The 56,064-nt window shown below is 68.2% G+C and carries 59 protein-coding genes, 2 tRNA genes and 2 pseudogenes (2 of these 63 running past the window's edge); 31 read left to right on the forward strand and 32 right to left on the reverse strand.

Translation table 11 applies throughout. The features are described from left to right. Positions 1-550, reverse strand: the start of a protein-coding gene (locus tag EV643_RS03250; RefSeq protein ID WP_133798402.1) for an MMPL family transporter. 1,601 nt of this gene lie to the left of the window's left edge; 550 of the gene's 2,151 nt are visible here — the first part of the coding sequence; it begins with the start codon at positions 548-550; the stop codon falls past the left edge of the window. Between the two features lie 84 nt (positions 551-634). On the opposite strand from EV643_RS03250, the gene EV643_RS03255 reads away from it, so the two are divergent. After that, on the forward strand, positions 635-961 hold the full coding sequence (locus EV643_RS03255) for a PadR family transcriptional regulator (RefSeq protein WP_133798403.1): 327 nt from the start codon (positions 635-637) through the stop codon (positions 959-961). 19 nt (positions 962-980) lie between these two features. Here the strand turns inward: EV643_RS03255 and EV643_RS03260 are convergent, their stop codons facing one another. The 4 genes from EV643_RS03260 to EV643_RS45365 all read right to left on the reverse strand — a co-directional run bounded on the left by EV643_RS03260 (position 981) and on the right by EV643_RS45365 (position 3,139). Beyond that, positions 981-1,643 carry a permease prefix domain 1-containing protein gene (locus EV643_RS03260; RefSeq protein ID WP_238165321.1) on the reverse strand — a complete coding sequence of 221 codons (663 nt, stop codon included), beginning with the start codon at positions 1,641-1,643 and terminating at the stop codon, positions 981-983. 79 nt (positions 1,644-1,722) lie between these two features. Continuing rightward, positions 1,723-2,100, reverse strand: a complete 378-nt coding sequence (locus EV643_RS03265; RefSeq protein WP_133798405.1) for a DUF2784 domain-containing protein — start codon at positions 2,098-2,100, stop codon at positions 1,723-1,725. 60 nt (positions 2,101-2,160) lie between these two features. Further along, on the reverse strand, positions 2,161-2,817 hold the full coding sequence (locus EV643_RS03270) for a GNAT family N-acetyltransferase (RefSeq protein WP_133798406.1): 657 nt from the start codon (positions 2,815-2,817) through the stop codon (positions 2,161-2,163). Between the two features lie 25 nt (positions 2,818-2,842). Beyond that, entirely contained in the window at positions 2,843-3,139 is a 297-nt protein-coding gene (locus tag EV643_RS45365) for a hypothetical protein (protein ID WP_238165322.1), read from the reverse strand. A gap of 94 nt (positions 3,140-3,233) precedes the next feature. Between EV643_RS45365 and EV643_RS03280 the strand changes: the two genes are divergently transcribed. The 4 genes from EV643_RS03280 to EV643_RS03295 all read left to right on the forward strand — a co-directional run bounded on the left by EV643_RS03280 (position 3,234) and on the right by EV643_RS03295 (position 6,981). Continuing rightward, entirely contained in the window at positions 3,234-4,544 is a 1,311-nt protein-coding gene (locus tag EV643_RS03280; RefSeq protein WP_133798407.1) for an aminotransferase-like domain-containing protein, read from the forward strand. Between the two features lie 130 nt (positions 4,545-4,674). Beyond that, the gene (locus EV643_RS03285) at positions 4,675-5,622 is read left to right on the forward strand and encodes a D-alanine--D-alanine ligase family protein (protein ID WP_133798408.1); all 948 of its coding nucleotides are present in this window, start codon (positions 4,675-4,677) and stop codon (positions 5,620-5,622) included. A gap of 7 nt (positions 5,623-5,629) precedes the next feature. Then, the gene (locus EV643_RS03290) at positions 5,630-6,628 is read left to right on the forward strand and encodes an SURF1 family protein (protein WP_133798409.1); all 999 of its coding nucleotides are present in this window, start codon (positions 5,630-5,632) and stop codon (positions 6,626-6,628) included. After that, entirely contained in the window at positions 6,625-6,981 is a 357-nt protein-coding gene (locus EV643_RS03295; protein ID WP_133798410.1) for a DUF3817 domain-containing protein, read from the forward strand. The genes EV643_RS03290 and EV643_RS03295 overlap by 4 nt, the downstream gene beginning before the upstream one ends. Before the next feature lie 149 nt (positions 6,982-7,130). Here the strand turns inward: EV643_RS03295 and EV643_RS03300 are convergent, their stop codons facing one another. The 9 genes and pseudogenes from EV643_RS03300 to rpmH form a co-directional block, all read right to left on the reverse strand. Further along, a complete protein-coding gene (locus EV643_RS03300) occupies positions 7,131-7,667 on the reverse strand; it encodes a putative immunity protein (protein ID WP_133798411.1) in 537 nt (178 codons plus the stop codon). 58 nt (positions 7,668-7,725) lie between these two features. Next, on the reverse strand, positions 7,726-8,676 hold the full coding sequence (locus tag EV643_RS03305) for a ParB/RepB/Spo0J family partition protein (RefSeq protein WP_133798412.1): 951 nt from the start codon (positions 8,674-8,676) through the stop codon (positions 7,726-7,728). Between the two features lie 369 nt (positions 8,677-9,045). Continuing rightward, a complete protein-coding gene (locus EV643_RS03310) occupies positions 9,046-9,981 on the reverse strand; it encodes a ParA family protein (RefSeq protein WP_166665293.1) in 936 nt (311 codons plus the stop codon). 668 nt (positions 9,982-10,649) lie between these two features. Next, positions 10,650-11,261, reverse strand: coding sequence for a 16S rRNA (guanine(527)-N(7))-methyltransferase RsmG (rsmG, locus tag EV643_RS03315; protein WP_238165323.1), 612 nt, complete (start codon positions 11,259-11,261; stop codon positions 10,650-10,652). 76 nt (positions 11,262-11,337) lie between these two features. Continuing rightward, entirely contained in the window at positions 11,338-11,883 is a 546-nt protein-coding gene (locus EV643_RS03320) for a Jag family protein (protein ID WP_238165324.1), read from the reverse strand. 325 nt (positions 11,884-12,208) lie between these two features. Then, positions 12,209-13,126 (reverse strand): annotated as a pseudogene (yidC, locus tag EV643_RS03325) (membrane protein insertase YidC); the annotation flags it as partial. Positions 13,127-13,192: 66 nt separating this feature from the next. Continuing rightward, positions 13,193-13,504 (reverse strand): membrane protein insertion efficiency factor YidD, encoded by a 312-nt coding sequence (gene yidD, locus EV643_RS03330; RefSeq protein ID WP_133798414.1) that lies wholly within the window; start codon positions 13,502-13,504, stop codon positions 13,193-13,195. Continuing rightward, complete coding sequence (gene rnpA, locus EV643_RS03335; protein ID WP_133798415.1) at positions 13,501-13,851, reverse strand: ribonuclease P protein component; 351 nt, start codon at positions 13,849-13,851, stop codon at positions 13,501-13,503. The genes yidD and rnpA overlap by 4 nt, the downstream gene beginning before the upstream one ends. Positions 13,852-13,882: 31 nt before the next feature. Next, positions 13,883-14,020 (reverse strand): 50S ribosomal protein L34, encoded by a 138-nt coding sequence (rpmH, locus tag EV643_RS03340; RefSeq protein WP_133798416.1) that lies wholly within the window; start codon positions 14,018-14,020, stop codon positions 13,883-13,885. 659 nt (positions 14,021-14,679) lie between these two features. Between rpmH and dnaA the strand changes: the two genes are divergently transcribed. The 6 genes from dnaA (at position 14,680) to EV643_RS03370 (ending at position 22,532) form a co-directional block, all read left to right on the forward strand. Next, positions 14,680-16,788 carry a chromosomal replication initiator protein DnaA gene (gene dnaA, locus EV643_RS03345; RefSeq protein ID WP_370452201.1) on the forward strand — a complete coding sequence of 703 codons (2,109 nt, stop codon included), beginning with the start codon at positions 14,680-14,682 and terminating at the stop codon, positions 16,786-16,788. A gap of 520 nt (positions 16,789-17,308) precedes the next feature. Continuing rightward, entirely contained in the window at positions 17,309-18,454 is a 1,146-nt protein-coding gene (gene dnaN / locus EV643_RS03350; protein ID WP_133798417.1) for a DNA polymerase III subunit beta, read from the forward strand. A gap of 49 nt (positions 18,455-18,503) precedes the next feature. Then, complete coding sequence (gene gnd / locus EV643_RS03355; protein ID WP_133798418.1) at positions 18,504-19,421, forward strand: phosphogluconate dehydrogenase (NAD(+)-dependent, decarboxylating); 918 nt, start codon at positions 18,504-18,506, stop codon at positions 19,419-19,421. A gap of 9 nt (positions 19,422-19,430) precedes the next feature. Next, positions 19,431-20,570 (forward strand): DNA replication/repair protein RecF, encoded by a 1,140-nt coding sequence (gene recF, locus EV643_RS03360; protein WP_133798419.1) that lies wholly within the window; start codon positions 19,431-19,433, stop codon positions 20,568-20,570. Then, a complete protein-coding gene (locus EV643_RS03365) occupies positions 20,563-21,156 on the forward strand; it encodes a DciA family protein (RefSeq protein WP_133798420.1) in 594 nt (197 codons plus the stop codon). The genes recF and EV643_RS03365 overlap by 8 nt, the downstream gene beginning before the upstream one ends. 44 nt (positions 21,157-21,200) lie before the next feature. Then, positions 21,201-22,532, forward strand: a complete 1,332-nt coding sequence (locus EV643_RS03370; RefSeq protein WP_133798421.1) for a hypothetical protein — start codon at positions 21,201-21,203, stop codon at positions 22,530-22,532. 42 nt (positions 22,533-22,574) lie between these two features. Here EV643_RS03370 and EV643_RS03375 read toward each other — a convergent pair whose 3' ends face one another. Genes EV643_RS03375 through EV643_RS03385 form a run of 3 tightly spaced genes read right to left on the reverse strand, consistent with a single transcriptional unit; the run spans position 22,575 to position 24,348 of the window. Next, complete coding sequence (locus EV643_RS03375; protein WP_133798422.1) at positions 22,575-23,135, reverse strand: hypothetical protein; 561 nt, start codon at positions 23,133-23,135, stop codon at positions 22,575-22,577. Then, on the reverse strand, positions 23,132-23,725 hold the full coding sequence (locus tag EV643_RS03380; RefSeq protein WP_133798423.1) for a hypothetical protein: 594 nt from the start codon (positions 23,723-23,725) through the stop codon (positions 23,132-23,134). Before EV643_RS03380 ends, EV643_RS03375 begins: the two co-directional genes overlap by 4 nt. Then, the gene (locus EV643_RS03385) at positions 23,722-24,348 is read right to left on the reverse strand and encodes a hypothetical protein (RefSeq protein ID WP_133798424.1); all 627 of its coding nucleotides are present in this window, start codon (positions 24,346-24,348) and stop codon (positions 23,722-23,724) included. Before EV643_RS03385 ends, EV643_RS03380 begins: the two co-directional genes overlap by 4 nt. Positions 24,349-24,708: 360 nt before the next feature. Between EV643_RS03385 and gyrB the strand changes: the two are divergent. The 6 genes and pseudogenes from gyrB to EV643_RS03410 all read left to right on the forward strand — a co-directional run bounded on the left by gyrB (position 24,709) and on the right by EV643_RS03410 (position 31,126). Continuing rightward, positions 24,709-26,788, forward strand: a pseudogene (gene gyrB, locus EV643_RS03390) (DNA topoisomerase (ATP-hydrolyzing) subunit B). Positions 26,789-26,945: 157 nt separating this feature from the next. Continuing rightward, positions 26,946-29,534: a DNA gyrase subunit A gene (gyrA, locus tag EV643_RS03395; protein WP_440589963.1), complete on the forward strand. Its 2,589-nt coding sequence runs from the start codon at positions 26,946-26,948 to the stop codon at positions 29,532-29,534. Further along, positions 29,534-30,688, forward strand: coding sequence for a DUF3566 domain-containing protein (locus EV643_RS03400; RefSeq protein WP_133798427.1), 1,155 nt, complete (start codon positions 29,534-29,536; stop codon positions 30,686-30,688). Before gyrA ends, EV643_RS03400 begins: the two co-directional genes overlap by 1 nt. Before the next feature lie 106 nt (positions 30,689-30,794). Further along, positions 30,795-30,871, forward strand: a tRNA-Ile gene (locus tag EV643_RS03405). Between the two features lie 37 nt (positions 30,872-30,908). After that, positions 30,909-31,040 carry a DLW-39 family protein gene (locus EV643_RS45370; protein ID WP_238165325.1) on the forward strand — a complete coding sequence of 44 codons (132 nt, stop codon included), beginning with the start codon at positions 30,909-30,911 and terminating at the stop codon, positions 31,038-31,040. A gap of 10 nt (positions 31,041-31,050) precedes the next feature. Further along, positions 31,051-31,126, forward strand: a tRNA-Ala gene (locus EV643_RS03410). A 70-nt stretch (positions 31,127-31,196) separates the two neighbouring features. On the opposite strand, the gene EV643_RS03415 is transcribed toward EV643_RS03410, so the two are convergent. Continuing rightward, a complete protein-coding gene (locus EV643_RS03415; RefSeq protein WP_166665296.1) occupies positions 31,197-31,784 on the reverse strand; it encodes an META domain-containing protein in 588 nt (195 codons plus the stop codon). Beyond that, the gene (locus tag EV643_RS03420; protein ID WP_133798429.1) at positions 31,771-32,280 is read right to left on the reverse strand and encodes a SigE family RNA polymerase sigma factor; all 510 of its coding nucleotides are present in this window, start codon (positions 32,278-32,280) and stop codon (positions 31,771-31,773) included. Before EV643_RS03420 ends, EV643_RS03415 begins: the two co-directional genes overlap by 14 nt. Before the next feature lie 162 nt (positions 32,281-32,442). On the opposite strand from EV643_RS03420, the gene EV643_RS03425 reads away from it, so the two are divergent. Beyond that, the gene (locus EV643_RS03425) at positions 32,443-32,976 is read left to right on the forward strand and encodes a GNAT family N-acetyltransferase (protein WP_133798430.1); all 534 of its coding nucleotides are present in this window, start codon (positions 32,443-32,445) and stop codon (positions 32,974-32,976) included. Between the two features lie 18 nt (positions 32,977-32,994). Here EV643_RS03425 and EV643_RS03430 read toward each other — a convergent pair whose 3' ends face one another. Then, positions 32,995-33,372, reverse strand: a complete 378-nt coding sequence (locus EV643_RS03430) for a VOC family protein (protein ID WP_133798431.1) — start codon at positions 33,370-33,372, stop codon at positions 32,995-32,997. A 356-nt stretch (positions 33,373-33,728) separates the two neighbouring features. Here EV643_RS03430 and EV643_RS03435 point away from each other — a divergent pair, with 356 nt between their 5' ends. Then, positions 33,729-34,373, forward strand: coding sequence for a VanZ family protein (locus EV643_RS03435; protein WP_133798432.1), 645 nt, complete (start codon positions 33,729-33,731; stop codon positions 34,371-34,373). A gap of 180 nt (positions 34,374-34,553) precedes the next feature. Here the strand turns inward: EV643_RS03435 and EV643_RS03440 are convergent, their stop codons facing one another. Beyond that, a complete protein-coding gene (locus EV643_RS03440) occupies positions 34,554-35,165 on the reverse strand; it encodes a pentapeptide repeat-containing protein (RefSeq protein WP_133798433.1) in 612 nt (203 codons plus the stop codon). A 131-nt stretch (positions 35,166-35,296) separates the two neighbouring features. On the opposite strand from EV643_RS03440, the gene EV643_RS03445 reads away from it, so the two are divergent. Beyond that, the gene (locus tag EV643_RS03445; RefSeq protein WP_238165326.1) at positions 35,297-36,202 is read left to right on the forward strand and encodes an NAD-dependent epimerase/dehydratase family protein; all 906 of its coding nucleotides are present in this window, start codon (positions 35,297-35,299) and stop codon (positions 36,200-36,202) included. A 60-nt stretch (positions 36,203-36,262) separates the two neighbouring features. Further along, positions 36,263-36,994, forward strand: a complete 732-nt coding sequence (locus EV643_RS03450; RefSeq protein WP_238165327.1) for a protein phosphatase 2C domain-containing protein — start codon at positions 36,263-36,265, stop codon at positions 36,992-36,994. On the opposite strand, the gene EV643_RS03455 is transcribed toward EV643_RS03450, so the two are convergent. The 3 genes from EV643_RS03455 to EV643_RS03465 all read right to left on the reverse strand — a co-directional run bounded on the left by EV643_RS03455 (position 36,991) and on the right by EV643_RS03465 (position 40,697). After that, complete coding sequence (locus EV643_RS03455) at positions 36,991-38,340, reverse strand: DUF4328 domain-containing protein (RefSeq protein WP_133798435.1); 1,350 nt, start codon at positions 38,338-38,340, stop codon at positions 36,991-36,993. The genes EV643_RS03450 and EV643_RS03455 overlap by 4 nt on opposite strands. Positions 38,341-38,475: 135 nt before the next feature. Then, positions 38,476-40,017 carry a glycerol-3-phosphate dehydrogenase/oxidase gene (locus tag EV643_RS03460; RefSeq protein ID WP_133798436.1) on the reverse strand — a complete coding sequence of 514 codons (1,542 nt, stop codon included), beginning with the start codon at positions 40,015-40,017 and terminating at the stop codon, positions 38,476-38,478. Beyond that, entirely contained in the window at positions 40,014-40,697 is a 684-nt protein-coding gene (locus EV643_RS03465; protein ID WP_133798437.1) for a TetR/AcrR family transcriptional regulator, read from the reverse strand. The genes EV643_RS03460 and EV643_RS03465 overlap by 4 nt, the downstream gene beginning before the upstream one ends. A gap of 117 nt (positions 40,698-40,814) precedes the next feature. Between EV643_RS03465 and EV643_RS03470 the strand changes: the two genes are divergently transcribed. From EV643_RS03470 to EV643_RS03480, 3 genes are read left to right on the forward strand one after another with little or no spacing between them, the layout of a single operon-like run. Further along, positions 40,815-42,377: an FAD-binding oxidoreductase gene (locus tag EV643_RS03470; RefSeq protein ID WP_133798438.1), complete on the forward strand. Its 1,563-nt coding sequence runs from the start codon at positions 40,815-40,817 to the stop codon at positions 42,375-42,377. 52 nt (positions 42,378-42,429) lie between these two features. Then, positions 42,430-43,146, forward strand: coding sequence for an SDR family NAD(P)-dependent oxidoreductase (locus EV643_RS03475; RefSeq protein WP_133798439.1), 717 nt, complete (start codon positions 42,430-42,432; stop codon positions 43,144-43,146). Beyond that, complete coding sequence (locus EV643_RS03480; protein WP_133798440.1) at positions 43,143-44,177, forward strand: S-adenosylmethionine:tRNA ribosyltransferase-isomerase; 1,035 nt, start codon at positions 43,143-43,145, stop codon at positions 44,175-44,177. Before EV643_RS03475 ends, EV643_RS03480 begins: the two co-directional genes overlap by 4 nt. 64 nt (positions 44,178-44,241) lie before the next feature. Here EV643_RS03480 and EV643_RS43995 read toward each other — a convergent pair whose 3' ends face one another. The 3 genes from EV643_RS43995 to EV643_RS03490 all read right to left on the reverse strand — a co-directional run bounded on the left by EV643_RS43995 (position 44,242) and on the right by EV643_RS03490 (position 45,343). Continuing rightward, complete coding sequence (locus EV643_RS43995; RefSeq protein ID WP_166665297.1) at positions 44,242-44,403, reverse strand: hypothetical protein; 162 nt, start codon at positions 44,401-44,403, stop codon at positions 44,242-44,244. 110 nt (positions 44,404-44,513) lie between these two features. After that, positions 44,514-44,756, reverse strand: coding sequence for an aldo/keto reductase (locus EV643_RS45375; RefSeq protein WP_238165328.1), 243 nt, complete (start codon positions 44,754-44,756; stop codon positions 44,514-44,516). Further along, positions 44,753-45,343, reverse strand: coding sequence for a TetR/AcrR family transcriptional regulator (locus EV643_RS03490; protein ID WP_133798441.1), 591 nt, complete (start codon positions 45,341-45,343; stop codon positions 44,753-44,755). The genes EV643_RS45375 and EV643_RS03490 overlap by 4 nt, the downstream gene beginning before the upstream one ends. A gap of 86 nt (positions 45,344-45,429) precedes the next feature. On the opposite strand from EV643_RS03490, the gene EV643_RS03495 reads away from it, so the two are divergent. Beyond that, a complete protein-coding gene (locus EV643_RS03495; protein WP_133798442.1) occupies positions 45,430-45,870 on the forward strand; it encodes a PPOX class F420-dependent oxidoreductase in 441 nt (146 codons plus the stop codon). Here EV643_RS03495 and EV643_RS03500 read toward each other — a convergent pair. The 3 genes from EV643_RS03500 to EV643_RS03510 form a co-directional block, all read right to left on the reverse strand. Beyond that, a complete protein-coding gene (locus EV643_RS03500; RefSeq protein ID WP_133798443.1) occupies positions 45,858-46,700 on the reverse strand; it encodes a sugar phosphate isomerase/epimerase family protein in 843 nt (280 codons plus the stop codon). The two genes, EV643_RS03495 and EV643_RS03500, sit on opposite strands and share 13 nt — an antisense overlap. A 6-nt stretch (positions 46,701-46,706) precedes the next feature. After that, positions 46,707-48,998: a DUF4328 domain-containing protein gene (locus tag EV643_RS03505; RefSeq protein ID WP_133798444.1), complete on the reverse strand. Its 2,292-nt coding sequence runs from the start codon at positions 48,996-48,998 to the stop codon at positions 46,707-46,709. 220 nt (positions 48,999-49,218) lie between these two features. After that, a complete protein-coding gene (locus EV643_RS03510; RefSeq protein WP_133798445.1) occupies positions 49,219-50,106 on the reverse strand; it encodes a DUF4328 domain-containing protein in 888 nt (295 codons plus the stop codon). Positions 50,107-50,267: 161 nt separating this feature from the next. Here EV643_RS03510 and EV643_RS03515 point away from each other — a divergent pair, with 161 nt between their 5' ends. Continuing rightward, a complete protein-coding gene (locus EV643_RS03515) occupies positions 50,268-50,747 on the forward strand; it encodes a methylated-DNA--[protein]-cysteine S-methyltransferase (RefSeq protein ID WP_133798446.1) in 480 nt (159 codons plus the stop codon). Between the two features lie 157 nt (positions 50,748-50,904). Beyond that, positions 50,905-51,288 carry a hypothetical protein gene (locus EV643_RS03520; protein ID WP_238165329.1) on the forward strand — a complete coding sequence of 128 codons (384 nt, stop codon included), beginning with the start codon at positions 50,905-50,907 and terminating at the stop codon, positions 51,286-51,288. A gap of 128 nt (positions 51,289-51,416) precedes the next feature. Here the strand turns inward: EV643_RS03520 and EV643_RS03525 are convergent, their stop codons facing one another. Then, positions 51,417-52,313, reverse strand: a complete 897-nt coding sequence (locus EV643_RS03525; RefSeq protein WP_133798447.1) for a hypothetical protein — start codon at positions 52,311-52,313, stop codon at positions 51,417-51,419. 238 nt (positions 52,314-52,551) lie between these two features. Between EV643_RS03525 and EV643_RS03530 the strand changes: the two genes are divergently transcribed. After that, positions 52,552-53,094, forward strand: coding sequence for a peptidylprolyl isomerase (locus EV643_RS03530; protein ID WP_133798448.1), 543 nt, complete (start codon positions 52,552-52,554; stop codon positions 53,092-53,094). Between the two features lie 146 nt (positions 53,095-53,240). Further along, on the forward strand, positions 53,241-53,981 hold the full coding sequence (locus EV643_RS03535) for a rhomboid family intramembrane serine protease (RefSeq protein WP_133798449.1): 741 nt from the start codon (positions 53,241-53,243) through the stop codon (positions 53,979-53,981). A 2-nt stretch (positions 53,982-53,983) separates the two neighbouring features. On the opposite strand, the gene EV643_RS03540 is transcribed toward EV643_RS03535, so the two are convergent. Next, positions 53,984-54,568 carry a TetR/AcrR family transcriptional regulator gene (locus EV643_RS03540; RefSeq protein WP_133798450.1) on the reverse strand — a complete coding sequence of 195 codons (585 nt, stop codon included), beginning with the start codon at positions 54,566-54,568 and terminating at the stop codon, positions 53,984-53,986. A gap of 107 nt (positions 54,569-54,675) precedes the next feature. On the opposite strand from EV643_RS03540, the gene EV643_RS03545 reads away from it, so the two are divergent. Continuing rightward, the gene (locus tag EV643_RS03545; RefSeq protein ID WP_133798451.1) at positions 54,676-55,827 is read left to right on the forward strand and encodes an FAD-dependent oxidoreductase; all 1,152 of its coding nucleotides are present in this window, start codon (positions 54,676-54,678) and stop codon (positions 55,825-55,827) included. A 142-nt stretch (positions 55,828-55,969) separates the two neighbouring features. Next, on the forward strand, positions 55,970-56,064 hold the start of the coding sequence (locus tag EV643_RS03550) for a M14 family metallopeptidase (RefSeq protein ID WP_133798452.1). The gene runs 1,567 nt beyond the window's last position; only the first 95 of its 1,662 coding nucleotides appear in the window; the start codon lies at positions 55,970-55,972; its stop codon lies off the right edge, out of view.

Consider the following 56,064-nt stretch of genomic DNA (forward strand, 5'->3'; position numbering starts at 1 on the left):
TCTCGACCGCGGACCGGACGAGGTCGCCGCCGAGTTCCACCTGTAGTCCGTCAGCGTCGATCGTCTGCGCCTTCTCGACGATCGTGCGGACGTCTTCGGCCGGCATGTCGGCCGCCACGACATCCAGGGCCACTGTCGAGTACGCCGTCTTGCCGTCGGCCGACACGGATCCCCCACTGGTGAAGGGATCCGTGACGTCGGCGACGTGCGGCTGGTCGCGGACCTCGGCGAGCATCGTGGTGATCCGGCTCTTCGTCGCCGCCTGCGCGAGACCGGCGTCGTCGTGCAGGACGATCTGGATCGACTCGGTGGAGCCCTGCGGCTGGTGCTCGCGGAAGGTGTCGATCACCCGCTGGGACTCGGTGCCCGGCAGGGAGGTGTCGTTCTTGTACGCGTTGCCCACCAGTTGCGACGCCACCGTCACGCCGACGAGCACCAGCACCCAGAGCAGTACGGACAGGCCCGCGTGCCGCATCGCCCAGCCGGAGACGCGGTGCAACAGGCCTGGTTTCGCGGTCGTGGGCGGCCGCACGGGGGTTTCGACGGTCATCTCAACTCCTGCGTCGATCGTCTACATGTAGCGTTTCTACATGTTGCCTCTCGACGGTAACACGCATATGAGTAGACTGGCTACATGAAGGCGGACGCCCTGCGGGGACACCTCGACCCGATGATCCTGGCCGTGGTCGAGCACGAACCCCTGCACGGCTACGCGATCATGGAGGCGCTGCAGGAGCGCAGCGGAGGCGAGCTGGACCTGCCGACCGGCACGCTGTACCCCGCGTTGCGGCGGCTCGAGCGGGCCGGTTATCTCGCCAGTGAGTGGAGCACGGTCGGCGGGCGGAAACGCCGGACGTATCAGCTGACGTCGGCCGGGCAGAAGACACTCGCGGCCGGCCGCGGTGAGTGGGAGGTCTTCCGCACCGTCATCGAGGGCGTCCTCCGCCCCCGAACGAACTGATCAAGCCCGGACGAGCTGGTCAGGCCAAGCGAAGGCAGCGGTGGGCCGAGTGCATGACGAAGGCCAGCGGCAGTAGCACGAAGCCGCCCACGACCGACAGGCCGGCGAGAACGTTGCCGTGCAACTCATTGCTGAACAGCCCCATGCCCAATGCGATCACTCCGACCGCAGCACAACTCACCAAGGCGAAGATGGCCGTGGCGCGCGTGGCCCGGTCGCGGACGAGCGGATACCGCAGCCCGATTCCCGTGGCGACGACTGCCAGCACCGCCCCGGCGATCGACAACGTACCGACCACCTCGACCGCCTGGTTGAGGAACGCGACAAACGTGTTCGCCGCCTCCGGCTGCTGGGTCCAGGCCCAGACCCCCTGCAGCCAAACGATCGGTTGAGCAATCAGCACCAGGAAGAGCAGGACGGCGGTACGACGTCCCTGGGCGATCCCCAGTTCGGCCCGGTACCCGGGCACCACCTCGGCCAGGTCGCCGAAATCCTCGACCGCACGCAGCTTGGCCTCGTCGACGCTCAGCCCGTCGGACTCGAACGCCTCAGTGGCGTCGACCAGGCCGTCCCGCGCCTCGGCGAGCAGATCCGCCTTGCGCCGGCGCGGCCCGACGAGCGCGCGGTTGAGCCCGCCCAGGTAGCTCTCGACCGGGTCGGACGTGCTGATCGCGCTGGACACGGCTACCAGTATGGGCAAAGGACGGTGCCAATGACGTCCGGGTCTCACCTGACTGGTCCCTGGTTCAGCCCGAGGTGGTTCAGGCCGGTGTGCCGACCCGTTGCCGCCGGCGCCGGCGGGCGACGAAGTACCCGATGTAGCCGATGATCACCAGCGCGAAGCCGACCTTCTCGGCGGTCGGCGTCTCGCCTTCGGGCCAGATCGTGCCGTCCAGGTAGTGGTTGATGTAGCCGCCCTCGTAGACGGCCTCGCCACCCTCGCGGCGGAAGTACTTCTCCGTCCCTGTGAACGGGCAGTCGAAGTCGAGGATCACGATGGTCAGGTTCCAGACCACGATGCCCAGGTGCACCCAGATCAGCTTCGGCCACTTCCAGGCCAGGAAGCCGCCGATCACGAAGAAGAGCAGGAACGCGCCGTGCAACACCATCATCACGTCACCGAGAAAGCGGTACCCCATCCGGCCTCGCCTCCTCTCTCCAGCCGGGCTGATCCGATCCCGGCAACGGCGCTCCGCCTGTCAGTGTGTCGCTTCGCGGGTCACAGCGTCCCGAACCGCGGCCGGTGCCGGCGGCGAATGCTCAGGCCGGATCGCACCCCAGACGCGCTCGACGGCAGCCTCCATCTCGCTGCGCCAGGTGATCGTGGACCGCAGATCCAGCCGCAACCGGGGATTCCGCGGATGCTCCCGTACGACGCCGAAGCCGACCGCCTGCAGGAAGTCGGTCGGGAACACGCAACTCGGACCGTCCCAGCGGGAGTCGCCGAACGCCTCGACCGCCCGGAATCCGCGTTTGAGCACGTCCTTCGCGACCGCCTGGATGAGGATCTTGCCCAGCCCCATCCCGAGATACCGTGGCAGGATCCGGCCGGTCGCGAGCACCACAGCGTCCGGGCTCACGGGTGCGGTCGGGAACGCCTGGACGCGGGGAAGGTACGAGGCCGGCGCGTAGATCGCGTACCCCGCGGGCTCGTCGTCGACGTACAGGACGACGCCCACACTCCCCCAGTCGAGCAGCACCTGGGAGAGCCAGGCCTCCTTCTCCAGAGCAGTGTCACCCGAACGGGCGGCGTGGTTGGCGGCGACGGGTTCGAGCTCCCAGAAGACACAGGAACGGCAGGGCACCGGCAGGTCACCAAGATTGGCGAGCGTCAGCGGTTCCAGCCGTCTGGCCATCAGGCTTCCCTGTCAGCCGCGTCGCTCATCGGGCAGCCGGCGCCGGTGCTGGTGCCGGTTTCCTCGCGTCGGCGGTCCGAGCCGCCTCGGGAGCGACATACCGTTGCTGCACCTTGGCCGCCGGTTGTCGTCTGAAGAGCTCCCCGGCGAACCCTGCGAGCACGCCCAGGAGTAGTCCGCCGAGCATCCAGCCGAACGCCTTGCCCACGCTCATCCCGATCCTGCCTTCCGCGGTACGCCAGGCCGCACCGCGTCGTTCGCTGGCCGGCAGCCGTCTCAGCTGCCAGTCCGCGGCATGGTCGAACCTGCCCCTATAAGGCATGGTAGTGAGAGGTCACGCCGATCGGCAGCCCGGGCGCGCTCAGGCGGTTCGGCGTAACCTGGTGACTTCCCCTCGATCACCCTGGAGCCGTCCCGTGAGTGCTGACCTGCCCGACGTCCGGCAGACCCGTCTCGACAATTACGTCGATCGGTACGCAGCACGGACCAAGGGCATGACGGCGTCCGAGATCCGGGCGCTCTTCTCGGTCGCCAGCCGGCCCGAGGTGGTCTCACTCGCCGGTGGGATGCCGAATATCGGCGGCCTGCCGCTGGATGTGGTCGGCAGCGCGGTCCGCGACCTGGTGATGGAGAACGGCGCCACCGCGATGCAGTACGGCTCGGGTCAGGGCGATCCGGTCCTGCGCGACCAGATCTGCGACGTGATGCGGCTGGAGGGTATCGACGCGCATCCCGACGACGTGGTCGTCACCGTCGGCAGCCAGCAGGCCGTCGACCTGGTCACCCGGGTGTTCTGCGACCCGGGCGATGTGGTGATCTGCGAGGCCCCGTCGTACGTCGGTGCGCTGGGCGTGTTCCGCGCGTACCAGTGTGAGGTCGTTCACGTCGCGATGGACAACGACGGGGTGCAGCCGGAGGCGCTGGAGCAGGCGATCGCCGCGGTCCGGGCGGCCGGCAAGAAGATCAAGTTCTTCTACACGATCCCGAACTTCCACAACCCGGCCGGGGTCTCGCTGTCGGTCGAGCGCCGCCGGCGGGTGCTGGACATCTGCCGCGCCGCCGATCTGCTGATCCTGGAGGACAACCCGTACGGGCTGCTCGGGTTCGACGGGGATCCGTACCGGGCGTTGCGCGCGGACGACAAGGAGGGCGTGATCTACCTCGGCTCGTTCTCCAAGACCTTCGCGCCGGGATTCCGGGTCGGCTGGGCGGTCGCGCCGCACGCCGTCCGGGAGAAGCTCGTGCTGGCCCAGGAGTCCGCGACGTTGTGTCCGCCCGTCTTCAGCCAGCAGACGATCTCTGCGTACCTGAGCCGGCACGACTGGCTCGGCCAGGTGAAGCAGTTCCGGGAGATGTACCGGGAGCGGCGCGACGCGATGCTCGCGGCCCTGACCGAGAAGATGCCCGCGGCAACGACCTGGACGAAGCCGGCCGGCGGGTTCTACGTCTGGCTGACCTTGCCGGAGGGCCTGGACGCGAAGGCGATGCTGCCGCGCGCGGTCACCGCGCGGGTCGCCTATGTGCCCGGAACCGCCTTCTTCGCCGACGGTTTCGGCTCGCAGTGCATGCGGTTGTCCTACTGTCACCCGACCCCGGAGCGGATCACCGAAGGTGTCGCCCGGCTGGCCGCGGTGATCAACGAGGAGCTCGAGCTCCGGCAGACGTTCGGCCCGCTGCCACCCGGCGCCGGTCGCGACTACGACGCTCCGGGACCGGAGCTGAGCTGATGCCCCGCGCAAAATCTGCGCAGGGGTTCTTGGGCGGCTAGTGGGTTCGCCGGAGGGTGGCGGTACGGTTCCAATGGGCCTCGGGACCGGCGCCCTGCCGGAGTCGCCCACGAGTGATCGGGAAGATTCTATGAGTGATCTGGGTCGAGTGCTGGTCCTGGCCGGCGGACTGTCGCATGAGCGCGACGTCTCGCTGCGCTCGGGCCGGCGGGTTGCCGACGCCTTACGCAGCGTCGGGGTCGAGGTCGAGCAGCGAGACGTCGACGCGAGCTTGGTGGACCGTCTGCGCGACGATCCGCCGGACGCGGTGTTCCCCGTCCTGCACGGCGTGACCGGCGAGGACGGCGCTCTCCGCCAGGTCCTCGATCTGTACCGCGTGCCCTACGTCGGCGCCGACGCGGCCGCCTGCCGGACCGCCTTCGACAAGCCGGTAGCGAGCACCATGGTCGGCGCCGCCGGCCTCTGTACGCCGGAGTCGGTGGTGCTCGGGCACGACACGTTCCGCGAACTCGGGGCGGCCGCGCTGATGGAGGCCGTGATCGGTCAGATCGGGCTGCCGCTGGTGGTCAAGCCGGCTCGGGGTGGTTCGGCGCTGGGAGCGTCGATCGTGCGCTCGGCGGACGAACTGCCGTCCGCGATGGTGAACTGCTACGCGTATGGGCCGGTTGCACTGATCGAGCGGTTCATCGACGGGACCGAGGTCGCCGTGACCGTGGTCGACACGGGTGACGGACCACGTGCGTTGCCGGCCGTGGAGATCCTGCCGGACTCGGGGTTCTACGACTACGAGGCTCGATACACGGCGGGCGCCACCCAGTTCGTCGTACCGGCTCGGCTGGACGCAGCTGTGGCGCAGGCATGTGCGGAGGCGGCTGTCACGGCGCATCGGGCGCTTGGGCTTCGGGACCTGTCGCGGTCGGATCTGGTGGTCGACCCTGATGGCGTGCCGTGGTTCCTCGAGGTGAACGTGGCGCCCGGGATGACCGAGACGTCGTTGGTGCCGTTGGCCGCGGAGGCCGCCGGCGTGGAGCTGGGCGTGCTGTGTCGCGATCTGCTGGCCGCGGCCGCTGCTCGTTGAGGTCCTGATGCCTGTCGCGCCGGCCGCCGAACCCGTGGAGACCCAGCTGGTCGCGCGACCCTTGTGGCGAACGATCCTGACGCCACGCTGGACCGGCCTGCTGGTGTTCGCGCTGGCGATTGCCTCCGTCATGTCGGTGCTCGGTGTGTGGCAGCTGGACGTGTATCGCTCGAAGACCGCCGCCGCTACGGCAGGACGGGCCGCCATCTCGCCGGTGGCCCTGGAGTCCTTGTTCTCGATCGACTCCGGACTGCCGGCTGCTGCGGTCGCTCGTCGTGTCACTGTCACCGGCAGTTGGGCACCGGCGGCCGATCAGCTCTTCATCTCCGACCGGGCGCACAACAACCAGGACGGCTTCTGGGTCATCACTCCCCTACTGCTCGACCAGTCGTCCACCTCGGGCTCAGGTGACCCGGACTTCATGGGCGGCACGGGCGGTTCAGGCTCGGGTGATTCGGCTGGTGCGGGCAGGTCGGCGGGTGCGGTGATGGTGGTCCGTGGATGGGTCTCGTCGGTGGACGACCCGGCCGCGAAGGCACCCAGCGGTCGGGTGAGCCTGACCGGAGCGGTCGCGGCTTCCGAGGCACAGGATTCCTCGGGCGACGCTGCGAAGGGTCGAGTTCTGCAGTCGCTCCGGATCCCGACGATCGTCCACCTGGTCGACTACCGGATCTACGACGCCTTCGTCGTCCTCACATCCGTCGACCAGTCCACCTCGGGCACGCCTTCGACGGGCGCTGTGGACGCTCCGGCCTTGGTCTCACCACCGAGTCCACCCACCGACCACGCGGGCCTCCGGAACGTCGCATACGCCTTCCAGTGGTGGCTCTTCGCCGCCTTCACCCTGTGGATGTGGGCCCGCGTGGTCCTGGACGCCCACCGCCCGGACCCCGAGCTTGCAGCCGAACTGGGCGCCCAGCCTGAACCTGATCCCGCTGGCGAGCCCGCGACCGAGGGAGACCGGGCCCAGGAGCCGGTGGAGCCAAGCGGTACCGTTTCAGCGTGACTTCACCAGCCGACCCCGCAACGTCCGCCACCTCACAGTCGCCGCTCACTCCGGCCGTCCGGGGCGCACTCACCCGCTATCGCGTGATCGCGTACATCGTCGGCGTGATGCTCCTGCTCCTGCTGTTCGTGGCGATGCCGCTGAAGTACCTCGCCGACGACCCCGGCGCGATGAACGTCATCGGCCCGCTACATGGGTTCCTCTACGTGGTGTACCTGCTCGGCACCTTCGACCTGTTCCGCCGCGTCAAGTGGTCCCTCCCTCGCCTCGTCCTGATGGCCCTCGCCGGCACGATCCCCTTCCTGTCGTTCTACGCCGAGCGCAAGACCACCCACGAGCTGACCCGGCACTGACCCACGCGTCGATGTTCCACGTGAAACATCGACTGCAAGTCCCCAAGTGTCTTTGTCGACAAATCTCGATCGCGGCCACGCGTGGACAGTGTTGGCCCTGAAATTCCTCTGTGAGCGCGATCCTGAGCGACCTGCAAAGCCCGCTGGATTCAGTAGAGCGATCGCAGTGAGGCGTCCAGCTCGCTCATGAGTTCGGCCACCCGGTTTCCACTCGGGGCGGCGGGGTAGCGCTTGAGCACCGCAACAAGCGCAGGCGTTGCTCGCTCGCGAGCCTGCTGAATTCGCGCCGCTCCAACACTTGGATCCCCGTCGGCGGCCAGCTCCGCCGCGTGTGCTGAGCATGCTGCGGCGCCCAGGATGTGGCCGACCTGGGTCGACTTTGCGAGCGGGTGCAGGTAGGCCGCGGCCGCGGCGTGGCCCGCGGCGCGTGCCGCGTTCTGAGCGGCTTCGGTTGTCGCCTCCCGCGCAGCCTTGTGTGCGGCCAACGCGCTGATTCGCTGCAAGTTCGTGCGCTTGGCACCGTCAACGAAAGTCCACGCCGATTCGACAGCTGCCCGAGGCCGTCGGTCGTCCGGGTGACTTGTCTCGAAGATCGGCAGTGCCTCCTGGGCGCACTCCGCGGCATAGCGAGCGACCACCCGGAGGTCCTGCATGCTCAGCTCGACCTCGCCGGCCTTGTTCGTCATACCCTCATCGTCGCGCGGCCGTCCAGTCAAAGGCCCCGCCCAGGCCGGCGATGGGAAGTCAGGAATTCGACTTGTTGGGGTCCATCAGAGTGACGATGCGTTCGAGGTCGTCGAGGGAGGCGAACTCGACAGTGATCTTGCCCTTGGACTTGCCGAGGTCGACCTTCACCCGGGTCTCGAAGCGATCGGAGAGCCGGTCGGCCAGGTCGACCAGCCGCGGTGCGACCGGCTTGTTGCGTCGACGAGCCGGAGCGGGCGCATCGTCCGTCATGTCGCCCAACGCGACGATCTCCTCGACCGTGCGGACCGACAGGCCCTCGGCGACGATCCGCTGAGCCAACCGCTCGATCGCGTCTCCGCTAGGAAGCCCGAGGAGAGCGCGAGCGTGTCCCGCGGACAGTACGCCGGCAGCCACGCGTCGCTGCACCGACGCCGGCAGCTTCAGCAGTCGAAGCGTGTTGGAGATCTGCGGACGGGAGCGTCCGATCCGTGTCGCCAGCACTTCCTGCGTACACCCGAAGTCGTCGAGCATCTGCTGGTACGCCGCGGCCTCCTCCAGTGGGTTCAGCTGGCTCCGGTGCAAGTTCTCCAGCAGCGCGTCGCGCAGCATGACGTCGTCAGAGGTCTCCCGGACAATGGCCGGGATCGTGGTCAGCCCCGCCTGCTGGGTCGCGCGCCAGCGACGCTCCCCCATCACGAGCTCGTACTTGTCCTGCTCCAGCCGGCGAACGACGATCGGCTGCAGCAGGCCGATCTCCTTCACCGAGTGGACCAGCTCGTCCATCGCCTCTTCGTCGAAGACGGTGCGCGGCTGCTTCGGGTTCGGGGTGATCTTGTCGATCTCGATCTCCGCGAACCGGGCTCCGGGGACAGCCGCCAACTCGGGCTCCACCCTGATCGGCGGAGCTCCCGGGATCGAGTTCGACTTGCTGCCAAGTGTCGGGCTGGTACCGGGAGCGGGAGTACTCGGAATCAGTGCGCCGAGTCCACGTCCAAGCCTGGTGTTCATACCGCTCCCTCGAGTTCAGCTCTTGCCGTTTCAGCCCCTGCCGTTGCGGCTGTCCATCCAACCTGTCGAGGTGAGACTGCTGCGCCTCCCCACAACAACCAGCCTGCGCAACGGTAGCCGGTAACTGCCCGACCAACACCCTCGCCCCCCACAACTTCCACACTCCGATCGCCACTCCACCCCGAACAGCACCTGTTCACTCCGTTCCACGTGAAACATCGCCCCCAACACCAGCCGCCCCTACTCTCGGGCGCAGCTCGTTTCACGTGGAACATCGCCCCTGGTCCGAGACAAAACGAAAGGCCCGGACCGTGTGGGTCCGGGCCTTTCGCGTTCCTTGTCAGGCGTTGCTTGTCAGGTGTTGTCTTGTCAGCTGTTGTTCCTCATGGCGATCTCTCGGGATGCCTCCAGGTACGACAGTGCGCCCGCGGACGCCGGGTCGTAGGCGAGCACCGTCTGCCCATGGCTCGGGGCCTCGGAGATGCGGACCGATCGCGGTACCGCCGTCCGCAGTACGGCATCCTGGAAGTGGCCGCGGACTTCGGCAGCCACCTCTCCGGCCAGCTTGGTGCGGGCGTCGTACATGGTGAGCAGGATCGTCGAGACGTCGAGCCCAGGGTTCAGGTGCGCCTTCACCATGTCGATGTGGCGGAGTAGTTGCGACAGGCCCTCCAGGGCGTAGTACTCGCTCTGGATCGGGACCAGGACCTCCCGCGCCGCCGTCAGGGCGTTCACGGTGAGCAGGCCCAGCGACGGCGGGCAGTCGATGAACACGTAGTCGTACTTCTCGCCCGCGGCCTCGGTCTCGGCCAGGTGCGCGTCCAGGACGCGCTTCAGCCGGCTCTCCCGGGCCACGATGCTGACCAGTTCGATCTCGGCGCCGGCCAGGTCGATCGTCGCCGGCACCACCACGATGCCGGGGTGCTCCTCGCAGGGCTGCAGCAGCTTGCTCAGCGACTCGCCCTCGATGACCGCCTCGTAGACACCCGGGGTGCCCTCCGAGTGCTCGATGCCGAGAGCGGTCGAGGCGTTGCCCTGGGGGTCGAGGTCGATCACCAGGATCCGGGCGCCGTACAGGGCGAGGCCGGCGGCGACGTTGACGGTGGTGGTGGTCTTGCCGACGCCGCCCTTCTGGTTGGCGACAACGAAGACCCGGGTCTCAGCGGGCAGCGGGAACTCGCGGCCCATCGTGCGTCCTTCATTCACCAGCAGGGTCCGTTCGGTGGCGGCGGCGATCGGAGTTTCCAGAAGTCGTCGTTGAAGCTCGTCCGAAGTGGCCCGCGCGGCAATCTGTGCGGCAGTCATGGCGCCCATTCCAAGAGGTGCGGGACTTGGCCCGAAGAGGATGTCGGTCGGGGTCGGAGCTGGGGTTGGGGCGGGGCTTGAAGCAGGAGTTCGAGCGGCTGGAGCAAGAGCTGGGGGGACAGCTGGAGGGAGAGCTGGTGCGAATCCGCCCCCAGGTTCATCCACAGGGGTCTGTGGATGAATTCCAGCCTGCGGAGGCGTCTCGCGGGGGTGGTCATCCACAGGAGGTGGGGACTCGGGGTACTGCTCTTCAGTGTCGGGCTCAGTATCCAGCAAGGGGCCCGTTTCACGTGAAACCGTCGACGTCTGAGCACCACTTGCGGCCCCTGAAGTGAGGCCGACCGCGGCCGCTCGAAGACCCGAGGAGTCGAAGTTCACGTCGCTGCCGTTGATCGCGGGCGCCTCCGGTGAAGGTAGAGGCGCCGATACCGGCGATGATGCAGGGGCTACGAACGGCGAAGTAGCCGAGGACGGCTTGGCGGCTGAAGTGGTGGTTGAAGTGGTATCTGCGGTGGGAACTTGGGAGGCAGTTGAGGAGGGAGCGTCCGACTCGGGCGCGACCAAAGTGATCGAGTTCTGACCGCCGGTGGGCCAGCCGATGCCTTGGTTCGCCCCGGGTTCACCGGTGCTTTTCTCCGGCCATCCGAGGGCACGACTCACGAACCCGATCACCTCCCGCGTCTTCTGTGCTGGGATCCCCGCGCAGCACGTCCGGCCACAATACTCACGACAGTTGTCGGCTGGGCCAGTTCGCCATCCCCTAGTTGGTGAACATGCCAAACTTCCGCCCCGAGGGCCTCCAATTCACCTTCGGCGCTGTCCAGTTCGTCCTCCGCGGACGCGCCCTTCATCGCGAGCATCAGGCCACCTTCGGCACAGAGCGGCAGGCACCACCCGGCCAACTTGCCCAATGGCGCCACCGCTCGCGAGGTGACCACGTCGTACGACGCCGGCGGCAACTCCTCGGCCCGGGCCCGGACCACTTCCGCATTCGGGATGCCGAGCTTGTCGACGGCCTCCTGCAGGAACGTGGTGCGCCGGAGCAACGGCTCGACGAGCGACACCTGGAGGTCGGGGCGGACCAGTGCGAGCACGATCCCGGGCAGTCCCGCGCCGGTGCCGATGTCGGCCACCGTGGACTCTTCGGGGATCAGGCGCTCCAGCACGGCGCAGTTCAGCAGGTGCCGATCCCAGAGTCGCGGCACTTCACGCGGGCCGATCAGCCCACGCAGGGTTCCTTCGGTCGACAGCAGCTCCGCGTACGCCACGAGCTGACCCACCGCCCGGGGGTAGAGCTCCTCCACGAGCGGCGGGGTTTCACGTGAAACGTCATCTGTCACGAGCAGAACACGATGATCAGGCGGGCTGGACGACGACCCGGCGGCGCGGTTCCTCGCCCTCCGACTCACTCGTCAGGCCGGCCGCGGCGACGACGTCGTGCACGACCTTCCGCTCGAACGGCGTCATCGGGTCCAGCCGGACCGGCTCGCCGGTCGCCTTCGCCTCCTCGATCGCCTTCAGGCCGACCTGCTCCAGCTCGGCCTTGCGGTTCGCCCGGAAGTTCGACACGTCCAGCATCAGCCGGGACCGCTCACCGGTCTCCCGGTACACGGCCAGCCGGGTGAGTTCCTGCAGCGCCTCGAGCACCTTGCCGTTCTCACCGACCAGGTTGCTCAGGTCGGCGCCGACGATCGACACGGCGGCCCGGTCGCCGTCGATGTCCATGTCGATGTCGCCGTCCAGGTCGGCGATGTCGAGCAACTCCTCGAGGTAGTCCGCCGCGATGTCGCTCTCGTTCTCCAGCGCCTTCAGGCGGTCGTCCGCTCCACCAGTCGCGGAGTTCCCGATCGACGTCTCAGCTGACGTCTCACTCGACTCGCCGTTCTGCATGCCGTCGCTCACGGCCACTCCTTCACAGTTCGAGATCCGCCCCACGGGGACCCAGGTCTAACAAAGCAGAGGAAACAGGGATACCGGTGCAGCGGGATCAGCTGTCGGTCTTGCGACCGGCCGACCCACCCGACTTCTGCTGCGCGGCCTTCCGCTGCGCCCGCGACTTGGCGGCGGGCTGGCGCTTGGCGGTGTTCGCGGTCTTCTTGGCCGCGGGAGCCTTCTTGGCGGCCGGCGGTTGACCGTTGGCGGCCGCCTTCTCGGGCTGCGCGTCCTGGCTGTTCTGACCGGACTCGGCCTTTGGTGCGTTCTGGCTTGCACCGCCGGCACCGCCCGACCTCCGGTCGCTGCGGGACTGACGTTTCGGCTGCTGACGGTTCGCCGGGCGGCGGTCCGACCCGGCCTCGTCGTCCTCGGTGGCGGTGGCCAGGCCCGACTCCTCCGGCCGGCCGGCCTTCCGGTTGTGCTCGCGCTTCCGCGCTTCCATCGCGTCGTACGCCGGGGTGCCGGGGGCCGGGTTGCGCCGGATCACGTAGAACTGCTGGCCCATCGTCCACACGTTCGAGACGAACCAGTAGATCAGCACACCGATCGGGAAGTTGAAGCCACCGATCAGGAAGAAGATCGGGAAGACGTACAGCATGATCTTCTGCATCTGCGCCGCCTGGCCCTCGAGGGCCTCCTTCGGCATGTTCTTGCGCATCAGCTGAAGCTGGGTGATGAACATCGTGCTGGTCATCAGGATGATCAGCACGACGGCGACGATCTTGACGTTGGTCGAGCCGTCGCCGCTGGCCCGCAGGAAGGTCTGGGAGATCTCCGCGCCGAAGATCTTCGCGTGCCGCAGCGACTCGACGTGCGGCGCGATGATGCCACTGTGGCTCTCGCCCTTCGAGGCGCCGTCGAGCACCCGGAAGAGGGCCAGGAAGATCGGCGACTGGAGCAGCAGCGGCAGGCACGAGGAGAACGGGTTGGTGCCCGTCTCCTTGTACAGCTTCATCATTTCCTGACCGAGCTTCTCCCGGTCATGGCCGTACTTCTTTTGCAGCTCCTTCATCTTCGGCTGCAGCAGCTGCATGTTCCGGCTGGACCGGATCTGCCGTACGAACAGCGGGATCAGCAGCGTCCGGATCACGATGGTCAGGCCGGCGATGGACAGCGCCCAGGCCCAGCCGCCGTTCGGGTCCAGCACCTGCGACAACAGCCAGTGCCACCCCACCAGCAGCGCCGAGACACCGTGGTAAAGCGGTGTCATGATCGCGTTGAAAACGTCTACGATCCCGTCCCACAACGCGAGCTCAGGGATGGCCAGAAGAGTCACTCAAGCACCTCGCTGCACAGGCCCGGCGTCGGCGGACGATCCGGGCTGGTTGGCGGAGACGGACTCTCCGCGCTGGTCGACATCTGTGGGTGGAACGGGGTCGTAGCCGCCGGGGTTCCACGGGTGGCAGCGGGCGAGTCTCCTCGCCGCCAGCCAGCTACCGCGCACCGCGCCGTGCCGCTCGACCGCTTCCAGGGCGTACGCCGAACAACTGGGGTAGAACCGGCAGACCTGCCCGTACATCGGGCTGACGAACTTCCGGTACAGCTTCAGAAAACCGATGATCCCGTACTTGACGGGTGCGATCTTCATCGTGGTTCCAGCACCCGGCGCAGGGCGGCGTCGACGTCCGAGACCAGCTCGTCGTACGACGCCGAGGCGGCCGCGGGCAGGGCACGAACCACGGTCAGGCTGCCGGCCGGCAGATCGGGGAGCCGTGCGGCCAGGACGGCACGCAGGCGGCGGTGGACCCGGTTCCGAAGAACCGCGTTGCCCACCGCCTTGTTCACCACGAATCCGACACGGGCAGGCTCGGCCTGATCAAGGCCGGCCTGGGACAGCAGATGGACCACCACGGCGCGCCGGGCCGCCCGCCGACCGGAACGGACGGCGCGGCGGTAGTCGTCGGACCGGCGGAGCCGATGCGACGCGGGCAGCACGAGGTGGTCACCGGAACATTCGGCAGACAGCTCAGGCCGCGAGGCGCTGACGGCCCTTGCTGCGACGGGAGGCGATGATCGCGCGGCCCGCACGGGTGCGCATCCGAAGACGGAAGCCGTGCTTCTTGTGCCGGCGACGGTTGTTCGGCTGGAACGTCCGCTTGCTCACTGGAATGACTCCGGTTACTCGAGATCAGAGATGTCGACAAATCCACTGGTAGATCTGCCGCTGCTGCAGGTCCTGCACGCCGCCCGAGAAACCAGGCCGGCCAAACCGCCGGCAAACAAGGTCTCGCCTGGAGCGCAGCACGAAACGGCCGGCTCAACGCCGACCGATCCACGGTACGTGGCCGCCTGTGGACAGGTCAAACCGACCGTCCCCATAGTTTTCCACAGGTCTGTGGAAAATCCACGCGCCGCACGGATCGTCCGGTTCTGATCACGCACAGCCGACAACCGCTACCAACGGCGACTGCCCAACCACGACTACGCTCCGGCGTCTACCCGACACGCCGGAGGTTGCCCCCAATTTGGCATCCATAGCCTGTGGATGACGGCTTGAAGCGCCCTGCCCGGACTTGTTAGCGTCAGCCCCTCACACCACAGGTTCCACCCCCCGCAACCGGTAACCAACCTGCTCCACGCGTCGTTCACAACTGTGGACAACGATGTGGACAATGAGGAGAACCGGCTGAGGAGACCGGCGATTGCGATGTTCGGCCGAGCGGCCGGACGGGCAACGGCCGGGGGCCGGGACGAGAGGTCGCGCTGAACTGGGGGAACCCGGCCGGCACCGGCCACCGCAGCGAAGGATTCGGGGAGCAACGCGTGGTCGAGGATCAGTCCGGTAATGCGGACTTCAGAGCGGACATCGATACCGAGGCCACGGGCGGGGACACACCACCGGTCGGCATCTTCGGCGAAACGCAGAACGAAGCGACCAACGGCTGGCCCGGTGAAGCCGCCGACAGCCAACTTGGCGAAGCAAACGGTGGGCGACTCGGGGATGCGGGCGGCCTTCTGGGCGGCCCGAGCATCGGCGACAGCAACGGACCGAACAGCGCGGTCCAGACCAGCGGCACAGGACCGGTCGGACCGAGCAGCCGCGGTGTAGCCGACGGCGGAGCACCCGGCGGTGGTTTCGCGGGCGGGCCTGCGGCCGGCGGGAATGCCGGTGACGGCGGGCGTGAGGTCAGGGCTCAGGTGAATGATCTGGGTGATGCGTGGGCGCGGGTGCTCGCCGGGTTGCCGCCGAATCAGCGCGCCTGGCTGACGAACTCGCGGCCGGTGACGCTGCACGAGAGCACCGCGATCGTGGCCGTTCCCGACGACTTCACCCGGGGCCAGCTCGAGACCCGGCTCCGGCCCGATCTGGAGCGGATTCTCAGCGAGAGCTTCGGCCGCGACATCCGGATCGCGGTGACCGTCGACCCGTCCCTCGATCCCGAGCTCCGCGAACAAACCCAGCCCGCGCAACCCGCGGTACAGGAGTCGCGGTATCAGGGTGGGACGTTGCAGCAGCCGACCCAGCAGCACCAGCCGGCTCAGCACCATCAGCCGACACAGCACATGCAGCCCTCGCAGCATCTGCAGCCGAATCGGTACCAGCAGCCGGATCACTCCGGCCGGCCGGGCGAAGCAAGCAATCCACACCAGCCCGCCCAAGGTCAGCCACTGCAGGCTGAGGGGTCATTCCAGCCAACGCTCCAGTCCTCGCTGACCGCGGCGCCCGACCTGCCCGTTCACCGGATGGACCAGCCCATCGGCCAGCCGATCAACCAGCAGCCGAACCAGCCCATGAACCAGCCACTGAACCAGCAGCACGGGCAGCCGCTCGGCTCGGTCGCGCCGCCGCCGAACGGTTCGGCCCCGATCCAGCAGGCCACTCAGGCCCAGGGCGAGGCCCGGCTGAACCCGAAGTACACCTTCGAGACCTTCGTCATCGGCAGCTCCAACCGGTTCGCGCACGCCGCGGCTGTCGCCGTCGCCGAGGCACCGGGCAAGGCCTACAACCCGCAGCTGATCTACGGCGACTCCGGTCTCGGCAAGACCCATCTGCTGCACGCGATCGGGCACTACGTCCGCAGCCTCTACACCGGGGCCCGGGTCCGGTACGTCTCGAGCGAAGAGTTCACCAACGACTTCATCAACGCGATCCGCGATGACAAGGCATCCCAGTTCCAGCGCCGATACCGCGACGTCGATGTGCTGCTGATCGACGACATCCAGTTCCTCGAGGGCAAGATCCAGACCCAGGAGGAGTTCTTCCACACCTTCAACACGCTGCACAACGCGAACAAGCAGATCGTGATCAGCTCCGACCGGGCGCCGAAACGCCTGGAGGCACTGGAGGATCGGCTGCGCAACCGGTTCGAGTGGGGGCTGATCACCGACATCCAGCCGCCCGACCTGGAGACCCGGATCGCGATCCTGCGGAAGAAGGCGGCCACCGAGCGGCTGACCGCGCCGCCGGAGGTGCTGGAGTTCATCGCGTCGAAGGTGCAGACCAACATCCGCGAGCTCGAGGGCGCCCTGATCCGGGTCACCGCGTTCGCCAGCCTGAACCGGCAGCCGGTCGATCTGAGCCTGGCCGAGATCGTGCTGAAGGACCTGATTCCTGAAGGCAGCAAGCCAGAGGTGACGGCCAGCATGATCATGGGCCAGACCGCCTCGTACTTCGGCCTGTCGATCGATGACCTCTGTGGTTCGAGCCGGAGCCGGGTGCTGGTGACGGCCCGGCAGATCGCGATGTACCTGTGCCGGGAGCTGACTGATCTGTCCCTGCCGAAGATCGGCCAGCAGTTCGGCGGCCGCGACCACACGACGGTGATGCACGCCGAGCGGAAGATCCGCCAGCTGATGTCCGAGCGGCGCAGCGTCTTCAACCAGGTGACCGAACTGACCAACAGGATCAAGCATCAGGCCAAGCAGCAATGACCCCGGTGACCGTCTCGCCGAGCTCGGAAGCCGAGTGCTACGAAGCGGTCACCGGAACCACACAGGTTGGGGATACTCCTGTGGAAAACTGTGGGTATCCCGGTGGACATCCACGCCTTCGTTGTGGATTCGCTGTGGGGACAGCCGGCGTCGTCCTCAGCCGTCCCCAGGCAAGCCCGATTTCGTCCACACCCAACACACAGGGTGATTCGCGCTCTGACCTGCGAATACGTCGCTTCTCCACAGTTTCCACAGTTGCGAAGAACCCTATGGAATCTGTAACTAGGTCAAAGTCCACAAATGGTTCATCCGGCCCGATCTGGGGAAAACTCGCAAATCCGGCCCGGGCTGGGCAGTGTCGGCGCGACCTGTCAGGCTGTTCCTGCGACACCCCAAGGCCCACTCGTGGACTTCGGCGGACGACCCGCCCGAAGCGCCGCGTCAAGCCCGGTTGGCGCACATCACATCTGTCCGTGGCAGGATCTGCCTGGCACACAGCCGAATCAGGAGGCACCCAGCGGTGAAGTTTCGCGTCGAGCGCGACGTACTGGCCGAGTCGGTGGCCTGGGCCGCGCGTAGTTTGCCCAGTCGTCCGAGCGTCCCGATCCTGGCGGGACTCCTCGTCGAGGCCGAGGACGGGCAGATCACCCTGTCCGGCTTCGACTACGAGACCTCCGTGCGCGTCACCGTGCCCGCACAGGTGGCGGATTCGGGGAAGTGCCTGATCTCCGGCCGGCTCGTCGCCGACATCTCCAAGAGCCTGCCCAACCAGCCCGTGGACGTCGCCGTGGACGGCGCGAAGGCCCAGGTCACCTGTGGCACTTCTCGATTCACGCTCCAGACGCTTCCCACAGAGGAATATCCGGCTCTGCCAGACCTTCCGGCGGCCAGCGGCACGGTTCGTAGCGACGTTTTCGCCCAGGCCGTCTCTCAGGTCGTCACCGCGGCCGGTCGCGAGGACACTCTTCCGGTGCTGACCGGCGTCCGGGTGGAGATCGAGGGATCGACCATCTCGCTGCTGGCCACCGACCGGTACAGGCTGGCCATCCGCGAGTTGGAGTGGAACCCGCATTCGCCCGACGCGTCGGCGGCCGCCCTGATCCCGGCCCGCGTGCTGTCCGAGACCGCGAAGGCGATGACCGGGACCGACATCATCGTGTCGCTCGCGGCTCCGGGCAGCGGTGACGGCATCGTCGGCTTCGAAGGCGAGGTGTCCGGCGGCAACCGCCGGGCCACCACCCGCTTGTTGGACGGCGAGTTCCCGAAGGTCCGCGGCATCATCCCGACCGACGCCGCGATCGCCACCCGGGTCCGGATCGACACCGCGACCCTGGTCGAGGCGGTCAAGCGCGTCGCCCTGGTGGCCGAGCGGAACGCGCCGGTCCGGCTGACGTTCTCCGAGGACACCGTGACGCTCGACGCCGGCAGTGGCGACGAGGCTCAGGCGTCGGAGTCGATCGAGGCACGGGTGGCCGGCGAACCGGTCACCGTCGGCTTCAACCCGACGTACCTGCTCGATGGCTTGAACGCGATCGGAACACCGGTGGCCCATCTGGCGTTCACCCAAGCGACGAAGCCGGCCGAACTGACCGGTGTGGTGGACTTCGACAGCGATCCGATCAGCGAGTTCCGGTACGTCCTGATGCCGGTCCGTCTGAACAGCTGACCCTGGACCACCACGACAGCGGAAAGCCAACAGAACAAGGGGATTCACGATGGAGCTCGGCCTTGTCGGTCTCGGCAAGATGGGCGGCAATATGCGCCAGCGGATTCGTAACGCCGGCCACACCGTGGTCGGCTACGACCACAACCCGGACATCTCCGACGCCAAAGACCTGACCGACCTGGTCGGCAAGCTCACCGCAACAGATCAGCCGAAGGTCGTCTGGGTGATGGTGCCGGTGCAGGCCATCGATCCGGTGATCACCGAGCTGGCCGAGCTGCTGTCCGAGGGCGACATCGTGATCGACGGCGGCAACAGCCGCTGGACCGACGACACCCGGCGGGCGGCGCAGCTGGCCGAGAAGGGCATCAACTTCGTCGACTGCGGCGTCTCCGGCGGCGTCTGGGGCCTGGAGAACGGCTACGCGCTGATGTGCGGCGGTGAGGCCGCCACCATCACGACGCTGATGCCGATCTTCGAGTCGCTCAAGCCAGAGGGCGAGTTCGGTTTCGTGCACGCCGGCAAGGTCGGCGCCGGGCACTTCACCAAGATGGTCCACAACGGCATCGAGTACGCGATCATGCAGGCGTACGCCGAGGGCTTCGAGCTGCTCGAGGCCGCCGACGTCGTGGACAACGTCCCGGAGGCGTTCAACTCCTGGCGCGAGGGCACCGTGATCCGGTCCTGGCTGCTCGACCTGATGGTCAACGCGCTCAAGGAGGACACCCACCTGGACAAGATCCGGGGGTACGCCGACGACTCGGGTGAGGGCCGCTGGACCGTCGAGGCCGCCATCGAAAACGCCGTACCGGTGCCCGCCATCGCCGCGTCGCTGTTCGCCCGGTTCGCCTCCCGGCAGGAGGACTCCCCCGCGATGAAGGCGATCGCCGCGATGCGGAACCAGTTCGGCGGCCACGCGGTCAAGGGCGCCGAGGACCCGTCGTACGCGACGCCGCCGATCAAGCACTGAGACCAGCAGGTGTATGTCACCGCCCTCGGTCTGGTCGACTTCCGGTCCTACCAGCAGGCGGAGGTCCAGCTCTCACCGGGCGTGACCTCCTTCGTCGGACCGAACGGCCAGGGCAAGACGAACCTGGTCGAGGCGATCCACTACACCGCGACGCTCGGCTCGCACCGGGTCGCCACCGACGCGCCCCTGGTCCGGGCCGGTGCGCCGCGAGCGATCGTCCGGACCGAGATCCGCGCCGAGTACGACCGGGACGTGGTGGTCGAGCTCGAGATCAACCCGGGCAAGGCGAACCGGGCCCGGATCAACCGCTCACCGGTCCCCCGGCCGCGCGAGGTGCTCGGCCTGCTCCGCACGGTGCTGTTCGCGCCCGAGGATCTCGCGCTGGTGAAGGGCGATCCGTCCGAGCGGCGCCGGTTCCTGGACGAGCTGCTCACCCTGCGATCGCCGCGGATGGCCGGCGTCAGGCAGGACTACGACCGCGTGCTCAAACAGCGGAACTCCTTGCTGCGCAGCGCGTCCATGGCACGCCGGCAGAACCGATCCGGCGCCGCCGAGGGGCAGCTCCGCACCCTCGAGGTCTGGGATTCGCACCTGGCCAAGTCCGGTTCGGAGCTGCTCGCCACCCGGCTCGAACTGCTGGAATCCCTTCGACCGTTGGTCTCCAGCTCGTACGACGCTGTTGCCCGGGGCAAGGGTAATGCGCGGCTGGAGTACAAGTCGTCGGTCCGGCTGGAGCCAGGTGTCACGTCGCGGGACGACCTCGCCCAGGTCCTGCTCGACGCGGTCCGGGAGAAGCGGCAGGACGAGCTGGACCGTGGGGTCTCCCTGGTCGGCCCGCATCGCGACGACATTTTGCTCGGGCTCGGGGACTTGCCGGCCAAGGGGTACGCGAGTCACGGTGAGTCCTGGTCGTTCGCACTCGCGCTGCGACTGGCGTCGTACGAGTTGCTGAGGGCGGACGGGGGTGAGCCGGTGCTGATCCTGGACGACGTGTTCGCCGAGCTCGACTCGCAACGGCGGAACCGGCTGGCCGAGCTGGTAGCGCCCGCCCAGCAGGTCCTGGTGACGGCCGCGGTCGGCGCCGACGTACCGGATGAGCTGGCCGGCGAGCGGTTCGACGTCGGTGACGGGACGGTTCGCCGTGCCTGAACCCCGGAATTCCTCTGAGAGCGGCCCTGAGAGCGGCACCGAGAGCGAGGTCGAGTCGGGCCTGCTGCCCGAGGAAGCGGAGCACGACACGCAGGGGCTCGACCTGGCGAAGTCGCTGGCCGGCCGGTTGAAGAGTGCCGCGGCCAAGAACGGCCCGGCCAGACCGGTCCTCAAGCGCCGCAGGCGCCGCGCCGATGGCGTCCAGGTCAGCGGCGCCCGCCCTGACGACCGCGATCCGCAGAAGCTGACGAACACCCTCGGCCGGCTGATGCGCGACCAGGGCTGGGAGATCGACGTCGCCGTGCACGGTGTGATGGCCCGCTGGCCGTCGATCGTCGGCCCCGAGATGGCCGAACACTGCAAGCCGGAGAGCTACACCGACACCGAGCTCACCGTTCGTACCGATTCCACCGCCTGGGCCACCCAGCTCCGCCTGCTGGCCCCCGAGCTGGTTCGCCGCCTCAACGCCGAACTGGGCGACGGCACCGTCACCCACGTCACCGTCCAAGGCCCCAACACCCCCACCTGGCGTAAGGGTCCCCGTACCATCCGCGGCGGCCGCGGTCCAAGAGACACCTACGGCTGAGATCGGTTGCGATCGCGACCCGGGGCTCCCCTAGGATCGGCGCGATGCGCACGATGGTCGAGGGACTCAGCGAGCTGGTCCACCTGGTCGGAGACACCATCCGGCTGTGGTGTCGGAACCTGCTGCCCCTGGTGATGTGGTTCCTGGCCGGTTACGTCGGCTTCCGGGCCGCGGTCAACGGCGCCATCTGGCTCAGCGCACATCAGCACAAGAGCCTGGCCTTCGGGATGTTCGCGGCCGGTGTGCTGGCCCAGATCGCCGCATCGGTCGGCATGATCCGGACCTGCGCCAACTCGCTCTACCGCTGGCGCGACGCCGCCAGCGACGACGAGGACGAGACCTCCGACCCGACCCAGCAGAACCTGATGGAGCTGCTGGCGGTGACGATGCTCCCGCTGGTCGCCATCTGGTCCGCCTGGGGTTTTCTGGAGGATCAGATCGGGCAACTGTCGGCCACCAACATGGTCCAGATCGGGCTCCAGCCGGGTGCTCAGTTCTTCAACGTCGCCGGCGACGCCTGGCGGGGCTATCTGCCGGCCATCGTCGTCCTGCTGGTCCTCCGCCGGGTGGTCGAGGCGATCGACGACCGCTGGCCGAGCCGGCCGGCCAAGTTCGTCCAGGTCTGGGCCGAGGCGTTCTTCCTGCTGATCACCGTCGTGGTGCTCCCGTCGGCGAAGAATCAGTTCATCGGGTGGTTCCAGGCGCGGAACTTCTGGTACCTCACCCTCGACTGGTGGGACGCCTTCAATAACTTCTTCGACGGCATCAACATCCCGGTGCCGGACGGAATCGTGTTCCTCTGGGGATTCTTCTGGGACCCGCTGTGGCCGTTGTTCAAGGAAGGTGTCGGTGAGCCGCTGACCTGGCTCGCGATCACTACAGTCGTGTTCGGACACCGAGTGCTGTCCGGCCATGGAGTTCTGCGCGGGACACGGCTGGAACAGCGGCTGGGCGGTCAGCCGGTCGTGGAGAAGCAGCCGAACCGGATCGTCGCGCTCACCAACAAGGCGCCCAACCTGCTGCTCGGCGGGCTGCGGGAGAAGTTCTACCCCACCTTGAACGCGTTCCGGCTGCTGGTCCGATCCGGTCCGGTCTTCCTGGGCGTGGTCTGCCTGGTCTACACCCTCTACACGCTCGGCGACCAGTGGACGTTCGTGGGCATCCAGCGGCTGCTCGGCGTCCACGGCGAGCGCTGGGGCTTGATGAACCACGAGATCGCCTCGCTGATCAAGGACGTGCTGTTCGAGACCTTCCGGATCGCCCTGCTGGCGGCCGCGTTCGACATGTGTATCTCGGTCAGTGCGCAGCGCCGAGCGGAGGCCGCCCAGGCGGCAGCGGCCAAGACCGAGGGCGAAGCGGCCGACGCCCGGAGTTGAGTAGTACCGGGCTGATCAGCATCGGGCTGATCGGCACTGGGATCAGAAGGTGATCAGCACCCGGCGGAACTTTTCCCGGGTCTCCACCTGAATCCCGGTCAGATGCGGTACTGCGGACGCCGGCACCACGAAGACCTTCGCGATCTTGCCGGTCTCGTTCCGCTTGATCGGCATGTCGTCGTTCCCGCAATAGGTGGACAGCGGCAGCCGGAACACGTCCTTGCTCTTCCAGACGTTGCCGCGATCGTCGCGCAGCGCGGCGTCACAGGTGAATCCGCCATCGTTCATCTTCAGACCGTCCAGCGGGGTGACGGAGACCGTCACCAGGATCACGACCGAGCCGGCGACGTTGTCGTCCACCTCGATCGCCTTCTTCTCCTCGTCGACCAGCCGGGTGTACGGCTGCATCGAATCGATCTTCCAGGTCACCTTCTCGATCGTCACCGGGCCGCCGTCGACCACCTCCGTGACGGCACCTTCGTTCCACAGCCGTTCTTCGTCGCCAAGGTAGGTCCGGAGCAACAGGTACGCGCTCAGGCCGAGCAGCACGACCAGGAGCGAGAGCTGGGCCGTCAGCCGGAAGAAGCGGTTGGAGATTCTCATTCGGCCACCCGGGTGGTCTCATCGGGCATCACGTACTCGTCGGCGGCGCCGTCGATCGACCGTTGGGCGATTTCTTCGCTGGGCACCGCGAGGTCGATCGACAGGTCCTGGGCCAGCGAGTTGAAGAACTGGGTCCTCTTCAGATAGAAGGTCAGGCCGGTCACGTCGGCCGGGTTGACCTCGAACACGAAGGCTCCGGTCTGGGCGAACCCGGGCTCGGGGAAGCTGACGCTGTCCCCGATCACCTCGGTCACAGGTTCGTAGACCGAGCCGCCGTCGGCCCTCAGCATCACGCTGTTGGTGCCGGGGTCCTTGCCGCCGCGGACGGCGTCGTACTCGATCGCGACGAAGATGCCCTTCGTCTGCACCATCTTGTCGTCGGACTCGTCCGCCTGGAACGACTTGACGAAGCGCATCCGGGTGATGGTCAGCTTCGAGTCGCCGTACTCGAGCTCCTCGCCGATCGTGCCGCTGGTGACGACCCGGTCCTGTTTGTCGAACACCTGCTCGGGCTCGCCCAGCCGGGTCAGACCGCCGAGCAGGACGAAGATGACGCCGATCACGACGGTCGCCGGACGGTAGAGCTTCACTTCTCCTCCGTCTCGATCGTCGTCGGCAGCCGGACCACGCTGATCGCTGTCTCGGCCCCCCAGTACTTGTCGTCGGTGGCGCCGGTCAGCTCGCTGGCGGCGTCGTACTGCTCGCCCATCACGCCGATCTCGACCTCCTTCGCGTCGAAGTCGACCGGCACCTCGAACTTGGCCGAGCAGGACTCCGACGGCAGGCCGTAGACGAAGACGTAGCCCAGCTCGTCATGGCAGGTGGCGCCATTCGAGTCGATCGGGTCCTCGCCACCGCCGACAACGAGTTTCAGCAGCCCGCCGGACATATACGTACTCGTCTGCTCCTCGTCATCGATGTTCTTGATGTCGAGGTACACCTCGAGACGGGTCTCGGCCTTGCTGTACTCACCCTTCGGCTTGCGGATGATCTTGGCGCTGGTGAAGCCGAACTCGAACCGGCCGGCCTCGACCGTGACCGGGGCGGTCAGCGTGGGGACCGAGCGGCCCTTGTGCTCCTTCCAGCCGCCGGTGAGCCAGATGACCACGGCGAGTACGACGACGACGGCGAGGGCGATCAGCCATTTGCGGCGGTGCCGGTGGATCACCCGGTCGGCGATCATGGCGTCGATGACGTCGTCGAGACTTTCCACGGCAGTGATCCTAAGCGCCGGTGGGTGCGGCGGCCGGGTGGTTCCGGAACCCGGCCGGATCACGGTTGGATCCCCGGTCGGATCGCCGGTCCGGGTCTCGGAAATCAGACGGTCAGGGACAAGTCGGTCAGAAGCCACTGAGCGCCCGTGAGCGCTTTCCGAGCCCCCACCCGCGAGAGGGGACATGGCGAGGAGGGAGAAAAGACGCCCTGTCCACAGTTTCGGCCGCCTCATGGCCGGTTCTGCTTCGCTCGACAGGTAGACTGGGGCCGTTGAGAGAGCCGCTGCTACTGATCAGGCCACCGACGGGCCGGAAACAGGGTCCGAGGTCCGGGACGGTAGGGGCGGCTTCCACTGTGCATCGATGCCCCGTGTACGCGGGGTCCGAGGAGGACAACAGACGGTGACCGACGAGCCGACCGAGATCGACGCAAACCCGTCCGCCGACAGCATCGGCACCGTCGTACCAGACAGCGTGATCCCCTCCAGTCTCGTGGAGAAGGAGTACGACGCGAGCGCGATCCAGGTCCTCGAGGGCCTCGACGCGGTCCGGAAGCGTCCCGGTATGTACATCGGGTCCACCGGTGAGCGGGGTCTGCATCACCTGGTCACCGAGGTGGTTGACAACGCCGTGGACGAGGCCCTCGCCGGGTACTGCGACAAGATCATCGTCACCCTGCTGGCCGACGGCGGAGTCCGGGTCAAGGACAACGGCCGTGGCATCCCCGTCGGCATCGTCGAGTCCGAGGGCAAGCCGGCCGTCACCGTCGTACTGACCGTGCTGCACGCCGGCGGCAAGTTCGGCGGCGGTGGGTACAAGGTGTCCGGCGGTCTGCACGGTGTCGGTGTGTCCGTGGTGAACGCGCTGTCCACCCGGCTGCGGGTCGACGTCGAGCAGAACGGCAAGGAATACACCCAGTCGTTCACCATCGGCGTCCCGGACGCGGACCTGGAAGAGATCGGCCCGTCCGACGGCCACGGCACCACCGTCACCTTCTGGGCCAGCCCGGACGTCTTCGAGACCACCACCTACTCGTACGAGACGCTGTCCACCCGCTTCCGCGAGTACGCCTTCCTGAACAAGGGCCTGGAGATCGTGATCCGGGACGAGCGGCCGGACCACACCGAGGACGGCAACCCGGTCGAGCAGTCGTTCCGGTACGACGACGGCCTGATCGACTTCGTGAAGTACCTGACCGGGACCCGCGAGACCGTGCACCGCGACGTGATCGCCTTCGAGGCCGCGCAGAACGAGGACAACCTCAGCCTCGAGCTCGCGATGCAGTGGAGCGGATCGTTCCAGGAGTCCGTGCACACGTTCGCGAACACGATCAACACGCACGAGGGCGGCACCCACGAAGAGGGGTTCCGCGCCGCGCTCACCTCATTGGTCAACTCGTTCGGCGAGGACCAGGGGATGATCAAGAAGAAAGAGGACAGGCTCACCGGTGACGACGTCCGGGAGGGCCTGACCGCGATCATCTCGGTCAAGCTGGGCGAGCCGCAGTTCGAGGGCCAGACCAAGACCAAGCTCGGCAACACCGAGGTCAAGGGTTTCGTCCAGAAGGTCGTGAACGACCGGCTGGGCGCCTGGTTCGAGCAGAACCCGACCGAGGGCCGCGAGATCATCCGCAAGGCGACCGCGGCCGCGAGCGCCCGGATCGCCGCCCGCAAGGCGCGCGACCTGGCCCGCAACCGCAAGGGCCTGCTGGGTGGCGGCGGGCTGCCGGGCAAGCTGTCCGACTGCCAGTCGACCAATCCGGAGGAGTGCGAGGTCTACATCGTCGAGGGTGACTCGGCGGGCGGCTCCGCGAAGGGCGGCCGGGACCCGAAGTTCCAGGCGATCCTGCCGATCCGGGGCAAGATCCTGAACGTCGAGAAGGCCCGGATCGACAAGGTGCTGCAGAACAACGAGGTGCAGGCGATCATCTCCGCCCTCGGTACCGGCATCCACGAGGACTTCGACGAGGAGAAGCTGCGGTACCACAAGATCGTGATCATGGCCGACGCCGACGTCGACGGCCAGCACATCCGGACCCTGCTGCTGACCCTGCTGTTCCGGTTCATGCGGCCGCTGATCGAGCGCGGTCACGTGTACGCCGCGCAGCCGCCGCTGTACAAGATCCGCTGGAGCAACGGGCCGCACGAGCTGGCCTACACCGAGCGGGAGAAGGACGGCCTGATGGCGGCCGGCTTCGAGGCGGGCAAGAAGCTGCCCAAGGAGAACGGGACCCAGCGCTACAAGGGTCTGGGTGAGATGAACGCGCAGGAGCTGTGGGAGACCACGATGGACCCGGCCAACCGGGTGCTGCTGCAGATCACCCTGGACGACGCCGCGAGGGCCGACGAGACCTTCGCGACGCTGATGGGCGACGACATCGAGGCCCGCCGGAACTTCATCCAGCGCAACGCCAAGGACGTCCGCTTTCTTGATATTTAGCGCAGCCTCGACATCTGAGGACCGCCGCCCGGGCCGCCGGGCGGCCACCACAGCTTCGCCGTACTGACCGACGTATTGAACCGAACGGGACGAGATGACCGAGACCCCCACTTCGCCGGGACACGACCGGATCGAGCCGCTCGATCTGCAGACGGAGATGCAGCAGTCGTACCTCGACTACGCGATGGCCGTCATCGTCGGCCGCGCCCTGCCCGAGGTCCGTGACGGCCTCAAGCCGGTGCACCGCCGCATCCTCTACGCGATGTACGACGGCGGCTATCGGCCGGACCGTGGCTTCTCCAAGTGCTCGCGTGTCGTCGGTGACGTGATGGGTCAGTACCACCCGCACGGCGACTCGGCGATCTACGACACCCTGGTCCGGCTGGCGCAGCCGTGGGTGATGCGGGCGCCGATGATCCAGGGCCAGGGCAACTTCGGCTCGCCGGGTAACGACCCGGCCGCCGCGATGCGGTACACCGAGTGCCGGCTGGCTCCGCTGGCGATGGAGATGGTGCGCGACATCGACCAGGAGACGGTCGACTTCCGCCCCAACTACGACGGTCGCTCGCAGGAGCCGGTGATCCTGCCCAGCCGTTTCCCGAACCTGCTGGTGAACGGCTCGGCCGGTATCGCCGTCGGGATGGCGACCCAGATCCCGCCGCACAACCTGCGCGAGGTCGCCGCCGCCGCGAACTGGTGCCTGGAGAACCCGGACGCCAGCCAGGAGGAGATCCTGGCCGCCTGCATGGAGCACATCAAGGGCCCGGACTTCCCGAACGGCGCCCTGGTGGTCGGCTACAAGGGCATCGACGACGCCTACCGCACCGGTCGTGGCTCCGTCACGATGCGCGCGGTGGTGGACATCGAGGAAGACGCGAAGGGCCGCACCAGCCTGGTCGTCACCCAGCTGCCGTACATGGTCAACCCGGACAACCTGGCGCAGAAGATCGCCGAGCTGGTCAACACCGGCAAGATGAGCGGCATCGCCGACATCCGGGACGACACCTCGTCCCGGACCGGCCAGCGCCTGGTGATCGTGCTGAAGCGCGACGCCCAGCCCCGGGTCGTGCTGAACAACCTCTACAAGCACACGCAACTGCAGGACACCTTCGGCTGCAACATGCTCGCCCTGGTCGACGGTGTGCCGCGGACGCTGAGCCTGGACTTGTTCATCACGCACTGGCTTGAGCACCAGATCGAGGTCATCCAGCGGCGGACCCGGTACCGCCTGCGTGAGGCCGAGAAGCAGGCCCACGTCTACCGCGGTCTGGTCAAGGCGCTCGACGCGCTGGACGAGGTGATCGCCCTGATCCGGCGCAGCCCGGACGTCGAGGACGCCCGGACCGGCCTGATCTCGCTGCTGGAGATCGACGAGATCCAGGCCCAGGCGATCCTGGACATGCAGCTGCGCCGGCTGGCCGCCCTCGAACGGCAGAAGATCATCGACCGGCTGAACGAGCTCGAGGCCGTCATCGCCGACCTCGAGGACATCCTGGCCAGCCCGATCCGGCAGCGGAACATCGTCCGCGACGAGCTGGCCGAGATCGTGGAGAAGTTCGGCGACGAGCGGCGTACCGAGATCATCGCGGCCGACGGCGACCTGTCCGTCCAGGACCTGGTGCCGGACGAGGACGTCGTCGTCACCATCACCCGCGGCGGCTACGCCAAGCGGACCAAGACTGACCTGTACCGCGTCCAGAACCGCGGCGGCAAGGGAGTTCGCGGCGCGACCATGCGGGCCGAGGACGAGATCGGCCACTTCTTCGCCACCACGAACCACCACTGGATGCTGTTCTTCACCACCAAAGGCCGGGTCTACCGGGCCAAGGTGTGGCAGCTGCCCGAGTCGGCGCGGGACGCCAAGGGATCGCATGTGGCCGGTCTGCTCTCGTTCCAGCCGGACGAGGAGATCGCCCAGGTGCTGACCCTGCGCGACTACGAGCAGTCCGACTACCTGGTGCTCGCCACCAAGCGGGGGCTGGTCAAGAAGACCGCGCTGACCGATTACGACTCCGCCCGGCAGAGCGGCATCATCGCGGTGAACTTCCGCGAGGAGGACGACGAGCTGATCGGCGCCGACCTGGCGACCGCCGTGGACGACCTGCTGCTGGTGTCGAGGAAGGGCCAGTCGATCCGGTTCACCGCGAACGACGAGCAGCTGCGGCCGATGGGCCGGGCCACCTCCGGCGTCACCGGGATGAAGTTCCGCCCCGGCGACGAACTGCTGTCGATGTCGGTGATCCGGGCCGGGACGGAGGAGGACGAGCAGTACGTCTTCACCGTCACCGATGCCGGCTACGCCAAGCGCAGCCGGGTCTCGGAGTACCGGCAGCAGGGGCGTGGTGGGCTCGGGATCAAGGCGGTCAAGCTGAACGACGAGCGTGGCTCGCTGGTCGGCGCGATCATCGTCGGGGACGGCGACCAGGTGCTGGCGATCAAGTCCAGCGGCCAGGTCGTCCGGAGCCGGGTGGACAGCGTGCCGGTGAAGGGCCGCGACACGATGGGCGTGAAGTTCGCCGGCGTCGGCGAGTCGGACGCGGTGGTCGCGATCGCTCATAACACCGACCTCACGGTGAGTGAGGAGGGTGTCGTGATCAGCGCGGATGCGGTCGAGGATGCCCAGGATGTGGACGGTTCGACAACCGAAACCACCCCTGAGAGCGTCCAGGATGGTGACAACCATTCGACTGACGCCGACGGCACGGCTACCGTCGATGACGACGAAGCCGGCCAGGAGGGCATCTGATGACCAACCGTGCGAGGCCGACATGGCCTGATGGTGCGGACAACGCCAAATCCCAGCGGTCGCCCCAGGGCGGCAACGGGAAGGCGCCGTCCAACCCACCGGCCGGACCGGCCTCCAACGGACGGGCCGGCGGTTCCCAGCCGCGGCCAGGTACGCCGAACGGGCAGAAGGCGGCCCAAAATCCGACGGATCTCCGCCCCCAGCCCCGGACGGTGAACCAGCCGCAGCCGGGGGGATCGCAGCCGGGACCGTCGGGCGGATCGCAGTCCGGTCCGTCGTCGGCCGGGTCGAAGCCAGGTTCGTCTGGGTCCAAGCCCGGGTCCTCGGTCGGATCCAAGCCGGCGCGGCCGCCGCAGCAGCCGCCGGTCCGCCCGGTCTCGAAGCAGTCGCAGCCGTCGCCCTCGATCCAGTCGTCATCGATCCCGCCGATCTCGACACATCCGGGTGTCGGTCAGCCTGGTCTGGCGGTCCCCGCGGCGAAGGCGGGGCAGTCTCCGGTGGGCCAGCGGCCGGCTTCGGTGACTCCGAGCACGCCCGGCCGGCCCGAACCGAGGCTGACCTCCGGTCCGGCGACTCCCGGGCAGCCCGCGACCCCGGCGTACGGGCAGACCGGGAAGCTGTCGTCGCCCTCGGCGAAGTCGACCGAGACGTTCGGCGATCGGGTCAGCGCGGCGAAGCAGGCCGTGCTGGACAAGGCCGCCGCGGTCAAGGAGGCGGCGAGCACCGACAAGCCGAGGCCGTCGGCGGCCACCGAACCGGCGCCGCGGCCGTCGACTCGCGGTCAGGTCCGCAAGGCGCGGCTGCGGCTGGCCCGGCTGGACCCGTGGTCGGTGATGAAGACGTCGTTCCTGCTGTCGATCGCGTTCGGCATCGTGACCTGGGTCGCGGTGTTCATCGTCTGGTCGGCGATCGGCGCGGCCGGCGTGTTCGACAACATCAACAACACTGTGTCCGAGGTTCTCGGTACGCCGTCCGCCGAACCGTTCCGGATCGAGAACTACATCAACACCGGCAAGGTGATGGGCTTCACCACCTTGCTCGCCTGCGCGGATGTGCTGATCCTCACCGCGCTGGCGACGCTCGGATCGTTCCTCTACAACATCGCGGCCACCCTGCTGGGCGGCCTCGAGGTGACGCTCGCGTCGGAGGACTGACCGCCTGGTTCCGGTTCCGATCCCCGCTGCCGTCGGGCCGATCGGAACCGGTTTGGGAGACAGGGCCCGAGTGCGGTAATCTCTCCCGGGTTCGATCCCGCACTGCGGGCCTATAGCTCAGACGGTTAGAGCGCTGCCCTGATAAGGCAGAGGTCACTGGTTCAAGTCCAGTTAGGCCCACCATCCCCAACTGATCGACACACCGATCCGAGGAGTCCCGGTGCTGAAGAAGGTTCTGCTGGTCCTGGTAGCGAGCATCGGTGGATACTTCGCGTACAAGAAGACCCAGCAGTCCCGCGCCGACAAGGACCTCTGGGCCGAGGCCGTCGACCCGGTCACCCCGGGCCGCTGATCACCCCCACGGGGGCGTAGCTCAACTGGCAGAGCACTGCCTTTGCAAGGCAGGGGTTAGGGGTTCGAGTCCCCTCGTCTCCACCATCACTCCGCTGGTCGGCGCCCGATTCTCCCGTTCCAGCTCCGAACCTCGCGGCGACTCCGCGTGCCGCAGTCACACCCGCTCGTAGGTTCCGAGCCGTTGTCCATCAGCCGCGGAGAAGGTGAGCGAGCGGCCGTCGATCGCGAACCGTACTGCCCGTTGAAGCACTATTGAGTTGGGGACGTTGTCACAGCCGATCAGGTGCTGAGGGCCGGCATCCGCGCTGATTGATCCGTCGTCGCCGGCGCGGTAGGTTCCGCCGATCCCGTTGCACCCGTCCGAACCATGCCATCGCCCATCGCTCGTGAACCCGATGTTCGGCGCGCGGTCGGCCGCCGGCGGCCCGGAGGGCGGGAGTTTCGAGTTGTCGAACCCGACGATGTCGACTGGCCGCCAGCTGCCAAGCAGCGCCTCGGCCTGCGTCTGCGTCGATGCCGATGTGCTGGACGTCGACACCCCCGCGGGCTCGTTCCCGGCCGGCGTGGTGACGGCAATGGTGACTCCGACCGCAGCCATGGTTGCCGCGGCGAGGCCGGATGCCAGCCAGGTGCGGCGGCGGCGAACGGGCGTGGCTGCTCGGCTGACGAGGTCCTCGACCACCGGCGCCCGCTCGCCTACCTCGATCAGGATCGCGCGAAGTTCGCGTTCAAAATCTGTCATGGTCATCGTCAGCTCCCTTGACGATCGCCGGATCGTGGGCCGCTCTCAGCGCGGCGAGCGCCCTGCTCGCAGTCGCTCGGGCGGTGGATTCCTTGATCCCGAGCACGGCCGCGATCGAGGCATGGTCGAGATCCTCGTAGTACCGCAGGACGATCACCGTCCGCTCCCGGAGCGGTAGCTGGATCAGCGCGCGCCACATCGCGTCGTGCTCAGTCACCGCCAACGCCGGATCAGGTTCCGAGTGGTCCGACGCAGGCAGCACCCGAGGTGTCTCGCGGGAGGAGCTACGTCGGGCCGCCGACACATGCGCGTTGACCAGGGCACGGCGTACGTAGGCGTGTGGATCGTCCATGCCTCGTACACGCCGCCAATGCCGATAGGCGTTCATCAGAGCTTCCTGTGTCAGGTCTTCGGCGCGGTATCGGTCACCCGACAGCACGTAGCCCAGCCGCACCAACTGCTGCCCGCGGGCCGCCACGTACTCGTCGAACTCCACACCCGACTCCCAACTACGGGGTTGTCCTACCCCTTGAACGTTGCAGCGCCCCAAAACGCTGCGTCGCCGCACTATCCCGCTAGCTCGGTGCCCCGGGGCGAGGGCAAGGTGTGGCTCGGATAATGCTTTGCTCGGCTTGGAGGGGGCGGATAGTTTCGCCGGGTGGTGGAGATCATTACTGATCGGCTGGTTCTGCGGGACTGGCGGGAGTCCGACCTGGCGCCGTGGGCAGCGATGAACGCCGACCCGGAGGTCCGGGAGTATCTCGGGCCGTTGCTCACCGCCGAGGAGGCGGCGGCCTCGGTGCGCAGCTTCCAGGACGATCTGGACCGCAACGGCTTCGGGTTCTGGGCGGTGGAGGTTCGCCACACGGGCGAATTCGTCGGGTTCGCCGGCCTGGACACGGTGGACGAGGGGATGCCGTTCACAGGCGTGGAGGCTGGTTGGCGGCTGGCCCGGTCGGCATGGGGGCACGGGTACGCCACGGAGGCGGCGCTCGCCGTACTGCGGTACGGCTTCGACACGCACCGGATGCCTGAGATCCTGGCGATCACCACGACGACGAACCTGCGCTCGCAGGCTGTGATGCAGCGGATCGGCATGACCACCGACCCGGCCGAGGACTTCGACGACCCAGAGGTAGCAGTGGGTCCACTGAGGCGATGCGTCCTTTATCGCAAGCCGATGACAGCCTGATCCAGTCTTGACCTCTGGTTACGCCTGTGAGGGGAGCCAGCACAGGCAGAACGGATGGCCGGCGGGATCGGCGTAGACCCGGAAGCCTGACGGTACGGCGGAGTCGTCGGCCGCCTTCAACAATCGCCCGCCCAGTTCCAGCACCCGCTCATGCCCGGCTTCGAGATCCTCGAGGTAGAAATCGAGGTGGATCTGCTGCGGCGAAGTGTCGTCGGGCCACCTGGGCGGGACGTGATTCGGCGCCAGCTGGACTCCGAGCTGCCAGTCCCCATCGACCCAGATGTTGTGCCATCGCTGGTTCGCCTCGACGGTGCCGCCCAGCAGCCCGGCCCAGAACGCGCTCTCCGCGTGGAGATCCGCCGCCTCGAGAACGATCATCCGATGCTTGATCTTCACAGCTCGTACCCCTCTGATCGGCAACCAGCATGATGAGAACCCGGATCAGGGGACCACGAAACTGAAGGTCTCATCAACAGTTGCCGCTCCGACGCCGCCAAGTCAGCGCCGCGGTGAGGTTGCTGGGGGCAACTAGGTTGTTGCCTTGGGCTACTGAAAAGTCGTGACAGTTCGGGTACGGATTGTCACGGGGTGTGCACTGTTTGTTTGCGATGTCCGGAACTCACTAGCGAGCGGCGGAACTGTCAGCCGATCGTCTGATGAGGAAGTTTTCGGCGACGTTCCTTTGACGCTGTGCTCACGCGGGGTCCGGTCTGGCGCGCGTGAAACCGGTCGACGACGGAGGATCCGGACACGTGCTCGAGACCTATCGCGGCATCCCGCACCTGCTGGACACTTGGCTCGTTCTCACCGGGATGGCGATCCCGATCGCGGTGTCGGCCGCCCGGCGTCGCGGTGACGGAGTGGTGCCACGGCTCGCCTCCGTACTGATGCCGGCCGCGTTCGCACTCGTACTGGCGGCGACCCTCAGCCCGACCGCGAACCGGCTGAACGGCCTCGGCAGCTGCGGCACCCACCTGGCCACGACGGGTGGCCTGACGTCGGTGCAGGGGCTGCTGAACGTGCTGCTGTTCGTGCCCGTCGCCGGGATGCTCACGCTGGCCTGTGGGCGGCCGGCGGACGGGATCGCAACCGGGATCGGCTTGTCGGCCGCGGTGGAGGCGATCCAGGCGTTGGTACCGCAACTCGGCCGGTCGTGTCAGCTGCACGACCTGATCGCGAACACGGCCGGAGCGTTCGCGGGCGTCGGGCTGGCCGCGGGCGTCCAGGCGATCATCAGTCGAGGGCGGGTGCTCACCGTCCCGGTGTACGTCGTGGACCATGGCGCGCTGCTGGCGACACGAGGGCGGCCGGCCGCTCGGCATCGACGGCAGGAGCTGTCTCCAGTCCCGGTCACCGCCCGGACGAACCCACTCCACCCCATGGCACGGCTGCGCTGAGTCCCGCCGTACGCCGGTGTGCGCGGCTGGGGTCGGCTGTTCTCCGGTACATGCGTGGGTGCCGATTGACGCCGTCTGGCGGGGTGACGGTGGATGATGACCACGGAGAGTGGGAGGTTATCCACAGCTTGTGGACGAAATCTGGGGATAGCCGGGTCATAGCGCTGGAGTTATCCACAGTCAGGGGCGAACCTCCAGGCCGAGGGACTGGGTGATGGTCATCGCCTGAGGGAGGTCGACGATGGCGCCTTTGAGGGCGACTGTCAGTGGATCGACGGTGGACAGGTCCGAGCCGCGGAGGTCGCAGCCGGACAGATCGGCCTGATGGAGGTAGGCCCCGGACAGGTCGACGTTGCGGAACACGGCTTTCGAGGCGCGGAGGCCCGTGAGGTCGGCCTCACGGAGCTTCACACCGGTGAACTCGGTACCGCGCAGGTCCGCCCCGGGCAGGCCGGTGAAGGACCAGTCGCCGCCGTCGACCTTCATCAGGTTGTACGTGCAGTCGTCGAACAGGCTGCCCATGAGCTTGCAGCGGGTGAAAGCCGAGTCGAAGAACGAGCAGCGGACGAATGTGCAGTTCACGAACGCGGCGTCGGTGTGGACGGATGCGTTGAACCGGACGCCGCGGAAGGTGCACTCCTCGAACACGCCGCCCTGGTTGGTCACCTCGGTCAGGTCGGAATCGATGAACAGCACCTTGGTGAAGGTCTGCCCGGACGGGTCGGCATCCTCCCAGTCGCGGATGGTGGATTCGGTCTTGGGCGCGGGACGCCCGTGCAGCCGGTCGGCCACGGCACTCCTTCCCTGGAGCGGCCCGGAGCACCATCGTGCGGCGGTCCGGCCTCCTGTCTCACCCAGCATTGTGACGACCCCGACGGACAAAGTTCAGGGGATCGACAACGACAGCGGGCAAGATGGGCCAGGTGACCGGATCAGAACGGGTGATGGTGTTCGGCGCCGGCGGGTTCCTCGGTGCCCGGATCTGCGCGCTGCTCGCCGATCGCGGGATCGAGCACCGCGGCATGACCCGGAGTACCGGCGATCCACATCGGCGGTTCGATCTCGCCACCGGGCACTGCTACGCACTCGACACCCAGCTCGGCCTGTACAAGCCGACCGTGATCATCAACGCGGCCGCTGCGACCCACGGCGACACCCTGGCGCTGACCCGGGGCAACGTGGTCGCCGTGGAGGCGCTGCTCTCGTCGATGCACCGGACGGCGAACAACGCTCGCTTCATCCAGATCGGCTCAGCCGCGGAGTACGGCGGGGCGGCGTACGGGACGAGTCAGGACGAGCAGACGGAGCTCCGGCCGGGAGCGGCGTACGGGTTCACCAAGCTGGCCGGATCCGAGCTGGTACTGCGCGCGCAGCGGAACGGGGCGGACGCCGTGGTGGTGAGGTCGTTCAACATCACCGGGCCGGGATCGCCGCCGAGTACGTTGCTCGGCCGGGTCATCCGGCTGCTCGGGACGACGGACACGCTGGAACTGGGTTCGCTGGAGGCGTGGCGGGACTACGTCGACGTCCGGGACGTCGCCGAGGCGGTGATCGCGGTGGCGACAGCCGAGGCGAAACTGCCGCCGGTGCTGAACGTCGGCTCGGGGCGCGCCGCACTCGCCCGCGACGTCGTCAACCGCCTGATCGAGCTCAGCGGGACCGAGACGAAGCTGGTCGAGGGATCCGTCCATGCGGGGCATGCGGGTTCGCCGGCGGATGCCGTTCCCTGGCAGCAGGCCGACACGACGCTGATCGAGAAGCACCTGGGTTGGTCCTGCCGGATCCCCCTTGACCAGTCGCTGCAGGACACCTGGACGGCTCGGGATTGAATGGGCCGGGTGGAGATTCGTTCGGCTTGTTGGCCTGCGCCTGACCGTGTACCGCCCTCGGTGAATGAAGATCTGGTGCTGACCGGGCCTGACTTCGTGGTGGTGCTGGATGGGGCGACTGCGCCGGCGGGGGTCGAATCGGGGTGCCGGCATGACGTGGCGTGGTTGGTCGGGCAGCTCGGTGGGCAGCTGGCGGTGCCGCTGCTCGGGAGGTCGCGGGCGCCGCTGGCCGACATCCTCGCGGATGCGATCAGCGCGGTTTGTGCTGAGCACGCCGATACGTGTGACCTGACGAATCCGGACAGTCCGTCGTCGACCGTTTCGATGGTTCGGGTGGGTTCGGAGGTTGTCGAACATCTGGTGCTGGCGGATTCGCCGGTCGTTCTGCGGTCGCCGGCCGGCGTGGTCTCGGTCGTGGCGGACAACCGGATCGAGTTGTTGCCGGAGTGGACCTTCGCGGCGGTCCGGCGGTTGCGGAACCAGCCGGGCGGATTCTGGGTGGCGAGCACCGAGCCGAAGGCGGCGTACGAGGCGGTCGCCGGTACGACGGATCGCGGCGAGGTCGAGGTGATCGCGTTGCTGACGGACGGGGCTTCCCGGTACGCCGAGCGGTACGGGCACACGTGGGAAGAGCTGGTGGATCTGCTGGAGTCCGCGGGGCCGCAGGTGTTGATCGATCGCGTGCGGGCCTACGACACCGCGGCGGATCCGGCGAGCTTCCGGGGCAAACGTCACGACGACGCGACCGCAGCCGTATGTCGGCTGACCAGCGAAGGCGCGGCGTTGGCCTAGTGAGGCGGTTGCCAGGGGGTGGCGCCGCCGGGCGGTGGGTCCTGGTCGGGTCCAGTAGTGGGGATCGGGTCGGTTGGATGGTCCGCTCGCGGTGGTTGGTGAGTCGTGGGCGGGCCGACGAGTGAGGACCCGGATCCGTTCGGCCCCGGGTGGTTAGGCCCCGACTGACCAGGGCCCGACTGACCAGGGCCGGGGCGGGCGGTTGGGATTGTGGTTGGGCTGGTGCCGAGGGTGCCGCCGTAGCCGCCTGGGCCGTGGGGACCGGGGGCGGTGGCGGCTTGGGCGACCGAGCTGGTGGTGTTGGGGGCCAGGTGGCCGGTGGTTCCTCGGTAGGTGCCGGGGCCGTAGGTGGGGTGCGCGGTCGTGCCGCCGTACTGCTCGGGGCCGTAGGTCTGCGGGCGGGCGTTGGGGCCTGACGGATTCGTCGCGTAGGTGGGGAAACTCGGGCGGGGCGCGTACTGCGGCGGGCCGCCTGGTGGTGGACCGTCCTGTGGGCGGACGGGTGGGAGATGCGAAGGCGAGTGGTCGGGCAGGGCAGGGCCGAGGGGCGGACCGCCCACGGGAACGCGGCCGTCCTGCCAAGAGGTGACCCGGTGCATGAGCAGTGAGACCGTGATGCCGGCGACGATCAGCAGGATCGTGGCGACGGTGAAGCCGATGTTCACCGCCAGGGCGACGCGGACCATGAAGTCCTGCAGATCGTAGATGTCCACGTAGTCGCCGGCCGCGTCCGCGGCATCGGCGGCGCTGACCAGCCGGACGATCCAGGAGATGAAGCTGATCATCGCGACCGCCCCACCGCCGACCAGGATCACCCAGAACCCGGTCCATGTCCCCCACCAGCCATAGAGCAGCGTGCGGATCCGGCCGGATCGCGCGGCGCCGGGCTGGTGCGCCGGCTCGCTGGCGGTGACCACGTCTTCGACCACCTGCAGCGGATACCAGAACTGCACGATCGGACAGAACCAACCGCCGATCGCCCAGCCTTTCTCATGCCGATGCGCGCTGGGACCGGAGCTGAACCCACCCTGGTACGCGAACGCGGACTTCAGCACCTCGGTGTTCTCCCGCGCCTGCCAGAGCCAGATCAAGAACGCGATCCCGGTCGCCAGGAACAGGTAGCCGGACAAGTCGAGCAGCGGCCCGGTGCCGGCGATCGACTGGACCCCGCGGTCGAGCTCCTCCTCCGACAGCAGGCCGTAGATGAACCGCTTGACCTCGTCGTACGACGTCCACATGACGACGGCCTGGATCACGGCGGCCACCACAGTGAGGCCCATCAGCACGATGCTGGCGAGCGCGATCCGCCGCAGCGGCCGGTACTTCGGCTGTGCGATCGGAACCATCGGCCGAACGGGATACTGCCCCGGATACGGCTGACTCACGATCCTCACCTCCCCAGGCCGCCGCTACAGCTAAGTTACAGCGACCGGGGAATCACCCAACCGGTTATCCACAGTGCCAAAAACCTGCAGCCGGGCTCAGACCGAGGCGAAGGCCGCCTGCGCCGCCGGGAGCGCAACCGCGCGATCGGCCGCCGACAGCCCGATCCGGGTCCGGCGATCCAGTACGTCGTCCTCGGTCATCGCACCCTCGTGCCGCACCGCGAACCGCAGCTCCGCCTGCGTCGTGGCCAGCCCAGGTGCGATCGGCACCAGCAGCGACGGATCCCCGGCGATCACCTCGGGCGCCTCCATCCCATACCGCTCGACGAAGCGGCCAGGAGCACGAACAGCCGCCAGTCTGACCCGATCCGCCGCCCCGACCAGCGGGATCCGATGGGTCAGACACGGCCGCCGTACCTCGACCGACGACTGACCGAGCGCCGTGTCGAGCGCGTCCTGCGCCATCCGCCGGTACGTCGTCAGCTTGCCGCCCACGATCGTCACGATCCCGTCCGCACTGGTCAGCACCGCATGCCGCCGAGAGATGTCGGCCGTCTTGTGCTCACCCGGCTGGTGCCCGGTATCGAGCAATGGCCGCAGCCCCGCATACGTCCCGAGCAGATCCGCACGGGTCAGCGGAGTACGCACCGCCGTGTTGATGGTCGCCAGCAGGAAGTCGATCTCGGCATCGGTCGCCTCCGGTACGTCGCTCACCGGCCCGGGCGCGTCCTCGTCCGTCAGCCCGACGTACACCCGGCCCTCCGGCGCCGGAATCGCCATCACCACCCGGCGCAACTCCCCCGGCACCGGCACCGTGAGCACCGCCGACAGGCCGCCGAAGGCCGACTGCGGCAACACCAGATGCGTCCCCCGGCTCGGCCGCAACTTGATGCCCGAGGCAACCTGGTCGGCCCAGATCCCGGTCGCGTTGATCACCATCCGCGCCGCCACGTCGATCCGCCGGCCGGAGAACTGGTCGACCACGACCGCACCCGAACCGGTCACCTGCTCGGCCGCGCAGTACGTCAGCACCCGAGCGCCGTACGACGCGGCCGTGCGCGCGATCGCGACGACCAGCCGCGCATCGTCGTACAACTGCCCGTCCCAGGTCAGGAAGCCGCCCCGCAGGCCGGACGGTCGCAGCGTCGGCGCATAGCGGAGGATCTCGGCCGAGCTGATCCGGCGCGAGTGCGGCAGGTAGTCGTCCGAGGTGTGCGCGAAGGTCCGCAGCACGTCGCCGCCCAAGAAGGCCGAGCGCAGCAACGCCGCCTGCACGAACGTTGCCTGCGGCAACCAAGGCGCGATCTGCGGGACCGGGCGGACCAGGTGCGGTGCCGTCGTCTTCATCAGGATGCCGCGCTCGACGGCGCTCTCGTACGCGATCCCGACATGCCCGGATGCCAAGTACCGCAGGCCGCCGTGCACCAGTTTCGAGCTCCACCGGCTGGTGCCGAAGGCCAGATCATGTTTCTCCACGAGGGCAACGGTGAGCCCGCGCGCGGCCGCGTCCAGCGCGACGCCGACGCCGGTGACGCCACCGCCGATCACCAGCACGTCGACCTCGCCGGTCGTGTCCAGCCAGTCCAGCTCACGGGTCCGGCGGGCCGCGTTCAGGCTGGCGTTGCCCACCGCGATCATGGCGTCAGGTACCTGGTCAGCATCGAACGCAGCTCCTCGTCCAGCCGCGGATACTCCTCGAGCGACGCCATCACCGGACCCGACACGGCGGAGGCGAGCGAGATCAGGATGATCTGCCGGGCCAGCCAGACCGGATCGCCGGCCCGGATCGAACCGTCCGCCTGACCGGCCTTGATCCCCTCCTCGACCAGGGCGAGGTGGGCGACCGTGCTGCTCCCCCGCCGCTCCAGCAGGTACGGCGTCAGGAACTCGGGGTCGAGCTCGATGATCTTGCGCATCAGCGGGTGCACCCGGGTCCGCGCGACCACCTCGACCACACCCTCGACCAGCCGGGACCTGCCGTCGGCGGCGTCCGGCTGGAACGCGGACATCAGCGCGGTGGTCCACTCCCGCGTCATCAGCGCGGCGACCACGGCCTGCACGTTCGGCCAGCGGCGGTAGAGGGTCGCGCGGGAGACCTCGGCATGCCGGGCGATATCGGCCATCGTCATCCGGCGCATCCCGATCGCCAGCAGCAGCTCGTACGCCGCGTCCAGGATCCGCTCCTCGCCGATCGCGTTCGCCGGCGCGGGCCGGACCGAGCCACCGGTCTCCGGACCGCTCTCGGCACCGGCCGTGCCCGGATCGGTTGCCGCGGCATCGGTCGCCAACGGATCCGCTTCGCTGCTACGCTGAGACATCACACGTCAGAGTGTATCAGCGACACCGGCGTCCCGAAACGGCTCGCGGGAGTGGAAGCCAGGGGGTTCCACTCCCGCGAGACGCTACCTCCGAAGCCCGCCAAAGAGGAGCTTTCGATGACCGAGTCCGACCTGCCGGTGGTGCAACTCACGCCCGGCCGCTGGGGCGACCCCGCGCACACCGTCGAGCTCCCGGCCGCCGCTGCCGAAGCCCTCAAGCACCTCGGCGTACGACGCCCCGCCGCCGCAGCCGTGGATCCTGTCGAGCGACCCGGTCCGGGCGCGGACGTCGAGCAACTCCTGACCGACCTGCTTGGTCCCGAGCACGTGAAGACCGACCTCGCGACCCGCTGGGCGCACACCCGCGGCTACTCAACCCCCGATCTCCTTCGACACCGAGCCGGCGACACGTCGGACATGCCCGACGCCGTCGTCTACCCGGGCTCCCACGACGACGTACAAGAGTTGCTGACCGCCTGCGACGAGCACGGCATCGCCGTGGTCCCGTACGCCGGGGGCACGTCGGTCGTCGGTGGGCTCGCGCCGAGCAGGAGGTTCGTCGCGATCGACCTGCGAAGGCTCGACCAGTTGACCGAGCTCGACGAGATCTCCCGTACGGTGCGACTCCAGGCGGGCGTTCGCGGTACGGCGGCCGAGGCGCTGCTAGCCAAGAACGGCTACACCCTCGGCCATTTCCCGCAGTCGTACGAGGGCGCCAGCATCGGCGGCTACGCGGCAACACGTTCGAGTGGTCAGTCGTCGGCGGGATACGGCCGGTTCGACGAGATGGTGGTCGGCCTGACCGTGGCCACCCCGCGCGGCACGATCGAAGTCGGCCGGGCGCCGATGTCCGCGGCCGGGCCCGATCTGCGCCAACTGTTCCTCGGGTCGGAAGGTGCCCTGGGCATCATCACGTCGGTGGTCGTCCGGATCCGGCCGCGGCCGGCCGAGCGGTCCTTCGAGGGCTGGCGGTTCGACACGTTCGACCAGGGCCTGGCCGCCATCCGCCGGCTCGCCCAGGACGGTCCGTTGCCGACCGTACTGCGGTTGTCGGACGAGGCCGAGACCGCTGTGAACCTGGCCGATCCGGACGTCCTCGGCGGGGCAGGCGCGGGCGGAGTGCTGGCGATTGTCGGCTTCGACGGACCAGCCAATCCGAAGACGGCCGCGGTGCTCTCAGCGGCCGGTGGGCAGTCGTTAGGCGAAGGGCCGGGTGAGACCTGGCGGCAGGGTCGATACCGGGCCCCCTACCTCCGCGATCCACTGCTCAATGAGGGTGCTCTGGTCGAGACGCTGGAAACGGCGGGTTTCTGGTCGAAACTGCCTGAGCTCAAGACGGCTGTCACCGAGGCACTGGTGGGCTCACTCTCGGAGCAAGGTACGCCGCCGCTCGTGCTGTGCCACGTCTCGCATGTGTATGAGACCGGGGCCTCGCTCTACTTCACCGTCGTGTCCGCCCAGACCGACGAGCCGGTTGGCCAATGGCGCAAGGCGAAGTCGACCGCCAGCGAGGCGATCGCGCGGGCCGGCGGGACGATCACCCATCACCACGGCGTCGGCACCGACCATCGCGATGCTTATGCGACTGAGGTCGGGCCGCTGGCGATCGAGTCCCTACAAGCCGTCAAGCGAGTGCTCGACCCGAACGGCATTCTCAACCCTGGCATCCTCCTGCCCTGACGCCGTGGGTGCTCTTGACCTCAAGTTCACTTGAGGTATGAGAGTGGCGGACATGACTCCTTCGCTGACTCGTCCCGTCGCTCTCGTCACCGGTGCCTCGGCCGGCCTCGGTCTGGCCCTGGCGCACGGCCTGGCCGATCGTGCCTGGGCCCTGATCATCGACGCCCGCGGCGCGGACGCCCTGAAGAACGCGGCCGACGTGCTGGCCGCCAAGACCGACGTGGTTCCGCTCGCGGGTGACGTCACCGATCCCGACCACCGGGCCGACCTGGCCGACGCCGTCGGTGAACTCGGCCGCCTCGATCTGCTCGTCAACAACGCGAGCTACCTCGGCCCCAGCCCGTTGCAGCGACTCGCCGCGGCCGACCTGGCCGAGCTCCGGCGCGTGTACGAGGTCGACGTGATCGCGCCGATCGCGCTGACCCAGACCTTCGTCCCGGATCTCGTCGCTACCGCCGGGATCGTGCTCAACATCAGCTCGGACGCCGCCGTCGAGGCCTACGAAGGCTGGGGTGGTTACGGTTCCGCCAAGGCGGCGCTCGACCACGCCAGCGCAGTACTGGCCGCGGAACATCCCGAGTTGGCCGTGTACGCCGTCGATCCGGGCGACCTGCGGACCGCGATGCACCAGGCGGCGTTCCCGGGTGAGGACATCTCGGATCGGCCCGAGCCGGCGTCCGTAGTACCGGCGTTCCTGCGGTTGCTGGACAGCCGGCCGGCGAGTGGGCGGTACCGGGCGGCCGAGTTCGCCCCGGCGGTGGCCTCGTGAGGGTGCATCCACAGACCCGGTTCACCTTGCCCGACGAACTGAACGCGGCCCAGCCGCCGGAGGCTCGCGGGCTGGTCCGGGATCAGGTGAAGCTGCTGGTCGCGGCGGGGTCGGCCATCACCCACACCAGGTTCGACCGGATCGGCGAACACCTGCGGCCGGGCGATCTGTTGCTGGTCAACACGTCGGCCACCCTGGCCGCGGCCGTCGACGGCTCGTGGATCACCGGCTCGGGCGTCGCGCCTGTGGTTGTGCATTTCTCCACTGAGCTGGACGACGGCACCTGGGTGGTCGAACTGCGTAGTGGTGGTACGCCGATGCTCGGTGCGGCCGACGGCGACCAGGTGGAGTTACCCGAAGGCGTGCTGACGTTGCTGTCGCCGTACCAGCTTGGACTGACGCGGCTGTGGATCGCGCAACCGCCTGTGCCCGATGTGGTCGAGTACCTACGTCGCCACGGTCGGCCGATCTCGTACAAGTACGTGAGCCGGGAGTGGCCGCTCGCGTTCTACCAGACTGTCTTCGCTAACCAACCCGGCTCGGCGGAGATGCCGAGTGCGGGCAGACCATTCAGCTTCGAGTTGGTGAGTCACCTCGCGGCGGCCGGTGTGCTGATCGCGCCGATCCTGTTGCACTGCGGCGTTTCCTCGCTGGAGAGCCACGAACCACCCCTGCCCGAGCGGTACGCCGTCCCGGAGCACACCGCACGACTCGTCAACTGGGTGAAGGCCAACGGTGGACGCGTAATCGCCGTCGGAACCACGGCCGTCCGCGCGATCGAGACCGCCGCCCTGCCCGACGGATCAGTCGTCGCCGCCGAAGGCTGGACCGATCTCGTCCTTGGCCCCGACCGTTCAGCTGTCGTGGTCGACGGACTCGTGACCGGCATGCACGCCCCCGACGCGTCCCACCTGCTCCTGCTCGAATCCGTAGTCGGCGCCGACATCGTCCAGCACGCCTACAACGCCGCCCTCGAACAGCACTACCTCTGGCACGAATTCGGCGACACCAGCCTCCTGCTGCGGAGCTGATCAGCCGGTAGGAGGCGTGAACCAGGCGGCGGCCCGGGGGTGAACGAGCCGCCGCGCGGGTGGATCAGTCGGTGGCTGCCTTCTCCAGTGCTTCCTCGTCGGCCGGTGCTTCTTCTCCGGTTGGGGTCAGCTCGTCGAGGTGGGTGAGGTCGGCGGGTGGTTCGGGGGTGGTGCTGCTCCCGAGGTTTCCGGGGCGGGCTCGTTTGTCCACCGCGCGCGGACTCATCGGTCCCACCGCCGGATCGCGGTCAGTGTTCCGGTCATCACGAATGTCCTTACCTGCACAGGTCCCCCGTTGGGACTCCACCCGGATTGACGAGCGACAGGTACACCGCGTCATGCGCCGAAGCGAAATTGTGGCCCGGCAACGTCACAGCCAATTAGTTTTGATTTCAACGGCCCCTCGCCGACGAGGTCCTCGCTGGCGCCGTACGCGTCGGCAGTGTCGATCACGTTGCCGCCCGCCTCGGCGTACCGGTCGATGATCGGGCGGGCCTGGTCCACAGAGCCGAATCGCATCGCGCCGAGGAACAGTTCCGATACGCGCAGACCGGTGCGGCCGAACAGCCCGTACCTCATGGACGACCGTACCCATGCAGGAAGGCGTGTACGCCGGTGGCGACTGTCTCGTCGAGGTTCTCGGTCTTGGCGGGATAGGGGTTCACCGTGTCGCCGGAGATCAGGACCGAGTAGTGCAACGCGGCGCGCAGCGGATCGTCGACAGTGAGCAGGCCATCGCTGGCGAGGGCGGCAAAGCGATCGGCCAGCGCGCGGCGGACGGCGAGCGGGCCGGCTTGCTGCCAGGCCTCGATCGCCGCGGGCGGGATGTGCTGGGCGTCGGCGATGACCTGGCGGACGAGTGCCTGGTGCTCGGCGAAGTCCGGCACCGACGTCCGCCAGGCGACTCCGAACGCGACCAGATCGGCCTCGAGATCGGTGATCCTGCCCAGGTGGCGGTCGAGGATCTCGATCTGGACGGCGGCGACCCGCCCGGCGCTTTCCAGCAGTACGGCGTAGAACAGCCCGGCCTTGTCCTGGAAGTGGTTGTAGATCGTCCGGCTCGACACGTTCGCCTCGGCCGCGATCACGTCGATGCTTGCCCGGCTGAACCCGTCGCGAGCGAAGACCGCCCGCGCACCGGTCAGCACCGCGGTCCGTTTGTCCACAGACTCCTCCACCTCGATGTGCAACGAGCGTTGTACTAATTACAACGCTCGTTGTACCTTACCTCGGAGAGCAAAGGAGAGACAGCATGTCGTTCACCGAGGAAGAACTCGCATACCTGAAGTCGCAGCCGCTGGCGCGGATCGCCACGGTTGGCCCGGACGGCCAGCCCGATGTCGTCCCGGTCGGGTTCGAGTACGACGGGCGGTACTTCTACATCGGCGGCGGGCACCATCCCGAGCGCACCCGCAAACTGGTCAACGTCCGGGGAGGGCACGAACAGATCGCGTTCGTCGTCGACGACCTGGTCTCCACCAACCCCTGGTCGCCGCGGTTCCTGCGGGTCTACGGCACGGCCGAGGTGGTCGAGCGGACCGGGCAGTTCGGAGCAGGCGCCTACCTGCGGATCACGCCGACGGTCAGCTGGAGCTGGCATCTCGACGGCCGGCCGGTTGACTACGACGACTTCGCACCCCGCCGTACCATCCACTCAGCGTCCACTCAGGGGCGGCCTGATCAGGTCGGCTGACCGCTGATCCAGCGCCGGGTTGCGGCCAGCGCCTCGGCGAGGGGTGGGAGCTCGGGGTGCCACTTGCGCTCCCACTCCAGCGAGAGCCAGTAATCGGTGCCGTCCAGCGCGGCCAGCAAATCGGCGATCGGGTAGTCGCCGGCGCCGATCGCGACCGGCTTGAATGCCTGGTTCGAGTCGTTGTCCTTGATCTGGACGAACTCCAGCCAGGGCCGCAGGAGTTCGAGTGACTGGGCCGGGGACTCGCCGGTCCGCCAGGTGTGCGCGGCGTCCCAGATCACCTTCGCGTTGTGGCCCGGAACCGCGTTGTCCAGCCACGTGCAGAAGGCGGCGACACTCCGGCCGGAGGAGTGCGTGTCGTGCGTCTCGATCAACACGTGCACGTCCTTCGGCGCGGTCGCCACCCGGTCCATCGCCCGCAGCTCGCCCGGCGTTGGTGAGCTCAGGGTCGGTGAGTCTTGCGTCGGTTCGCCGGTGCTGTCGTCGCGCGTGCTGTAGTCCCGCACGTTGTCGTCGCGCATGCTGTCGTCACCCATGAAGGCTCGGACCCCGCGAGCACCCAGGTCGTTCGCCAGCTCCAGATGCGCGTCGAGCGGTTGCTCCCCGACCCCGCACAGGTGGACGTAGCTGTTGATCGCGAGGATCTCCAGGCCGGCGTCCTCGATCCGCTGCCGGAGCTCGCGGCGCTCGGCCGTGGTCAGGCCGATATTGGTGAACTCGTCATCGGCGGCCCGGAGCTCCAGACCGGCGATGCCGTTCGCGTTGGCGAGTTCCAGGACGCTGTCGAGCGGATCGCCCGCACAGCCGAGCGTGGAGAAAGCCAAGTTCATGCAGTATCAGACCCAACGCCGACGGGGGTGGGTGCGCGGCGCTGTCGTCTCCGCGTCAGCCTGCGGGTCGGTGTGGGGCGGGTCGGCCGGCTCGTAGGCGTACGGCGACGGCTGGTACTGCCTCGGCTGATGCTGCGCCGGCTGATGCTGCGCCGGCTGGTACTGGGGCTCCTCGTACTGCGGGGCCGCGGGCTCCTCGCCGTAGCCGGTGGAGCTGTAGTCCGGGGTGGGCTGGTACTCGCCGCTGTACGACTCGGGGGTGTAGTTCGGGCTGTAGTCGTAGCTGTCGGTGCCGTAGTTCGAGCTGTACGAGCTGGAGCTGTACGTCGAGTCGTAGGACGACGACGTGTACGGGTCGTACGACTGCTCGGTCGACGAGCTGTACTCGGAGGAGTAGCCCGAGTCCGCCGTGTTCGAGGTGCCGGCGCCCTGGGTGTACGACGTGCCGTAGTCCGGGTTGTGCGACGACGGCTCGTACGCCGGGGTGTCGTACGACGCGTAGGTCGGCTCCGGGTCCGCGGCGTACGTCGGCTGCGTGTACGTGGGCTCGGGCGTGTACGTCGGCTCGGGCGAGTAGCTCGGCTCCGGACCGTACGACGGGACCGTGGGCAGCGGCTTCGACGGGGTCAGGTAATCGTCGGCCGCGGCGGAGACGATCGACGCGGGCTCCTCGTAGTACGAGGCGGCCGGCTGGATCGTGGAGGGGCTGTCGACCGCCACCCGAGCGGCCCGGCGACCTGCGCGCGCAACGGGCTCGGGCTCCGGCTCGGGGGCGGGGGCGGGGGTCGGGGTGAAGGCAGGGGTGGGGATCGGCGCCGACGAGGTGAGGTAGTCGGCCGACGTGTCGTACGAGGACGAGTCGGCGTAGGACTCGACGTACGGCTCGGAGTACGAAGCGACCCAGGACTGGGAGGACTCGGTCGGCTCCGGTTGGTACGAGTACGGGTCGGACTGGATCAGGGAGAGCGAGGGCGGTGCGACCGACTCGGTCTGCCAGCTCGGCAGCGGGGCGGAGAGCAGGTCGTCGGCGGGCGGGTTGTACGAGCTTGCCGTCGACCAGTTCGGCGAGTCCAGGCCGGCCGCGGTCTGCTGGTACGACGGCGTGGCCTCCTCGACCGGGCCCGGTGTGTCCTGCCAGGTCTCGATCGGGCTGAACTGCTCGGTCGCGGGGCCGCTGTCGTCCTGCCAGGTCTCCACCACGGAGGCGAACGGGCTCCACTTCGGCGCTTCCTCGTCCTGACTGGACAGCGAGGCGGTCGCCGGGAAGGAAGAGTCACCCTGACCGCCGAAGCCGGAGCCGCCGAAACCTGACTCGGTGGCGCTGGCAGTCCCGAACCCGGCACCCGCGGCGCCGAACGGGGAACCCGCGGGCGCGGTACCGAAGGACGAGCCACCCTGGGCGGCCGGTGCGTACGGGGCTCCGGCGGTGGCCGGCTCGAGCTCCATCGGCGAGCGCTGCAGCCGCAACTGCGGAGCCTGAACAACCTCGGCCGCGATCGCGGGCTGCTCGGAGGTGTCGTCGTCGGCGTAGGTCGGGACAGCGATGAGCTTCGGCTCGCGCTGGTCCCACCACGGGACCCACTCACGGCTGGCCTGCATGTCGTTGATCTTGCGGATCACCAGCGTCGCGCCGACCGCCGAGATCGCGGTCAGCACCAGCGACGCCGTACCGGCCAGCGCGATCCCGCGCAGGGTGACGACGGTCGGGTCCATCCACATCAGGAAGCGGCGGATCACCACGTCGAACGCGAGCGCGCCGACCCAGGTGACCCACCAGACCCGGGTGAGGGCCGGGGTCCTGAATCGGCGCAGGTCGTCGGTGTACACCGGGGTCTTCGGATCGCTGGCGAGCCAGACGTCGTCGACGATCTGCTTCGGGTACCAGAGGTTCGGGCCTGGGCAGAACCAGCTGGCCAGCACCCAGCCGTGGCTGCGCCGGTGGTCGGCCTGGCAGAGGACCTCGGAGTTCACCCGGGCCCGCCAGAGCCAGATCACGAAGACCACGGCGGCGGCGACCGAGATGATGACGTTCGGGATCGAGGTGATCCGGGCGATGGTGTCGGCGCGGTTCAGGTCCGCGTCGTCGACGTTGAGGCCACCGCCGAGGTACTGGTTGACGACGCCGTAGGTGTTCCAGTCCGACCAGGTGGACAGCAGGTGGGTGACCGTCGAGGCAGCGAGCAGACCGATCGCGATACGTCCGACCCGATCGACCTGCTGGAACTCCTCAGCCGCATGCGGCTGCCATTCGTCGTTGTCCTCGACTGCGGACAGGACGGCATGGTGCGGGTGGCTCACGGTTCGCGTCCCTCGCGTTGCTGGAACTCCGTCGTCTTTTCGGCGTTTCGGTCGTGTCCTGCCCCCGCGTGACCGAGCCACATTGATACCACGAAGTAGGTACCCGTGTGCAGTCCGGTTCAGCACGGAGGGTATCGACTTAACGAGTTCTTTTCCAACGCCCATCACCTCTGGTAACGAGAGACCGGACGCTGCGTGACGGTTATCTTCCCGCGAATGCCTATCTGGCAGGCGGTTGGAACGGCGGATTGGCCGGCGCGACTGCCCACCACGGCGTCCACGGCCGCCTCATCTGCAACTCGTTCAGCCGCTTGACGAGCAGCACGGCGAGCACCGCGGCGGCCGTCGTACTGACTGCCGAGACCGTTGCCATCAGCGCGTTCTGCCGCAGGTCGCCGAGCTCGGCCGCACCGTCGAGGACGCTGCGCTGGGCGACGTTGTCGAGCACCAGGCCGACCACCCAGGTGAGCCACCAGGCCCAGACCAGCCGGGTGCCCGGGACCTCGCGCAGGGTCTCGACCTGAGCGGGCGTCCGCGGATCGCTGGCGGCGACGATGTCGTCGACCACCTGCTTGGGGTACCAGAGGTTGACCACCGGGCAGATCCAGCTGCCCAGCACCCAGCCGCGGGTGAACCGGTGCTCGCCGCGGCAGAACATCTCCGCGTTCCACCGGACCCGCCACAGCCAGACGATGAACACCGCCGCGGCCGCGAACAGCGCCAGCGCCGCGACGATGCCGAGCGATCCCGAGATCAGGTCGGCCTGGTCGAGCTTGTCCTGGTCGTCGCGGAACAGCTTGAAGACCCGGTACGAGTGCCAGTCCGACCAGGCGGTCGCCCAGCTCAGCACCGTGACCACGCAGATCAGGATCGATGCCGCCAGCCCCATCGCCTGCTCCGAGGTGAACCACCGGTCCAACGGCGGCTGCGGCGGCCGGGTCGGCGTCTGATGCGCTGGCTGGTACGCCGCGGCGTCGTACCAGGCGGGTCCGTAGAACGGGAACTGTTGTTCCAAAGCCTCCGGCCGGTACGACGGGAGCGGGCCGGCCTGTGGACGTCGTTCGGGCTCGGGTGGGACCGGCGGGCCTGCCGCATGAGGACCGGTCACGTCATACCCCTCGTTCGCCGGGCCCGGTGCCAGGGATGAGCGACCGGACGAGTTCCGCCGGGTGAGGCGGGCGGATCAGACATAGCACAACCGGGTGTGGCCGGGCGAGGACGTTAGGTGAGTCTGCCGAAAGTGTCGGCGCCGTGCCGGAGGATGGGTCCATGCGCTGGTCCGTGATCGATTCGCCCGTCGGTGAGCTGTCCCTGGCTGTGGACGAGGTGGGGTTGTGCTGTGTCCGGTTCGGGCCGGTCGACGTCGAGCCGGCCGTCGAGCGGAGCGAGGTGCTGGTCGAGACCCAGGACCAGTTGAAGGCCTATTTCGCCGGTGAGCTGACCAGCTTCGAGTTGCCGTTGTCGGTGCGTGGCGGGTCGGAGTTCGAGCGAGCGGTGTGGAATCAGTTGAGCCGCATCCCGTACGGCGAGATGCAGACGTACGGCGACGTGGCGAAGGCGGTCGGTGATGCCGGCGCGGCTCGTGCGGTCGGCGTGGCCTGCAATCGCAACCCGTTGCCCATCGTCGTTCCGTGCCATCGGGTGGTCGGTGCCGGCGGCAAGATGGTCGGCTTCGGCGGCGGGATCCCGCGCAAACGCCACCTGCTCGAACTAGAGGCCAGAGTCACTCTCGAAACCCTCTGGAGCTGACAGCTCTTACTACCGGCCGGTACGGGTTGGGCTCCGACCTGAGTCGCCCCCGGCGACCGCTAATGTCGCTGTCAGCGATCGGACTGACACGCTTCAAACGGGCTTTTGAGTCCGGTCGGGTCCGGCGCCGCCCCGACCAGTTGCCCGGAGATGAATGATGACGAAGTCCCCTGCCGAACCCCCTGCCTCCGGTGCACATCTCCACCCCGACCTGAGTGCGCTGATGGACAAGAGCGCCGAGGAATGGTCGGCGCCGGAGATCCAGAGCGCTGCCCGGGAAGCCCTCAAACTGCACGCGCCGGACCGTGAGCCGCTGACCCGGACCAAGCGGTTCGGGGTGCTGCCGTGGCTGCACCGCAACGACGCCGTCTGCCAGCACTGCGGCGGCACCTACCCGTGCATCACTCATCGCTATGCGACCCAGCTCCTGTCAGCCGGCCGGATCAGCACAACCCGGGCCCCGGCAGACCGCCATGGCGACGACGATCTCGACCACGAAGTGATCGAGCTGGACGGCCCGGGCGAGGACCGGCGGAACTGAACCCGGCAGCCCGATGGCGCGGTAGCCCGTTGAAGCCGCTACGCCGGCTGCCTGCATCGCGTCGATGACAAACGAAGGCCGCGGACCCCGAGGGGTTCGCGGCCTTCGCCGTTGCGGTTCGGTTGGGATCAGGAGTCGGTCGGCTTCGACGCGTTCGTGCCGGTCGACTTGCGGGCCGACGTGGTCTTCTTGGCGGTGCCGTTCGACGAGGTCTTCGCCTCGTCGGCCTTGGCCTCCTCGGTGACCTCGGTCTTGCCGTTGTGGGACGCGGGCTCGGCCTTCGCGCCGGCGGAAGCACCCGCCTTGGCGTCGGCCGGAGCGCCTGCCTTGGTGTCGGACTTGGTGTCGGACTTCGCGTCGGCCGGAGCGCCTGCCTTGGCTTCCGGCTTGGCGGCGGCGGTCGGTGCGGTGCCGGCCGGCTTGTCAGCGGCCGGGCGCGACGTCGTACCGGCTGGGGCCGAGCTGTAGTCGCGGCCGCTCGTCGGGGTGGACTGCCAGGCCGGCTCCGGCGGGGTCAGCAGCTTCTTCACCGCTGCCGCGGCGAGCGCCCCGAAACCGAGGAACAGCACCACCTTGCGCAGCTTGTGGCTCTTCTTGCTCGGGGCATCGATCTCGCCCTTCAGCGCTGCCTTGGTCGCCTTGCCCCGCCGGCTGGTCTCCTCGACCACCGGCTCGGCAGCCGCGGCCAGCGACGCCAGCGCGGCGGTCACCTTCGGCAGCACGTCGTCGTTGAACCGCTCACGGGCCTTCTCGGCGGCGTGCTCGGTGGCCGGGCCGACCTTGCTCAGCGCGTCGTCGATGACCGGGCCGGCCTTCTCCACCGCGGCGTGCGCGAGGGTGGCGCCGCGCTCGACGGCCTTCTCGGCGTAGGGCGACACCTTCTCCCGTGCGGTGTCCATGGCCGGTCCGAGGTGGTCCTTGACCTGGCCGACGGCCGGCCCGACCTTGTGCGTTGCCGATTCGGCGAGCGGCCGGAGCTGTTCCTTGGCGGTCTCGACCCGGCCCTTGGACTTCTTCAAACCCACGGTTCCTCCTCGGTGTCGCCCGCGGGCGCGGGCTGACTTCGGCCCATCGGCGACATGGACCACTGCTCTGGACAAATCCGGCTTCGTCTGCATCGTACGACGTACCCAGCCGACAAACCGCTACGCATGGTCGCCGGCATCCGCTTAACCGGTTGTTCGGCCGGTCGGTGCCCGGTCACTTGGTCGCGCGTGACAGGATCGATGGCGTCAGCCGTACCCGATGAGGAGTTGAACCACCGTGGCCGAAGAACTGTTCGCGACCCTGAAGACGACGAAGGGCGATGTCGTGATCAGGCTGTTCCCCAACCACGCGCCGAAGACGGTCCAGAACTTCGTCGGCCTGGCCGAGGGCAGCAAGGAGTGGACCGACCCGCAGACCGGACAGAAGAGCAACGCCCGGTTCTACGACGGCCTGAACTTCCACCGGGTGATCGACGGTTTCATGATCCAGGGCGGCTGCCCGCTCGGCACCGGCACCGGCTCGCCGGGGTACAGCTTCGACGACGAGATCCACCCGGAACTGCAGTTCGACCGCCCGTACCTGCTGGCGATGGCGAACGCGGGCATCCAGATGGGCCGCGGCACGAACGGCTCGCAGTTCTTCGTCACCGTGGTGCCGACGCCGCACCTGAACCGCAAGCACACCATCTTCGGTGAGGTCGCCGACGACGACTCGAAGAAGGTCGTCGACGACATCGCGACCACCGAGACCGACCGCGGCGACCGTCCGGCCACCCCGATCGTGATCAACAGCGTCGTGATCGAGACCAAGACCGTCTGACCCACCGCCGGCGCCGGCCGCGAACCCGCGGCCGGACTGGCACCCGTCCCGGCCCGGACGTCCGAGCAACCACGCTCGGGCGACGGGCCGAGCGCGATTCACACCGCACAACTCAGGACTGAGGACTGGGGAGAGAGGACCACGGCGTGACCGAGACCGTCTGCTATCGGCACCCGGACCGGCCGGCCGGGGTCCGTTGTCAACGTTGCGACCGCCCGATCTGCCCGGCCTGTATGAACAGCGCCGCGGTCGGCTTCCAGTGCCCGTCCTGCTTCAACGAGGGGGTGAAGTCGATCCCGCGCACCCGGACCTCGCTCGGCGGAGTCGCCCGCGGCAACACCCAGATCGTCACCCTGACCGTGCTCGCGCTGAACGTACTGGTCTTCATCGCCGTCCGGACCGGCAGCAGCCGGGTCGTCAACGACCTGGTGCTGGTCCCCGCGCTGGTGGACACCGAGCCGTGGCGATTGCTCACCTCGGCGTTCACGCACCTGCAGATCTTCCACATCTTCTCGAACCTGTTCATGCTCTACCAGGTCGGTCCGCCGCTGGAGCAGATGCTCGGCCGGGTCCGGTTCGTCATCCTCTATCTGCTGTCCGCGCTCGGTGGTGGGGTCGCGGTCTGGCTGATCAGCAACCCGCTCGGCGCGACCCTCGGTGCGTCCGGTGCCGTGCTCGGCCTGGTCGGCGCACTGCTGGTGATCAGCAGGGCGCGCGGGATGGACGTCACCTGGATCCTCGCCTACGTGGCCGTCACCGCGGTGATCTCGTTCACCATCCCGAACATCTCCTGGGAGGGTCACCTCGGCGGCTTCGTCACCGGTGCGGCCGTCGCCTGGCTGTTCCTCCAGGACACCAAACGCCGCCGCAACAAGGCCCGAACCTGACGTCAGGTCGGGTCGGGGTCGGTCAGGTAGCGCTGGACGGTCGGGCCGAGCCAGGCGATCACCGTCGCCCGGGGCATCTCAGCGATCGGCCCGACGGCCAGCACGTACCGGCACAGGGCAAGGCCGAGGGTCTGGGTCGCGACCAGGCCGGCTCGGATCGCGGTGTCCGGGCCTCCCCCGGTGAGTTTGCCGATGGCCGGTCCGAGTTGGCCGGCGAAGAGCTGTCGTAGCCGCTCGGCGGCGGCCTCGTTGGTGACGCCGGCCCGGAGCAACGCCATCAGGGTGTCGTCGTCCTCCCAGCGGGTCAGGAAGTGTTCGACCAGCTTCGAGCCGAGCTGGTCGCGGGGCAGCGCCGAGAAGTCGGGCAGCCGGAGGTCGAACTCGGCCGCCGCGGCGAACAGCTTCTCCTTGTTGCCGTAGTACCGCATCACCATCGCCGGATCGATCCCCGCGTCGGCCGCGATCGACCGGATCGTCGCCCGCTCGTACCCGTCCGCCGCGAACCGCTCCCGCGCGGCCGTCAGGATCGCCGCCCGGGTCTCGTCCCCGGTCCGCCGCCGCCCGCTCCCGGGGTCCGTTGCCGTCATGTCCCCACCATAGGTCAACACCTGTTGACCTCCAAGGATCGGCGGCGTACTGTCGTGGTCAACAAGCGTTGGCCAACAACTGTTGACCATAATCTCAGGGAGATGCGATGAGCAGGTTGCCGGAGCAGACGGAGGTACTGGTGGTCGGTGCGGGTCCGGTCGGACTCGCGCTGGCCGTGTCGCTGGCCGCGATCGGGCACGAGGTGACGGTCGTCGACAAGCAGGCGGCCGGGGCGAACACCTCCCGAGCGGCCGTGGTGCACGCGCGGACACTGGAGATGCTCGAGCAGATCGGTGTGGCCGAGCGGCTGGCCGGGCTCGGGATCCACGCCAAGCGATTCACGGTCCGCGACGGCGACCGCGACCTGATGCCGGTCGCCTTCGACCAGCTGCCGACGAAGTACCCGTACACGCTGATGGTCCCGCAGAACGTCACCGAACAAGTGCTGCTCGATCGCCTGGAGGAACTCGGCGGCCAGGTCCACCGCCCGCACGCCGCCACCGGGGTGACCCAGAACGCCGACGGTGCCGTGGTCACCCTCGACACCGGCGACGAGATCGCGGCGAAGTACGTCGTGGCCGCGGACGGCATGCACAGCCGGATCCGCGATCTGGCCGGGCTCGGGGACACGGGTGAAACGCTGGAGTTGTCGTTCAGCCTCGCGGATGTCCGGGTCGAAGACGGTCTGCCGGCGGATCAGGTCCTGCTCTACTTCTCGACGCCCGGCATCCTCGTGGTCGCGCCGCTGCCCGATGGATCCTTCCGCCTGGTCGCCGAGGTAGGCGAGGCGCCCGAGCACCCCGACGTCGCCTATGCGCAGCAGCTGCTGAACGCACGTGGTCCGCGCCGGACGACCGTCCGGGTGACCGAGGTGATCTGGGGTTCGCGGTTCCGGATCCACGAGCGCGTTGCCGACCGCTACCGCAACGGGCGGGTCCTGCTGGCCGGCGACTCTGCCCACACTCACAGCCCCGCTGGTGGCCAAGGCATGAACCTCGGCCTCCGGGACGCCGTCACTCTCGGCGCGGCGTTGTCCACAGCCCTGAAGGAAGGTCGCGAGGACCAGCTCGACGAGTACGCCGCGAACAGCAGGGCCGAGGCTCTTCGGGTGGTCGCGCTGGCCGGCCGGCTGACCCGGCTGGCAACGGCGCCGACGATCATCCGCCCGGTACGGAACGCACTTCTGCACCTGCTCTCGTACCTCCCGGCCGTCCGCCGCAACCTGGCCGAGCAACTCGCCGGGATCGGTCACCGCTGACGGCCGGACCCCAGCGCTCCCCGCGGAACTTCACCGCTGAACGAGGGTTTTCCCCAGCCCTCGGCGCATCGGCTTCCGCGCGATCGGTGTGACCTCTACGCTCCAGTTACCCATCGCAACAACTCAATTACTGGAGGTCACTGTGTCCCATCCCGCCCGATGGCACAAATTGATCCCGCTGGCGCTCGCGGCCGTTCTGGCCGTCGGTGCCGGCAGCCAGGTCCAGGCCGCCGCACC

Origin of the sequence: Kribbella caucasensis (assembly GCF_004361855.1) — a bacterium.
Lineage (GTDB): Bacteria > Actinomycetota > Actinomycetes > Propionibacteriales > Kribbellaceae > Kribbella > Kribbella caucasensis.

Bases quoted from the DNA above. Each gene is read 5' to 3' on its own strand.
- EV643_RS03255 (WP_133798403.1), top strand. From the start codon at position 635: ATGAAGGCGGACGCCCTGCGGGGACACCTCGACCCGATGATCCTGGCC.
- EV643_RS03265 (WP_133798405.1), bottom strand. From the start codon at position 2,100: ATGGGGTACCGCTTTCTCGGTGACGTGATGATGGTGTTGCACGGCGCG.
- EV643_RS03270 (WP_133798406.1), bottom strand. From the start codon at position 2,817: ATGGCCAGACGGCTGGAACCGCTGACGCTCGCCAATCTTGGTGACCTG.
- EV643_RS45365 (WP_238165322.1), bottom strand. From the start codon at position 3,139: ATGCCTTATAGGGGCAGGTTCGACCATGCCGCGGACTGGCAGCTGAGA.
- EV643_RS03285 (WP_133798408.1), top strand. From the start codon at position 4,675: ATGAGTGATCTGGGTCGAGTGCTGGTCCTGGCCGGCGGACTGTCGCAT.
- EV643_RS03290 (WP_133798409.1), top strand. From the start codon at position 5,630: ATGCCTGTCGCGCCGGCCGCCGAACCCGTGGAGACCCAGCTGGTCGCG.
- EV643_RS03300 (WP_133798411.1), bottom strand. From the start codon at position 7,667: ATGACGAACAAGGCCGGCGAGGTCGAGCTGAGCATGCAGGACCTCCGG.
- EV643_RS03305 (WP_133798412.1), bottom strand. From the start codon at position 8,676: ATGAACACCAGGCTTGGACGTGGACTCGGCGCACTGATTCCGAGTACT.
- EV643_RS03310 (WP_166665293.1), bottom strand. From the start codon at position 9,981: ATGACTGCCGCACAGATTGCCGCGCGGGCCACTTCGGACGAGCTTCAA.
- yidD (WP_133798414.1), bottom strand. From the start codon at position 13,504: ATGAAGATCGCACCCGTCAAGTACGGGATCATCGGTTTTCTGAAGCTG.
- gnd (WP_133798418.1), top strand. From the start codon at position 18,504: ATGGAGCTCGGCCTTGTCGGTCTCGGCAAGATGGGCGGCAATATGCGC.
- EV643_RS03370 (WP_133798421.1), top strand. From the start codon at position 21,201: ATGCGCACGATGGTCGAGGGACTCAGCGAGCTGGTCCACCTGGTCGGA.
- EV643_RS03375 (WP_133798422.1), bottom strand. From the start codon at position 23,135: ATGAGAATCTCCAACCGCTTCTTCCGGCTGACGGCCCAGCTCTCGCTC.
- gyrA (WP_440589963.1), top strand. From the start codon at position 26,946: ATGCAGCAGTCGTACCTCGACTACGCGATGGCCGTCATCGTCGGCCGC.
- EV643_RS03400 (WP_133798427.1), top strand. From the start codon at position 29,534: ATGACCAACCGTGCGAGGCCGACATGGCCTGATGGTGCGGACAACGCC.
- EV643_RS03415 (WP_166665296.1), bottom strand. From the start codon at position 31,784: ATGACAGATTTTGAACGCGAACTTCGCGCGATCCTGATCGAGGTAGGC.
- EV643_RS03455 (WP_133798435.1), bottom strand. From the start codon at position 38,340: ATGGTTCCGATCGCACAGCCGAAGTACCGGCCGCTGCGGCGGATCGCG.
- EV643_RS03460 (WP_133798436.1), bottom strand. From the start codon at position 40,017: ATGATCGCGGTGGGCAACGCCAGCCTGAACGCGGCCCGCCGGACCCGT.
- EV643_RS03465 (WP_133798437.1), bottom strand. From the start codon at position 40,697: ATGTCTCAGCGTAGCAGCGAAGCGGATCCGTTGGCGACCGATGCCGCG.
- EV643_RS03470 (WP_133798438.1), top strand. From the start codon at position 40,815: ATGACCGAGTCCGACCTGCCGGTGGTGCAACTCACGCCCGGCCGCTGG.
- EV643_RS03475 (WP_133798439.1), top strand. From the start codon at position 42,430: ATGACTCCTTCGCTGACTCGTCCCGTCGCTCTCGTCACCGGTGCCTCG.
- EV643_RS43995 (WP_166665297.1), bottom strand. From the start codon at position 44,403: ATGAGTCCGCGCGCGGTGGACAAACGAGCCCGCCCCGGAAACCTCGGG.
- EV643_RS45375 (WP_238165328.1), bottom strand. From the start codon at position 44,756: ATGAGGTACGGGCTGTTCGGCCGCACCGGTCTGCGCGTATCGGAACTG.
- EV643_RS03495 (WP_133798442.1), top strand. From the start codon at position 45,430: ATGTCGTTCACCGAGGAAGAACTCGCATACCTGAAGTCGCAGCCGCTG.
- EV643_RS03500 (WP_133798443.1), bottom strand. From the start codon at position 46,700: ATGAACTTGGCTTTCTCCACGCTCGGCTGTGCGGGCGATCCGCTCGAC.
- EV643_RS03515 (WP_133798446.1), top strand. From the start codon at position 50,268: ATGCGCTGGTCCGTGATCGATTCGCCCGTCGGTGAGCTGTCCCTGGCT.
- EV643_RS03520 (WP_238165329.1), top strand. From the start codon at position 50,905: ATGACGAAGTCCCCTGCCGAACCCCCTGCCTCCGGTGCACATCTCCAC.
- EV643_RS03540 (WP_133798450.1), bottom strand. From the start codon at position 54,568: ATGACGGCAACGGACCCCGGGAGCGGGCGGCGGCGGACCGGGGACGAG.
- EV643_RS03545 (WP_133798451.1), top strand. From the start codon at position 54,676: ATGAGCAGGTTGCCGGAGCAGACGGAGGTACTGGTGGTCGGTGCGGGT.